This window comes from Acinetobacter sp. QJM3NY_42 (assembly GCF_056173745.1).
The window spans coordinates 57,672-115,342 of sequence record NZ_CM149689.1; the positions used below are offsets into that span (position 1 = coordinate 57,672).

The 57,671-nt window shown below is 38.6% G+C and carries 51 protein-coding genes, 2 tRNA genes and 2 pseudogenes (2 of these 55 cut by a window edge); 44 read left to right on the top strand and 11 right to left on the bottom strand.

The genetic code is table 11. The features are described 5' to 3' along the window. From AC0VYT_RS00265 to galE, 15 genes are all read left to right on the top strand, one after another. Positions 1-632 carry the 3' portion of an oligosaccharide flippase family protein gene (locus AC0VYT_RS00265; RefSeq protein WP_196432101.1) on the top strand. 640 nt of this gene lie to the left of the window's left edge, so the window shows 632 of its 1,272 coding nt (coding positions 641-1,272); its start codon lies beyond the left edge, outside the window; the stop codon is at positions 630-632. A gap of 16 nt (positions 633-648) precedes the next feature. Further along, entirely contained in the window at positions 649-1,710 is a 1,062-nt protein-coding gene (locus AC0VYT_RS00270) for a sugar-transfer associated ATP-grasp domain-containing protein (RefSeq protein WP_248130417.1), read from the top strand. A 1-nt stretch (position 1,711) separates the two neighbouring features. Further along, positions 1,712-2,716, top strand: coding sequence for an ATP-grasp domain-containing protein (locus tag AC0VYT_RS00275; protein WP_196432065.1), 1,005 nt, complete (start codon positions 1,712-1,714; stop codon positions 2,714-2,716). Between the two features lie 137 nt (positions 2,717-2,853). Then, the gene (locus AC0VYT_RS00280) at positions 2,854-3,969 is read left to right on the top strand and encodes a glycosyltransferase (protein ID WP_196432066.1); all 1,116 of its coding nucleotides are present in this window, start codon (positions 2,854-2,856) and stop codon (positions 3,967-3,969) included. Next, positions 3,966-5,057 (top strand): glycosyltransferase, encoded by a 1,092-nt coding sequence (locus AC0VYT_RS00285; RefSeq protein WP_227592509.1) that lies wholly within the window; start codon positions 3,966-3,968, stop codon positions 5,055-5,057. Before AC0VYT_RS00280 ends, AC0VYT_RS00285 begins: the two co-directional genes overlap by 4 nt. A 38-nt stretch (positions 5,058-5,095) precedes the next feature. Continuing rightward, complete coding sequence (locus AC0VYT_RS00290) at positions 5,096-6,250, top strand: hypothetical protein (RefSeq protein ID WP_196432067.1); 1,155 nt, start codon at positions 5,096-5,098, stop codon at positions 6,248-6,250. After that, positions 6,250-7,392 carry a glycosyltransferase family 4 protein gene (locus AC0VYT_RS00295; RefSeq protein WP_196432068.1) on the top strand — a complete coding sequence of 381 codons (1,143 nt, stop codon included), beginning with the start codon at positions 6,250-6,252 and terminating at the stop codon, positions 7,390-7,392. Before AC0VYT_RS00290 ends, AC0VYT_RS00295 begins: the two co-directional genes overlap by 1 nt. Next, the gene (locus AC0VYT_RS00300; protein WP_196432069.1) at positions 7,393-8,001 is read left to right on the top strand and encodes a sugar transferase; all 609 of its coding nucleotides are present in this window, start codon (positions 7,393-7,395) and stop codon (positions 7,999-8,001) included. Further along, positions 8,001-8,654, top strand: coding sequence for an acetyltransferase (locus tag AC0VYT_RS00305; protein ID WP_039901001.1), 654 nt, complete (start codon positions 8,001-8,003; stop codon positions 8,652-8,654). The genes AC0VYT_RS00300 and AC0VYT_RS00305 overlap by 1 nt, the downstream gene beginning before the upstream one ends. A gap of 42 nt (positions 8,655-8,696) precedes the next feature. Further along, a complete protein-coding gene (locus AC0VYT_RS00310; RefSeq protein ID WP_005404726.1) occupies positions 8,697-9,872 on the top strand; it encodes a DegT/DnrJ/EryC1/StrS family aminotransferase in 1,176 nt (391 codons plus the stop codon). 160 nt (positions 9,873-10,032) lie between these two features. Beyond that, the gene (locus tag AC0VYT_RS00315; protein WP_005404727.1) at positions 10,033-11,907 is read left to right on the top strand and encodes a polysaccharide biosynthesis protein; all 1,875 of its coding nucleotides are present in this window, start codon (positions 10,033-10,035) and stop codon (positions 11,905-11,907) included. A gap of 14 nt (positions 11,908-11,921) precedes the next feature. After that, positions 11,922-12,800: a UTP--glucose-1-phosphate uridylyltransferase GalU gene (gene galU, locus AC0VYT_RS00320; RefSeq protein ID WP_005404728.1), complete on the top strand. Its 879-nt coding sequence runs from the start codon at positions 11,922-11,924 to the stop codon at positions 12,798-12,800. 13 nt (positions 12,801-12,813) lie between these two features. Continuing rightward, entirely contained in the window at positions 12,814-14,079 is a 1,266-nt protein-coding gene (locus AC0VYT_RS00325) for a UDP binding domain-containing protein (RefSeq protein ID WP_005017373.1), read from the top strand. Further along, positions 14,076-15,752: a glucose-6-phosphate isomerase gene (gene pgi, locus AC0VYT_RS00330; protein ID WP_005404729.1), complete on the top strand. Its 1,677-nt coding sequence runs from the start codon at positions 14,076-14,078 to the stop codon at positions 15,750-15,752. The genes AC0VYT_RS00325 and pgi overlap by 4 nt, the downstream gene beginning before the upstream one ends. Continuing rightward, positions 15,745-16,764: a UDP-glucose 4-epimerase GalE gene (gene galE / locus AC0VYT_RS00335; protein ID WP_005404730.1), complete on the top strand. Its 1,020-nt coding sequence runs from the start codon at positions 15,745-15,747 to the stop codon at positions 16,762-16,764. Before pgi ends, galE begins: the two co-directional genes overlap by 8 nt. A gap of 45 nt (positions 16,765-16,809) precedes the next feature. Here the strand turns inward: galE and AC0VYT_RS00340 are convergent, their stop codons facing one another. The 3 genes from AC0VYT_RS00340 to AC0VYT_RS00350 form a co-directional block, all read right to left on the bottom strand. Next, positions 16,810-18,183: a phosphohexomutase domain-containing protein gene (locus tag AC0VYT_RS00340; RefSeq protein WP_005017365.1), complete on the bottom strand. Its 1,374-nt coding sequence runs from the start codon at positions 18,181-18,183 to the stop codon at positions 16,810-16,812. A 489-nt stretch (positions 18,184-18,672) separates the two neighbouring features. Next, positions 18,673-18,748 (bottom strand) — tRNA-Gly (locus tag AC0VYT_RS00345). A gap of 39 nt (positions 18,749-18,787) precedes the next feature. Next, positions 18,788-18,863 (bottom strand) — tRNA-Gly (locus tag AC0VYT_RS00350). A gap of 271 nt (positions 18,864-19,134) precedes the next feature. On the opposite strand from AC0VYT_RS00350, the gene AC0VYT_RS00355 reads away from it, so the two are divergent. The 3 genes from AC0VYT_RS00355 to AC0VYT_RS00365 all read left to right on the top strand — a co-directional run bounded on the left by AC0VYT_RS00355 (position 19,135) and on the right by AC0VYT_RS00365 (position 20,445). Continuing rightward, on the top strand, positions 19,135-19,443 hold the full coding sequence (locus tag AC0VYT_RS00355) for a BolA family protein (protein ID WP_005017362.1): 309 nt from the start codon (positions 19,135-19,137) through the stop codon (positions 19,441-19,443). An 18-nt stretch (positions 19,444-19,461) separates the two neighbouring features. Then, positions 19,462-19,851, top strand: coding sequence for a SirB2 family protein (locus AC0VYT_RS00360; protein ID WP_005017360.1), 390 nt, complete (start codon positions 19,462-19,464; stop codon positions 19,849-19,851). Between the two features lie 201 nt (positions 19,852-20,052). Next, positions 20,053-20,445, top strand: a complete 393-nt coding sequence (locus AC0VYT_RS00365; protein ID WP_005023701.1) for a hypothetical protein — start codon at positions 20,053-20,055, stop codon at positions 20,443-20,445. A 395-nt stretch (positions 20,446-20,840) separates the two neighbouring features. Here AC0VYT_RS00365 and AC0VYT_RS00370 read toward each other — a convergent pair whose 3' ends face one another. Beyond that, a complete protein-coding gene (locus AC0VYT_RS00370; RefSeq protein ID WP_005023700.1) occupies positions 20,841-21,491 on the bottom strand; it encodes a DedA family protein in 651 nt (216 codons plus the stop codon). Between the two features lie 308 nt (positions 21,492-21,799). On the opposite strand from AC0VYT_RS00370, the gene guaA reads away from it, so the two are divergent. The 3 genes and pseudogenes from guaA to AC0VYT_RS00385 all read left to right on the top strand — a co-directional run bounded on the left by guaA (position 21,800) and on the right by AC0VYT_RS00385 (position 25,256). Further along, entirely contained in the window at positions 21,800-23,368 is a 1,569-nt protein-coding gene (gene guaA, locus AC0VYT_RS00375) for a glutamine-hydrolyzing GMP synthase (protein WP_005017353.1), read from the top strand. Between the two features lie 253 nt (positions 23,369-23,621). After that, positions 23,622-24,503, top strand: a pseudogene (locus AC0VYT_RS00380) (pirin family protein); the annotation flags it as partial. Positions 24,504-24,602: 99 nt separating this feature from the next. Beyond that, positions 24,603-25,256 carry a glutathione S-transferase gene (locus AC0VYT_RS00385; protein ID WP_005404732.1) on the top strand — a complete coding sequence of 218 codons (654 nt, stop codon included), beginning with the start codon at positions 24,603-24,605 and terminating at the stop codon, positions 25,254-25,256. Between the two features lie 68 nt (positions 25,257-25,324). Here AC0VYT_RS00385 and AC0VYT_RS00390 read toward each other — a convergent pair whose 3' ends face one another. Next, positions 25,325-25,948, bottom strand: coding sequence for an SPOR domain-containing protein (locus AC0VYT_RS00390; RefSeq protein ID WP_005017344.1), 624 nt, complete (start codon positions 25,946-25,948; stop codon positions 25,325-25,327). Between the two features lie 21 nt (positions 25,949-25,969). After that, a complete protein-coding gene (gene argS, locus AC0VYT_RS00395) occupies positions 25,970-27,760 on the bottom strand; it encodes an arginine--tRNA ligase (RefSeq protein WP_005017341.1) in 1,791 nt (596 codons plus the stop codon). 192 nt (positions 27,761-27,952) lie between these two features. Between argS and AC0VYT_RS00400 the strand changes: the two genes are divergently transcribed. The 12 genes and pseudogenes from AC0VYT_RS00400 (at position 27,953) to AC0VYT_RS00455 (ending at position 43,829) form a co-directional block, all read left to right on the top strand. Continuing rightward, positions 27,953-28,240: a DUF2798 domain-containing protein gene (locus AC0VYT_RS00400; RefSeq protein ID WP_005017339.1), complete on the top strand. Its 288-nt coding sequence runs from the start codon at positions 27,953-27,955 to the stop codon at positions 28,238-28,240. An 849-nt stretch (positions 28,241-29,089) separates the two neighbouring features. Further along, complete coding sequence (locus tag AC0VYT_RS00405) at positions 29,090-30,784, top strand: NAD-dependent malic enzyme (RefSeq protein WP_005017337.1); 1,695 nt, start codon at positions 29,090-29,092, stop codon at positions 30,782-30,784. Positions 30,785-30,924: 140 nt separating this feature from the next. After that, on the top strand, positions 30,925-34,242 hold the full coding sequence (locus AC0VYT_RS00410) for a type VI secretion system Vgr family protein (protein ID WP_005017336.1): 3,318 nt from the start codon (positions 30,925-30,927) through the stop codon (positions 34,240-34,242). A gap of 10 nt (positions 34,243-34,252) precedes the next feature. After that, entirely contained in the window at positions 34,253-36,298 is a 2,046-nt protein-coding gene (locus tag AC0VYT_RS00415; protein ID WP_005017331.1) for a peptidoglycan DD-metalloendopeptidase family protein, read from the top strand. Between the two features lie 12 nt (positions 36,299-36,310). Continuing rightward, a complete protein-coding gene (locus tag AC0VYT_RS00420) occupies positions 36,311-37,012 on the top strand; it encodes a hypothetical protein (protein WP_005017325.1) in 702 nt (233 codons plus the stop codon). An 831-nt stretch (positions 37,013-37,843) separates the two neighbouring features. Beyond that, positions 37,844-38,602 (top strand): hypothetical protein, encoded by a 759-nt coding sequence (locus tag AC0VYT_RS00425; protein WP_005017322.1) that lies wholly within the window; start codon positions 37,844-37,846, stop codon positions 38,600-38,602. Positions 38,603-38,739: 137 nt separating this feature from the next. Next, positions 38,740-39,648 (top strand): hypothetical protein, encoded by a 909-nt coding sequence (locus tag AC0VYT_RS00430; protein ID WP_005017320.1) that lies wholly within the window; start codon positions 38,740-38,742, stop codon positions 39,646-39,648. Between the two features lie 90 nt (positions 39,649-39,738). Then, complete coding sequence (locus tag AC0VYT_RS00435; RefSeq protein WP_005017317.1) at positions 39,739-40,239, top strand: hypothetical protein; 501 nt, start codon at positions 39,739-39,741, stop codon at positions 40,237-40,239. Between the two features lie 91 nt (positions 40,240-40,330). Continuing rightward, entirely contained in the window at positions 40,331-41,260 is a 930-nt protein-coding gene (locus AC0VYT_RS00440) for a hypothetical protein (protein WP_005017314.1), read from the top strand. Between the two features lie 223 nt (positions 41,261-41,483). After that, positions 41,484-42,155 carry a hypothetical protein gene (locus tag AC0VYT_RS00445; protein WP_034688900.1) on the top strand — a complete coding sequence of 224 codons (672 nt, stop codon included), beginning with the start codon at positions 41,484-41,486 and terminating at the stop codon, positions 42,153-42,155. Positions 42,156-42,276: 121 nt separating this feature from the next. Next, positions 42,277-42,962 (top strand): annotated as a pseudogene (locus AC0VYT_RS00450) (hypothetical protein). Positions 42,963-43,214: 252 nt separating this feature from the next. Then, positions 43,215-43,829, top strand: coding sequence for a hypothetical protein (locus AC0VYT_RS00455; RefSeq protein WP_005017302.1), 615 nt, complete (start codon positions 43,215-43,217; stop codon positions 43,827-43,829). A gap of 170 nt (positions 43,830-43,999) precedes the next feature. Here AC0VYT_RS00455 and AC0VYT_RS00460 read toward each other — a convergent pair whose 3' ends face one another. From AC0VYT_RS00460 to AC0VYT_RS00475, 4 genes are read right to left on the bottom strand one after another with little or no spacing between them, the layout of a single operon-like run. After that, the gene (locus AC0VYT_RS00460; protein ID WP_005017300.1) at positions 44,000-44,920 is read right to left on the bottom strand and encodes a Dyp-type peroxidase; all 921 of its coding nucleotides are present in this window, start codon (positions 44,918-44,920) and stop codon (positions 44,000-44,002) included. Positions 44,921-44,956: 36 nt separating this feature from the next. After that, on the bottom strand, positions 44,957-45,760 hold the full coding sequence (gene znuB, locus AC0VYT_RS00465; protein ID WP_005017298.1) for a zinc ABC transporter permease subunit ZnuB: 804 nt from the start codon (positions 45,758-45,760) through the stop codon (positions 44,957-44,959). A 3-nt stretch (positions 45,761-45,763) separates the two neighbouring features. Next, positions 45,764-46,558, bottom strand: coding sequence for a zinc ABC transporter ATP-binding protein ZnuC (gene znuC, locus AC0VYT_RS00470; protein WP_005017297.1), 795 nt, complete (start codon positions 46,556-46,558; stop codon positions 45,764-45,766). Next, positions 46,531-47,028, bottom strand: coding sequence for a transcriptional repressor (locus tag AC0VYT_RS00475; protein WP_005017294.1), 498 nt, complete (start codon positions 47,026-47,028; stop codon positions 46,531-46,533). The genes znuC and AC0VYT_RS00475 overlap by 28 nt, the downstream gene beginning before the upstream one ends. Positions 47,029-47,149: 121 nt before the next feature. Here AC0VYT_RS00475 and AC0VYT_RS00480 point away from each other — a divergent pair, with 121 nt between their 5' ends. From AC0VYT_RS00480 to AC0VYT_RS00530, 11 genes are all read left to right on the top strand, one after another. Further along, a complete protein-coding gene (locus AC0VYT_RS00480; protein WP_005017292.1) occupies positions 47,150-47,986 on the top strand; it encodes a metal ABC transporter solute-binding protein, Zn/Mn family in 837 nt (278 codons plus the stop codon). Between the two features lie 173 nt (positions 47,987-48,159). After that, a complete protein-coding gene (locus tag AC0VYT_RS00485) occupies positions 48,160-48,558 on the top strand; it encodes an ATP synthase subunit I (protein WP_005017290.1) in 399 nt (132 codons plus the stop codon). 104 nt (positions 48,559-48,662) lie between these two features. Then, a complete protein-coding gene (gene atpB, locus AC0VYT_RS00490; protein WP_005017287.1) occupies positions 48,663-49,538 on the top strand; it encodes a F0F1 ATP synthase subunit A in 876 nt (291 codons plus the stop codon). An 84-nt stretch (positions 49,539-49,622) separates the two neighbouring features. Beyond that, positions 49,623-49,868, top strand: coding sequence for a F0F1 ATP synthase subunit C (atpE, locus tag AC0VYT_RS00495; protein ID WP_000424060.1), 246 nt, complete (start codon positions 49,623-49,625; stop codon positions 49,866-49,868). A gap of 42 nt (positions 49,869-49,910) precedes the next feature. Next, the gene (locus tag AC0VYT_RS00500; protein ID WP_005017284.1) at positions 49,911-50,381 is read left to right on the top strand and encodes a F0F1 ATP synthase subunit B; all 471 of its coding nucleotides are present in this window, start codon (positions 49,911-49,913) and stop codon (positions 50,379-50,381) included. A gap of 11 nt (positions 50,382-50,392) precedes the next feature. Then, entirely contained in the window at positions 50,393-50,929 is a 537-nt protein-coding gene (locus tag AC0VYT_RS00505) for a F0F1 ATP synthase subunit delta (protein WP_005017282.1), read from the top strand. Positions 50,930-50,974: 45 nt separating this feature from the next. Beyond that, positions 50,975-52,519 carry a F0F1 ATP synthase subunit alpha gene (gene atpA / locus AC0VYT_RS00510; RefSeq protein ID WP_005017281.1) on the top strand — a complete coding sequence of 515 codons (1,545 nt, stop codon included), beginning with the start codon at positions 50,975-50,977 and terminating at the stop codon, positions 52,517-52,519. A 72-nt stretch (positions 52,520-52,591) separates the two neighbouring features. Beyond that, positions 52,592-53,461: a F0F1 ATP synthase subunit gamma gene (gene atpG / locus AC0VYT_RS00515; protein WP_005017279.1), complete on the top strand. Its 870-nt coding sequence runs from the start codon at positions 52,592-52,594 to the stop codon at positions 53,459-53,461. Between the two features lie 29 nt (positions 53,462-53,490). Next, positions 53,491-54,885: a F0F1 ATP synthase subunit beta gene (gene atpD, locus AC0VYT_RS00520; protein WP_005017275.1), complete on the top strand. Its 1,395-nt coding sequence runs from the start codon at positions 53,491-53,493 to the stop codon at positions 54,883-54,885. A gap of 27 nt (positions 54,886-54,912) precedes the next feature. Beyond that, positions 54,913-55,332 (top strand): F0F1 ATP synthase subunit epsilon, encoded by a 420-nt coding sequence (locus tag AC0VYT_RS00525; RefSeq protein WP_005017273.1) that lies wholly within the window; start codon positions 54,913-54,915, stop codon positions 55,330-55,332. Positions 55,333-55,981: 649 nt separating this feature from the next. Beyond that, on the top strand, positions 55,982-57,358 hold the full coding sequence (locus AC0VYT_RS00530) for an NAD-dependent succinate-semialdehyde dehydrogenase (protein ID WP_005017270.1): 1,377 nt from the start codon (positions 55,982-55,984) through the stop codon (positions 57,356-57,358). Between the two features lie 47 nt (positions 57,359-57,405). Here AC0VYT_RS00530 and AC0VYT_RS00535 read toward each other — a convergent pair whose 3' ends face one another. Then, on the bottom strand, positions 57,406-57,671 hold the final stretch of the coding sequence (locus AC0VYT_RS00535; protein ID WP_005017266.1) for a hypothetical protein. 322 nt of this gene lie beyond the right edge of the window; the window shows 266 of its 588 coding nt (coding positions 323-588); its start codon lies off the right edge, out of view; the stop codon is at positions 57,406-57,408.

The following is a 57,671-nucleotide window of genomic DNA, read 5'->3' on the forward strand; positions in this document are numbered from 1 at the left end:
AGATATTATCTCCTGACTATCAGTCAATAATGATAACTTTGAAAAATAGTAAAGATGTTTTTATTAATAACCTTTTACCAAATTTATATAACAGTTTTTCATTAGTATTATTAGGAATATGGGGCGGGAGCGTTGCAAGTGGAATTTATGATGCTGGTAGAAAATTTGTTGGTATCTCGCATTCTTTCATGTCAATTATTATAAGAGTTTTTTTCCCATATTTATCAAGGAGTATAGATAAACACAGTATCTTTGCTAGGATACACTTATCTATAGCAGCTATAAGTTCTTTAATATTATTTTTATTAGCTCCCTATTTAATAAAAATTTTTTTTACACAAGAGTTTTATGAAGCAATTACAATATTAAAGATTTCATCTATTTCAATATTTCTTATCGCCTTAAGTCAAGTGTATGGAACAAATTATCTTATTATTCAGGGGCAAGCCAAAATACTGAGAAATATTACTTTTATATATTCAGTTATAGGATTTATTATTTCATTCCCACTTGTATATATATATAGTTATATTGGAGCTAATATTACATTAGTTTCTATCCAATTCTTGATTGGATTTACAGTTATGTTACAAGCGTTAAAGATTAAGAAAAGTTTAAACTGCAATAAATAGGTTATTAGTGATTTTTATGAGTAATTTTAAAAATATATTGCGCTTATTAAAATATAAGTATGCCCTGTTTTCTCAAACATCTGCATTTAAAAAGAGATATAAGAATATAGATCAATCTTTATTTAATAAAACTTTAGATCAAAATCATCTTGATAATTATATTAAAAAATGGAGTGTATTTGGTTCAAAAGTAGAAACTGACACATTCTTATTATGTTATAACTTATCTGGTATTATTGATTATAATATTATTCCAGAAAATTTTTTCGCTGCAATTATTGAGCCTAAATTGAACAAGTATAAAGGAAAACAACTATCTTTTCTTGCTGTTAAAAATATATATTCTAAGTGGTTTTCGGAGGATAATATTTTTCCTAAAACTTATTTTAATAAAATAGATGGAATCTATTATGATGATCAATTAAAAATTATTGATAATATTAATATATATTTAGAAAAATTTAATTTAGTATACCCTTTAGTTTGCAAGCCAAGTTTAGGTAGTGCTGGTGGGGTAGGTGTAAAAGTTTTAAAAAACTTGGAAGAGGTTAAATCTAATTTAAATTATTATGATAACTTGGTTTTTCAAGAAAAGATAAAACAGAATGAATTTTTAGAAAGGATTAATCCTGGTATGAATAGTATAAGAACATGTTTATACCGTAGAAATAATGGAAAGTTTAAAGTTATAAATAATAGTATACGGTTTGGTGTAGATGGTGGTATGGATAATGAAACTGCTGGTGGTTTAGTCTGTAATATTAATGAAGATGGAACTCTTAATAAATATGCCGTAAAAAAATATTGTGAAAAATTTCTATGCCATCCGAACAGTAAAATGAATTTCTCAGGAATTACTATACCAAATTATAATGAATTAGCGGAAGTGGCAGAAAATATTGCTAATCAAATTCCTTTAAGTAATTTAGTTAGCTTAGATATGTGCTTAGATAGTAATAATCAATGGAGGTGCTTAGAAATAAATTTAGCCTCTCAAACAATTCGATTTGCACAGTACGCTGGTAAATCCTTTTTTGGGGAATTCACTGATGAAATAATTAATAAAGTGGTAGTTTAAAATGAAAATAGCTATTCATCATCAAGAATATAGTTTTTCAGAAAGGTGGATTCAGTATTGTCAAGAAAATAATATTGAATATAAGATTGTAGATGCCTTTCATAATGATATTATTGAACACTTAAAGGATTGTGATGTATTTATGTGGCATCATCACCATACTAATTTTAAAGACGTTATTTTAGCAAAGAAAATATTATTTGCTTTAGAGCATGCAGGTATAAAAGTTTTTCCTAATTTTAAAACAGGTTGGCATTTTGATGATAAAGTCGCACAAAAATATTTATTAGAAGCAATTAGTGCTCCTTTAGTACCAAGCCATGTATTTTATGATAAATACCAAGCTTTAAATTGGGCAAAAAAAACTACATATCCAAAAGTTTTTAAACTTAAGGGAGGTGCGGGTGCTTCAAATGTAAAGCTAGTTAGAAATTATTTACAAGCAAGAGTACTAATTAATAAGGCATTTGGTCATGGCTTTGCACAGTTTGATCGTTTTGGCCATTTCAAAGAAAGACTTAATAAATTTAAAAGTGGTAAAGAGAGTTTTATTGGGATTTTAAAAGGGATTGCTCGAATTTTTATTGTCCCTGAATTTGCTAGACAACAATCTAGAGAAAAGGGCTATATATACTTTCAAAATTTTATACCAGATAATAATTTTGATACTAGGGTTGTTGTTATTAATGGAGAAGTTGCTGCTGCTGAGAAGAGATTTGTGAGGAAGGGTGATTTTCGTGCTTCTGGAAGTGGTGATTTTTCATACGAAAATATTGATATTAAATCAATAGAAATTGCTTTCAATATTGCTAATAAATTAGGACTAAAATCTGTAGCATTTGATTTTATCTTAGATGAAATGAAAAATCCTTTAATAGTAGAGATTAGCTATGGTTTTGGAACAAGTGGTATTAGTAATGTTTTAGGTTACTGGGATAAAAATCTTATCTGGCATGAAAGTAAGTTTAAATTTGAAGATTGGATAATTGAAAATATTTTAGAGTAATGGTTTTAATTATAGATTTTTTATTAAAAAATAGGAAAATCTACTCAGAATATTTTTATTGCTTAATCAGGTTGTATATATCTTAATATATTTTAGATTAATACAATGTAGTATTGACTAACATATGGGTTATTTGCATGAATAAAAAAGTAGCTTTTTTCCTTCCTACACTTGGGGGGGGTGGTGCCGAGCGTACTGTTATTCAGCTTGCTAACAGTTTTACTGATCAAGGTTTAAATATTCATTTGATCGTATGTGATTTAGATGGTGATAAAGCAAAGTTATTACCTGAAGTCAGCGAGAAAATTAAATTGGTGATTTTAGATCGTAGACGTGTAATTAATAGCTTAATACCGTTAAAAATACAATTACAGGCCGAACAATATGATTGTTTAGTTGCCACTCAAACTCATACTAATATTATTGCAGGTATTGCGAAAACATTAGCAGGTGTCAAAACAAGTCTAATTTTCCGTGAAGTTTCTACGCCATCTAAAAATATAAAATTACAAAAGGGGAAAGAAATTTTTTTAAAACTCTTGGTGAATTGGGCTTACGCTAGAGCACAGCAGGTTATTTGTGTATCAAAGGGGGTTGAAACAGATTTTCGTGAATATTACAGTTATAAAAAAAATAATCTCATTACGATCTATAATCCAGTCCTTGATGATGCCTATTTTGAAAAGCTCAAAGCACCTGTTCAACACAAATTCTTCAATGGAAGATATAAAGTTATTTTAGCCGTCGGCCGTTTAACAGAAGCCAAAAATTTCGGTTTTCTTATACGTTCTTTTAGAGCCTTACATGATCAGTATGCTGATACTCGCTTAATTATCTTAGGCGAAGGGGAGCTGCGTGGCGAATTTGAGGCATTGATTCAGAAACTTGGTTTAAATGAGGTTGTTGATTTACCGGGCTTTGCCTTCAATCCTTATGCTTATTTTAAATATGCCTCGCTGTTTGTTTTAAGTTCCAATTGGGAGGGTTTACCGGGTGTTCTCATTCAAGCACTTGCCTCAAAACTGAAAGTAGTCAGTACCAATTGCCCAAGTGGGCCAATGGAAATTTTGGATAATTCTAAATTTGGCCTATTAGTAGAATGCAATGACCATTTAGGTTTAATTCAGGCAATGCAACAGGCAATTTTTGCTGAGTATATTCACTACTCGGATGCACAATTCCAGGCGCATATTCAGCAATTCTATAAAGCAACAGTGCTGAGACAGTACCTTAACCTAATGGAGTTAGCATGATAAAAAAACCGTTGATAGTGCATGTAATCACCAATTTTGATAGTGTTGGTGGAGCAGAAATGATGCTATCGCGTTTAATTCAAAGTACCGAAGATCAATATGTACATGTAATTATTAGTTTAATGAAAGTATCTGACCTCTATCAAAGCACTCTAGACCGATGTGCAGCTTATTATGGTTTAGGCTGGAATGGCATTAATACATTAGGAATAGTTATAAGACTACGTAATTTATTGAAAAAATTACAACCAAAAATAGTACAATGCTGGATGTATCATGCCAATGCCTTGACTAGTTTAAGTGTTTTGGGATTAAAGCAAAAACTAAACGTAATATGGGGAATCCATCATTCACTTGCCTCATATAAAGATGAATCAATCAGTACTAAAATTGCTTTAGGTATAAATAAGATTCTATCTACACAACCAAAAGCAATTATCTATTGTGCCTATTCATCGTTAGAACAGCACCGAGCATTTGGTTTTAACAATATAAACCAACAAGTAATTGCGAATGGAGTTTTTTTAGATCAATTTCAGCCCAGTACCACCCTACATCAACCTGTTACAATAGGCTTTGCAGGTCGCTATCATCCCGCTAAAGGTTATAACTATTTGTTTGAAACGATGGCCTTACTTAAAGATGAAGACATTATTTTTAAGGTTGCAGGTAGTGGTGCAACACTTGATAATCCAGAGGTAAAGGTGTTATTTGAACAGCATCAACTTGATGCTAAAAAAGTACATTTGCTTGATCAAGTTTCTGATATGCCAAATTTTTATAAATCTATTGATGTCTTGTTGATGACCTCTATTACCGAAGGTTTCCCAAATGTTTTAGTAGAAGCTATGGCATCAGGTATTCCTTGTATTAGTACAGATGTAGGAGATGCTAAGTATATAGTAGCAAATGATCATTATATAGTATCTCCTAAAGATACTGATGCTTTAAAGACTGCTGTATTAAGATATTTTCATTTACCTACAGATGAAAAAATAAGATTAAAAAAAATAGTTAGAGATAGAGTTGAGAGTAATTTTTCAATTAAAAATATTTATAAAGAATATAGTAGGATTTGGAATGATTAAAGGGATTTTTTTTAATCTTATTTTTAAGGTAGTTTATTATGGGAACTAATATTGATCCATTTATTAATTTTTATTGGACTCCAATATTAGTCTGTATTTTTACGATTTTTTCTTTAAAAATATGTGAGTATTTTGAAGTTAATTTTAGAAAAAGTATTTTTTTATTCTTTTGGCATTCTATTTTTTGTATTTTTTATTTTTACTATTCACTTATTCAGGGAGCAGACTCAGTAGTATATTATGCGAGAGCTATGAGTAATGAATTAATAGATTTTAATTTTGGAACATCTTTTATTGTTTTAATTACGAGGTTTTTTGTAAATTTAGGATTTTCTTATTTTGATATGTTTTTGTTAAATAACTTCATTGGCTATATTGGATTATTAGCATTCTGTGGAGTAATTCAGAAGGCGATTTATGGTGCAAATAATAAAATAAAGTTTTTAGCTTTAATATTATTATTGTTGCCATCACTTAGCTTTTGGACAACTGCGCTAGGTAAAGATGCATTTTCTTTTATGGCTGTCGGTCTTGCTTTATGGTCGTCATTAGAGTTTAAGAATAGAAAAATATTATTATATTTTAGTATCTTTATAATGTTTATGATTAGGCCCCATATGGGTACTATTATGGCTATTTCATTTGTAATTGCTCTTGTTTTTGATAAGAAAACTAAAATTTATGCAAAAATATTTTTTGGCCTTATATCCTTGATTTCAGTAGCTATAATCCTACCTATTATGTTGAATTATATTGGTCTGAGTGAGTCTGAAGATTTATCAGATGTTGGTGAATATGTCGATAAAAGACAAAATTCTAATTTAGGTGGTGGTAGTAGCTTGGATATTGCATCTATGAGCCTTCCAATGCAAATAATTACTTATTTATTTAGACCTCTACCGTTCGAAGCTCATAGTTTCTTATCACTATTAGCATCTTTAGATAATGTCATTTTGGTTATAATTTTTTTATTAGGTATTATTGCTTATTTTAAGAAGAACAAACCAGTAGTGGATTCAAATAGAATTTTTTTATGGTCATATTTTATTATTTCTTTAATTATATTAGCTACTACCACAGCAAATCTAGGTATTGCTATGCGCCAAAAGTGGATGTTTCTTCCATGTGTTGTTTTCTTACTTTTATCAGTTATCGGAACAAGAAATATTAATTCCTACTGGAATAAAAAATAATGCATTTTTTATTAATTTCAAGTTTTTTACCTTCCGTCTTAAACTTCCGTGGAAAGTTACTCGAAGCGATCCATCAGCAAGGCTATGAAATCCATATTATTGCACCTAATCTGACTTCTTTTTCTGCCGAGCATGAAAAACTACTAAATTTAGGTTATTTCGTACATGAAGTTTCCATGCAGCGTACAGGTACCAATCCGGTAGCGGACTTAAAAACCTTAAGGTGTATGTATACGCTTATAAAGAAAATTAAACCTGATTATGTTCTATGTTATACGATCAAGCCGGTTATATATGGAACACTCGCCGCATGGTTGGCAAAGGTCCCAAATCGATACACCCTAATTACCGGTCTAGGTTATGCATTTCAAAATGTAGAAACTCAGACTAAGCGTAGTGTTTTTCAGAAACTGGTTCATGGTTTATACCAGCAGGCATTGTCGCGCAGTCATAAGGCATTTTTCCAAAACCCGGATGACCTAAAACTTTTTCAGGATTTAAAGCTTTTAAATGCTCAAATACCCACAGTAGTAGTGAACGGTTCCGGGGTTAATGTTGCTGACTTTAATGTATTACCTTTACCTGTCACGGTTGATCAAAAAGTCAAAATATCCTTCTTGCTGATTGCACGTTTACTGGTAGATAAAGGTATCCGTGAATATGCTGAAGCAGCAAAAATCATCAAACATAAATATCCATATGTAGAGTTTAATCTGGTGGGCTGGATTGATGAAAATCCGTCGGCCATTAGTCAGCCAGAACTAGATCAGTGGATTGCCAGTAATACATTAAAATACTGGGGAAAACTCTCTGATGTTCGCCCTGCAATTGCAGAAAGCTCGGTTTATGTTTTGCCATCTTATCGTGAAGGCACACCCCGTACAGTCTTAGAGGCCATGGCAATGGGCCGGGCAATTATTACCACTGATGCGCCTGGTTGTCGTGAAACTGTTACCGATGGCGATAATGGATTTCTGGTTGAAGTAAAATCTGTGGAAAATTTAGTAAAAGCAATGGAAAAACTGATTCTTCAGCCAGAGCTTATTGCTCAAATGGGAAAACGCTCCCGAGAAATTGCACTTCATAAATACGATGTACATCAGGTAAACGCACATATGATGCAAGAAATGGGTTTAATCTAAATGTTAAAACGCTTTCTCGATATTATTATCGCTTCTATTGCCTTAATCCTGCTTTTACCGCTTTATACCTTTGTAGCTTATAAAGTGAAAAAAAATCTTGGCTCACCTGTTCTTTTTCGACAGGTTCGCCCCGGCTTACATGGCAGGCCGTTTGAAATGATCAAGTTTCGCACAATGAAGGATGCAATAGATGCAAACGGGCAGCCATTACCTGATAGTGAACGGTTAACACCCTTTGGAAGAATGTTACGTTCGAGTAGTCTCGATGAAATGCCAGAACTCTGGAATGTGATCAAGGGAGATATGAGTATTGTTGGGCCGCGACCTCTACTGATGGAATACCTCCCACTTTATAGCCCTGAACAAGCCAAACGCCATGATGTACGTCCGGGCATGACCGGCTATGCTCAGGTCAATGGTCGTAATGCCATCAGCTGGGAAGAAAAGTTTAAACTCGATACCTGGTATGTCGAAAATCAGTCGATATGGCTCGACTTTAAAATCATGTTTAAAACGGTACATAAAGTTTTAGCAAAAGATGATATCAGTGCTAAGGGTGAAGCGACTATGACACGTTTTACGGGCTCACAAAATAAGGACGAAATATGATGACAACTTTATATATTGGTATTTATGGTGCAAGTGGTTTTGGTAAAGAAGTTATGCCATTGGTTCGCCAACAATTTCCAACCTTAGCCAAAGATAATTTTGTTTTTATCGATGATGGCCAAGCTGGCACTAGTTTAAATGGCTATGTCGTTTTAAGTTATCAGGATTTTCTCGCTATACCAAATATCCATAAGGCTGTAACTATTGCTATCGCAAACAGTCAAGTTCGTGAAAAACTGGTTCAATGTTTAAATGAGGACCAGGTACAGCATCTAGATATTCATGCAGGCAATACAGTTATTCTGGATGAGGTTCATATTGGTGAAGGGAGCTTACTTTGTCCTTTCACCTGTCTGACATCCAATATCAAAATTGGAAAATTCTTTCATGCCAATATTTATAGCTATGTCGCTCATGACTGTGTAATTGGAGATTACGTGACTTTCGCGCCTGGCGTTAAGTGTAACGGTAATATTCATATTGAAGACCATGCCTATATTGGAACAGGTGCAGTAATTAAACAGGGTACACCAGACCGCCCTCTGGTCATTGGTAAAGGTGCTGTAGTGGGCATGGGGGCAGTAGTTACAAAAAGTGTACCTCCTGGGGTTACTGTCATTGGAAACCCGGCGCGTATACTTGAAAAGAAATAATTTTTTTTAATTTTTTATTATCATTTAATTTTAGGTCGTACCATGCTAAATACTGCATTTGAACCATGGCCAAGCTTTACTCAAGAAGAAGCCAGTGCCGTCTCTCAAGTTTTGCTCTCCAATAAAGTCAATTACTGGACAGGCCAGGAATGCCGGGAATTTGAAAAAGAATTTGCACACTATACCGGCACCAAATATGCAATTGCACTCGCCAATGGTACGGTCGCACTTGATCTGGCATTAAAAGCTTTAGGTATCGGACCGGGGGATGATGTGATTGTCACCTCACGCACTTTTCTGGCCTCTGCCAGTTCAATTGTCACAGCCGGTGCTAATCCTGTTTTTGCCGATGTCGAGCTGGATTCACAAAATATTTCCCGTGCTACGATTGAAGCTGTTTTAACACCAGATACCAAAGCAATTATCTGTGTGCATCTGGCGGGCTGGATGTGTGATATGGACCCTATCATGCAACTGGCTGCTGATAAAGGACTATATGTAATTGAAGACTGTGCGCAGGCACATGGTGCACAGTATAAAGGCCGGCCAGCCGGTTCCATCGGTCATATTGCGGCATGGTCATTCTGTCAGGATAAAATTATGTCCACAGGGGGTGAAGGCGGTATGGTCACTACCAATGATGAAGCGCTGTGGAAAAAAATGTGGTCTTATAAAGATCATGGCAAGAACTTTGACAGTATTTATCACAAGCAGCATCCACCAGGCTTTCGCTGGGTACATGATTCATTTGGAACTAACTGGCGCATGATGGAAATGCAGGCAGTCATTGGCCGGATCCAGTTAAAAAGAATGCCAGAATGGACCAGGAAGCGAACTGAACATGCTCAAAAAATTCTAGATACCTGTGCACAAAGTCAGTATTTTTCTGTACCGAATCTACCACCTGAGTTTGTACATGCTTACTATAAATGCTATGTACAGGTGAAGCCAGAAAACCTGCCAAAAGGCTGGGACCGTAACCGGATCATGCAGGAAATTAATACCCTGGGCGTTCCGTGTTTTAGTGGTTCATGCTCAGAAGTGTATCTTGAACATGCATTTGATCATACACCATGGCGACCGGCTGAGCGTCTTCCACAAGCAAAGCAGTTGGGCGAGACCAGCTTAATGTTTTTAGTGCATCCGACTTTAAGCACTGAAAATTTAGTTAAAACAGTTGAAGTGATTCAAAAAGTCATAAAAATGATGAATACCTGATCGTTGTTGAAGCTAATATAAAATTAACGCACATGTTGGCTCTTTTTTGTTTTCATATTTCATGTTTATTGTAGTACTCGGGTAAAAAATATTTATTTATCAAAAGCAAAGGCGTATAAAGATTTGCATTTGATGAAATAATTCATACTAGAAGATCATCGTGAAACAACTTATTTTTAAACTTGCATCAGCTCCCCGACTTATTAAACAGGGTTTTCTAGTCTTACTGGATCTAATTGTCTTTCCGGTACTCCTGTGGCTCTGTTATGCCATTCGCCAATTTGACTTGAGTGTTGAGGTAGTACCTGGCCTAGATCATGGCGCTTTCTTGGTAAGCATTATTGGAGTCATCTGTCTGGCAATCTGCGGTATTTACCGTTTTATTGTACGTACCTTCAATGAATTTTTTATGGTCAAGCTGGCACTTGCCATGCTGTTAATGATTGGCACACTTTATGCCTTGGCCTATTTTTCTCCTGCTTTTATCCCGATGTCTATTCCTTTTATGTTCGGCTTTATGATGTTTGGCTGGGTATGGTTTAGCCGGGCAATCATCCGTTTTGTCATTAAAGGTGCTTTACAATCTGGTTTGGGACGTAAACGTATTGCGATTTATGGAGCTGGTTATGCCGGCCAGCAGATTGCCGCAGCATTATTTCGTTCAGATGAACACTTACCTGTATTTTTTATAGATGATAAAGCAAACTTGCAGGGTCATATTGTTGGAGGCCTGTGTGTCTATTCTATTCAAAAGGCACTTGAGCTTCTTAAAAAATATCATATAGAAGAGATTTTAATTGCTATTCCTTCGGCTAGCCGGGTCCGTAAAAGCGAAATTATTAAACAGCTGGAACCGGCACGGCTTAAAATTACCGAGCTTCCAGGCCTGACTAAGCTGGTAGATGGTGATATTAAAATCGCCGATATCCGTGAAGTAGATATTATTGACCTGCTTGGCCGCGATCCTGTGCCGCCAATTGATCACCTTCTGGCTAAAAACATTCATAATAAGGTAGTTATGGTGACTGGGGCAGGTGGGTCAATCGGCTCGGAATTATGCCGCCAGATTATTAAAAACCAGCCTTTACGTCTGGTAATTTATGAATTAACCGAGTTTGCCCTGTACAGTATTGATAAAGAACTGCGACTGGCGACCCAATGCGAGATTATTCCAATTCTAGGGACCGTGCTCGACCAGCAGAAATTGGAACGGGTAATTGAACAGTACGCAGTACAGACGGTTTACCATGCTGCAGCCTATAAACATGTGCCACTGGTCGAATGTAACCCGATTGCCGGTCTTAAAAATAATGCGATTGGTACGGCCAATAGTCTGAATGCTGCCATTAAAAAGGCTGTAGAAACCTTTGTACTGATCTCAACCGACAAGGCAGTCCGCCCGACAAATGTAATGGGGGCATCCAAGCGCATGGCAGAGCTATACTGTCAGGCAATGGCAGAAGAACAGACCCAGACCCAGATCAGTATCGTGCGCTTCGGTAATGTATTGGGCTCATCTGGTTCAGTAGTACCTCTGTTTAAACAGCAGATTGCTAAAGGTGGTCCGATTACTGTGACCCATCCTGAGGTTACCCGTTATTTTATGACTATTCCTGAGGCTTCACAGCTGGTAATTCAGGCCGGGGCACTCGGTACAGGTGGCGATGTATTTTTACTTGATATGGGGGAGCCGGTACGGATCCAGGATCTGGCACGGCAGATGGTATCTTTAAGTGGTTTAACAGTTCGTGAACAAGATACAACCGAAGGCGATATAGAGATTCGCTATAGTGGTCTGCGCCCAGGTGAAAAATTATATGAAGAATTGCTGATTGATCATGACAATACACAAATTACAGAACATAGCCGTATTTTAAGGTCATTTGAAAAACACTATACCTTTAGCGAGCTGTTACCTGTATTTGAACGTATTAATAACATGACAGCTATTCAGACTGATATTGACTGGGCACTTGGCCAGCTTGAATATTATGTTGATGGTTATAAACGCAGTGGACTTGTTTCAGTAAACTAAACTTTGGAAATAATATGCAGATTAAAAAAGCGATTCTTCCGGTAGCGGGACTGGGAACCCGCTTTTTACCCGCCAGTAAGTCTATTCCTAAAGAAATGGTAACTGTTGTTGACCGCCCGGCGATTGAATATGTGGTACGTGAAGCAGTAGAGGCTGGAATTGAAGAAATTATTCTGGTAACCCATGCGTCTAAGGGAGCTATTGAAAATTACTTTGACCGTAATTTTGAGCTCGAAACCACGTTAGAACAAAAAAAGAAGTTTGACCTGCTAAAAGAAATTACTGAAATTATTCCTTCTCATATTAGTGTTATTAGTGTACGCCAGCCACAGCCACTCGGGCTGGGTCATGCTGTGCTCTGTGCCAAAGCAGTAGTAGGGAATGAACCTTTTGCTGTTCTGTTACCTGATGTTCTGGTGAAAAATGAGAAAGGTATAAATGATCTGGCACAAATGATGCAGCGTTATGAGACTGCACAGGCTGCCCAGATCATGGTAGAGGCCGTACCGGATGAGCTGGTGGATCAGTACGGTATTGTTGAGGTCTCTCTTCTACCTGAAGCAGGGCAAAGTATAGCCATGCAGGGAATTGTTGAAAAACCTGCAGTTGGTACAGCGCCCTCTAATCTATCCGTGATTGGCCGCTATATTTTACCGGCAGAGATTATGCAGCTGCTTGAGCAGACGCCCAAGGGTGCCGGTAATGAAATTCAGTTAACGGATGCGATTGCGCTTCTACAGCAGAAACAGGCAGTAGAAGCTTACCGGATGCAGGGACAGACTTTTGATTGTGGTAGCAAGTTGGGTTACCTCAAGGCAGTGTTACATTATGGGGTTAATCATCCGCAGCTGGGTACAGACTTTAAGGCATTAATTCAGGAACTTAATTTTTAAAGCAGGAGGCACTATGAAAATTGCGGTATTTGGCGCAACCTTACAAGCCGCGGTAATGAGTGCTTTATGGGCAGAGACAGGCCACCAGGTCTACTGGTGTCAGGGACTCGAAGAAACCTGTGCACCAGGTCTTACCCTAGATACCCAGCTACTTGAGCTTCTGAGCCGGCAAAAACACTTGGGGAATTTAAAAGAGACCAGTTTAAGCAGTTTAAAAGAAGATATTGATGTCTATTTTTTTGGTTTTAATCCCTCCTGTTTTCAGGAAGCCTTAGATATTGTCCAGCATTTAAGCCGTCAACCCATTATCCACCCGAAATTAATGATCAATGGTTCTACTTTTGGTTTGAAGGGTACAGCTTCACTACAGAAAATTCTGGCTAAAGATGCCTGGGTTTACTTGCCTGACATGATTCAGGAGGGCAAGTCGGCCGAGAGTTTTACTCACTCACGTGAAGTCGTAATTGGTATTGATGAAAAATATTATGATTTTGCCCAAACCCAGACCCGTGAGCTGCTGAGACCATTTTTTCCGTTGAGCCAGCAGTATCTGTTCATGCCCATACTGGATGCAGAATTTACCAAGCTGAGTATTTCTGGCATGCTCGCCACCCGCATCAGCTATATGAATGACTTGGCCCAGGTCGCAGAAAAATTGCATATTGATATTGAAAATGTACGTTTGGGCCTAGGTGCTGACAGCCGGATTGGTTCAAGCTATTTACAACCGGGAGTCGGATTCGGGGGCGATAATTTCTCCAGGGATATTCTGACCCTGTCAGAAACTATGTCGAGTAGTGGTACCAACAGTCGCCTTTTACAGCAGGTCTGGGAGATTAACGAGCAGCAGAAGGAAATACTTTTCCGTAAATTATGGAATTATTACTGCTGTGACTTGCAAGGTAAAACGGTTGCAATCTGGGGTGCGGCTTTTAAGGAAAATACCAGCAGTACCATTAATTCTCCAGTGCATACCATGCTGGAAGCCTTATGGGCGCAGCAGGTCACTGTAAAACTGCATGACCCGGCTGCTCTACCAGATCTGGAAAACTATTATGGTAAGCGTGAAGACCTGATTCTCTGCCGTAATCCTTATGAAGCAGTACAGGATGCTCACGCCCTATGTCTGATGACAGCGTGGAAAGCCTACTGGAGTCCAGACTATTCCCGTTTAAAACAGTTAATGGCACATCCTATGATTCTGGATGGCCGTAATATTTATGACCCAGCTTATGTCAGAGCCCAAGGTTTTGCCTATGAAGGAGTGGGGCGCATATGAACCAGAATATACAACAGACATCAGAGTTTCCCAAAAATATGCCGGCCTATCAGAAGCTGGAACAGTTGGCTGAGGCACTCAAAGCCCAGCATTTAAATGATCTATTTAAGAATGAACCAGACCGCTTCAATGATTATTCTATTCATATTGAACAGTTGACCTTTGATTATAGCAAGCATCGGGTAAATCAGGATGTCATAGGACAGCTGGTAGCATTGGCTGAACAGCAGAAGTTACCAGAATGGATTCATGCATTATTTTCTGAGCAGGAAATTAATTACACCGAGCAGCGTGCAGCTATGCACTGGGCCTTGCGGTTGCCTGAAAATGAAGTAAAACATGCTGATCTGGCAGCACAGGTCCATGAACAGTTACAACGTATGTATGGGTTGGTCGAGAAAATCCATGCTGGACAGTTCCGCGGCGCGACTGGTGAAGTAATACGGGATGTTGTAAATATTGGAGTAGGTGGATCAGATCTTGGTCCTCTGATGACCACTTATGCATTAGGTGATTTCAAGGTTCAGAGCCGCAGATCTCTGGGGGTCCACTTTGTTTCCACAATTGATGGTAGTCAGCTATCAGATCTGCTGCATCAGTTACGTCCTGAAACCACCCTCTTTATTATTTCATCAAAATCTTTTAGTACCATCGATACCCTGTCAAATGCCCAGACTGCACGGCAATGGCTAGAAAAAGAACTCGGCCAGCATCCCCATATTTTAAAAAGTCATTTTATTGGAGTCTCTACCAAGCCTGAAAAAATGACAGAATGGGGGATCGTGCCTGAAAACCAGTTACTGTTATGGGAATGGGTCGGTGGACGCTATTCACTCTGGTCCTGTATTGGTCTACCGATTGCCCTAACCATTGGAATTGAAGGCTTCAAACAATTTTTGGGCGGTGCTTACACAGTAGACCGGCATTTTCAGGAAGCTCCATTACATAAAAACATCCCCGTACTGATGGCTTTACTCGGGGTATGGAACAGTAATTTTCTGGAAATACAGACCCATGCCATTTTGCCTTACGATGGCCGCCTGAAATATTTTGCCTCTTATTTGCAGCAGCTGGAAATGGAGTCAAATGGCAAATCTGTACAGCGCAATAGCGAACGGGTAAATTATAATACCTGTCCTATTATCTGGGGTGAGGTAGGCCCAAATGCACAACATGCGTTTTACCAGTTGCTGCATCAGGGAACACAAGCGGTAAGTTGTGATTTTATTGCTCCAGTCAAGCGTTATAATGCTAATCAGTTTACCTATATCCAGAATGCTGAAGCCTTGGTAGAACAGCATCACCTCGCTCTGTCTAACTGTCTGGCGCAGTCGCGTTTACTGGCATTTGGCAATGCAGCCCTGAATCAGGAAGAGTCCGCACAATTGCCGATCTATAAGCAGTATGAAGGTAATCAGCCAAGCAGTACCCTGCTGTTACAAGAACTTAATCCATTTAGTCTGGGAATGCTGATCGCACTTTATGAACATAAAGTTTTTGTACAGTCAGTTATCTGGAATATTAACCCATTCGATCAATGGGGAGTGGAAAAGGGTAAGCAGATTGCGAATGAACTGCTCCCCATACTGAATCGTCAGCAGGAAAATATTTCTCAGCTGGATGCTTCTACCCAAGGTTTAATTAAAGTGTTATTAGGTCAATATTATGGCTAAAGTTTTAGTCACAGGTGGAGCCGGCTATATTGGCTCGCATACCTGTGTAGAGTTACTCCAAGCCGGACATGAAGTAATTGTGCTTGATAATTTAAGTAACAGTTCAGAAGAGGCTTTGCATCGAGTACAACAGCTCACACAAAAGTCACTGGTTTTTATTCAGGGTGACATACGAGACCATCAGGTGCTTGACCAGATATTTGATGAATATAAAATTGATGCCGTTATTCATTTTGCTGGGCTGAAAGCAGTTGGGGAAAGCCAGCAGGTGCCGCTGGTGTATTTTGATAACAATATTGCAGGCAGTATAGCTCTGGTTCAGGCGATGCAGAAAGCTCAGGTATATCGGCTGGTATTTAGCTCGTCTGCTACAGTCTATGACGAAGCCAATATCTCTCCTTTAAAAGAAGAAATGCCAACAGGTATGCCAAGCAATAACTATGGCTACACCAAGCTAATGGTTGAGCAGATCTTAGAGAAACTTTCTATAGCGGATGAGCGGTGGTCTATTGCGTTATTAAGATATTTTAACCCGGTTGGGGCCCATCAAAGTGGTCAGATTGGTGAGGATCCACAAGGTATTCCAAACAATTTAATGCCGTATATTACCCAGGTAGCAGTGGGTCGCCGTGAAAAATTGTCAATCTATGGAAGTGATTATGACACGGTAGATGGAACGGGTATCCGTGATTATATACATGTGGTTGACTTGGCAAATGCCCATTTATGTGCCTTAAATAACCGTTTAAATTCACAGGGATGTCGTGCCTGGAATATCGGTACTGGTCAAGGATCTTCGGTATTACAGGTAAAAAATGCATTTGAAGCAGTGAATCAAGTCAAGATTCCATTTGAGTTTGTTCCTCGCCGTACAGGTGATGTTGCAATATCCTTTGCAGATAATTCGCGTGCAATGGCTGAATTGGGCTGGCAGCCACGATATACCTTGGAAGATATGTTAAAAGATAGCTGGAAATGGCAGCAGCAAAATCCGCAAGGTTATCATTCCTGAAAAGAAAAAACGGAGTCAATACTCCGTTTTTTATAATTTTTTATATTAACTTCCCTGAATAAGTGCGGTCAGTTCATCAATATAGTGCAGCATCGGTCGCGCAGTCCGTTCAGCCTGGATTTCAATATTCAGGCGTAGCAAAGGTTCAGTATTTGAAGCACGAACATTGAAACGCCATTCTCCAAAGTTCAGGCTGATCCCGTCAGTCTTATCAATTTGCGGTTGTTGTGATTGATAATGTGCCAAGATATTCTCAATTGTCTTTTGAGTATCTTCAACCTTAAAATTGATCTCACCACTACAAGGGAATTTTTCAATCATACGCTCAACCAGGCTCGATAGTGTTTGGCCGGTTTCTGACAGCAGGGCAATAATGAGTAACCATGGAATCATTCCACTATCACAGTAGGCAAAATCACGAAAATAATGGTGAGCACTCATTTCGCCGCCATACACAGCATTGTGTTCCCGCATAACATCTTTAATAAAAGCATGACCTGACTTGGACTGGACTGCAACACCATGGTACTGCTCGACAATATCTAGGGTATTCCATACCAGACGCGGATCATGCACAATTTTTTCACCCGACTGTTTAATCAAAAATGCCTGTGCCAGCAATCCGACAATATAATATCCTTCAATAAACTGCCCTTTTTCATCAAACAGGAAGCAGCGGTCAAAGTCGCCATCCCAAGCAATACCTAGGTCTGCCTGATGTTGCAGTACCGCTTGGCGGGTAACATCACGGTTTTCAACCAGAATCGGATTGGGAATACCATTCGGAAAATGCCCATTGGCCTCATGATGAATTTTAATAAACTCTACCGGTATATCTAAGGTCCGGAATTTAGTCTCAATAGCATCAATTACATGTCCGGCCGCACCATTTCCGGCATTAACGACCAGTTTAAGCAGGCGAATCTTGCCAGGTTCGATATAATTCATCAGGTGTTCAACAAACTCTGGCAGAATATTATAAGACTGGGTAGTTCCTGGTTTTTGTATCTGTGTAAAGTTTTCACTCTCAGCTAAAGCCTGAATATCTTTTAAACCCGTATCTGCACTGATGGGGCGTGCATTTTCACGGACCAGTTTCATACCGTTATAATCCATCGGATTATGACTGGCAGTAATCTCGATTCCACCTTGTACATTTAGATGAAAAGCCCCAAAGTAAACTTCTTCGGTTCCAGTCATACCCAGATCCAGTACATTAACGCCGGCATCATTTAAGCCGCGAATAGTGGCCTGTTTTAGAGACTCACTGCTAAGACGAATATCACACCCCACCACCACAGTCTGAGGCTGATAAATCTGTCCATAGGCACGGCCAATTTTATAAGCAATCTCTTCATTCAGCTCTGTTCCGAGCTTGCCACGGATGTCATAAGCTTTAAAGCAGGTAAGTACAGTCATGAGTGATGATCAATTTTTATAAAGATGGATCTTATTATAGACCTTCGAAAAGTTATTCTAAGTATCAATCACTTACGCTTACAAAAAATAAAGAACATAAAAGTAAATTAAACTTGAATATATAACCTGTCTTTAGCAGTTAAATAAAAAAAGCATTATATAAAAATTAAAGATCTTACTTATCCATAATTCGGATAGGTTAACCTGCTGCAGCTATATTCTTATTATCCGGTAAGTCTTTATATATTTATTATAGGGCCAGTGAACATTACTCATTTTACCAGTAGCACGGCTTCCTTGGCTAAAATGTTCTTATGACTGGTATGATTCTATACCCACAAATATATGACTTTATTAACAATACGATTTTAAGGATAGCTTATTTTTAAACTTATAAATTTTGCTTTAGCTTTTTGATTTTAACTCAAAAACAATATATTCGATTAGCATTAAAAAAGCCCCAAGTTCAACTTGAGGCTTTTTAGAATCTGGAGCGGGAAACGAGACTCGAACTCGCGACCCCAACCTTGGCAAGGTTGTGCTCTACCAACTGAGCTATTCCCGCATATTGAGCAGTTTTTATAAAAACTTGAACTAAAAAATCTGGAGCGGGAAACGAGACTCGAACTCGCGACCCCAACCTTGGCAAGGTTGTGCTCTACCAACTGAGCTATTCCCGCGTGCCGCTTATAATACATTATGGAAGATACCGGTCAACATTTTTCTACAGAATATTGAACTGATTGCATAAAATAAAATCATTTTAAGCTATTTAAATTCAACTTTTATCATCTTTTAGCCTGTTTGCCTTGTCATTCAGCACAAGGTAGTTGGTTTTATATCGAGGTATAACTATAAAAAGATGTAAAACATAAAGATTTTACTAAGGTAAGCTGGCTGAGGAACACGTATACTTCAATTCCACTCCAATAATCACTCAGAGGACTAGTTATGAGCCTAGAACAGCAACTGATTGAACGATTACAGACTTTGTCACCTACTCATCTTGAGGTAGTTAATGAATCTTCAAGTCATGGCGGTTATTTCCCGGGTAAAGAAACACACTTTAAAGTTATTATTGTCAGTGAGTCTTTTATTGGCCTGCGATTGGTACAGCGTCATCAGAAAATTTATGCTCTGACAGCAGATTTGATGAGTCCTGGCAATATCCATGCCTTGGCTATTCATGCTTATTTACCGACTGAATGGCCGGGAATTGCACCTGCAAGTCCTGAATGCGCCCATGCACCTAAAGTTTAACAAGAGTATGAATTATACATGGATACTCATCTATTCTTAAAAATTATACATATGAGCAGTGCCACACTAGCTCTGATCGTTTTTGTGCTGCGTGGCCTGACCCTATTTATCGGAACACAGGGCAACCAGCCAAACCCCATCGGACGTAAGATACTGGTCGCACTACAGCACTTATCCTTTAGCCTGATCATTTTAACAGGTATTATTTTATTAGTGATGAATCAGTTTATGGTACAGCCTTGGTTTTATGCCAAGATTATTCTGTTTATCGTTCTGTTTTCTTCGCTCATGAAGGCTTTTCGCAAGGATGATTCTATGTTATTAGTACAGCGTCGAGCCGGTTTGGCCATTGGTTTATTTGCTTTTATTGCCATTATTTTACTCGTGACCATTAAGCCAAACTTTTAGCACGCCATATACAGCTTGAGTAGCGGTGTGGTTAATTTATAGACTGGTTAAAGGAGTTCATTTCAGAGCTTTTCTTTGTAATTAAATCAGCACGTATATATGCCATCCCATCTCATCACGAATTTCTTACTGAATATGATTTGACCTGGTTGGTAGACAGATTGTTTAATAAAGAGACAAGCTTTGCGTCCGGAATTCTCAATGAAAAGAATCTATTTATCTGTGGCTGCTGTATCGGCTTTGTTATTAAGTGCCTGTGCAACCCCTGTAAAACCCAGCTATGTTTCTCCCACTCAATATCAGGCATTAAACTGCCAGCAATTGCAGAGTGAATATAACCGTATTCAACAATATCTCGATCAGGGCGTAACACCTGCTACACGTACAGGTGTAGGTTTAGGTGTAGGAATTGGAGGTGGTTGGGGCAGCCGTGGCGGCTGGGGAATCGGGCCATCTGTTTCGGTAAATATGGGGCAGTCCTCAAATACAAAGCGGACTGAAACCGCGCGTCTTTTGGGTGAACAAGAAGCTATTGCACAAGCTGCCCAGTTTAAAAACTGTCCGATCCGGCTGGTTAAACGTGCTACCACTTAAGCTAAAATATTTATATAACTCTACTTTTGAGTATGGGTATTGGAGAAAAAGGTTATAACTGACTGTGCCTCTATGGCTGTTATAAATTATCGGCTATATATCAAATTTAGGGTCTCGCTATTTTGAAGCAGAAAGCGATAGATCCTCAGTATTATGATCGGTCATAATTTAGATATATTTATCCAGCTCAGGTTCTTGTTATAGAGTTGTCTATCTTCTAAAGATGTATGGCGGATATTATACTATAGAGCCGTTATAATTTTTTTTGAATACCTTGTTAATGTTAACTTTCTGAATTAAAGCAGATGTGTTCTTGAAACTAATATAGCCGATCATTTTAAAAAATCGGCTATATTTATACGGTATAAATGATGATAGAAAAGTTGTAATAGCACTTAACTTTTTTCAGCCACTGTTCGTTTATTTATAATTTTTTGCCGGATAAAACCAATAATACCAGGCAGAATACTTAAAATAATAATACCGAAAATCAGATGGGTAAAATTATCTTTAACAATAGGCATGTTACCGAACAGATAACCTAGTGCAATAAAAGATCCAACCCAGCAAAAGGCCCCAACAATATTATAACTTAGAAAATATTTATAGTTCATGCTACCGGCCCCTGCTACAAAGGGTGCAAAAGTCCGGGCAAAAGGAATAAAACGCGCAAAGATTACAGTTTTACCGCCATGCCGCTCAAAGAAACGCTGGGTTTTAAACAGATGTTCTTTATTGATAAAACGTGAGTTGATTTCAAAGACTTTGGGGCCCACCAACCGACCAATATGATAATTAAGTGTATCGCCCAGTACAGCAGCAATAAATAACAAGATACCCAGCACCCATGGATCCATCATGCCGGTAGAAGCAGCAATTGCACCGGCTGCAAATAATAGGCTATCTCCGGGTAGGAAGGGCATGACGACCAGACCTGTTTCGACAAAAATAATCAGGAATAAAATTGCATAAATCCATATGCCATAATCGCGGACAAATTCGAGTAAATGCTGGTCAACGTGTAAGATAAAATCGAGGAGTTCCATGGGAAAAAACAAGCATACGGGGTGACCAAATCCTAGCAGTGCCTATGCTGAAAGTCAGCAGCAAAATATAAAAAAATACATTTATATAGGGAGTTCAAAAATATCAATAAACTCTTGAGGAAAGAGAAGAGTCATTCATTATCAATCCTTGAAAAACAGATTAAGGACTATTTTCTGTTTTTTCCGCTATGAAAAAAGCCCATCATCAAAAAATTTTAAAAAATTGATATGTCTGTATAATGTGCTTAATACATCAAAAAATGCTAGAATAGCGCGCTTACTTCGATTGCCTTTCATAGTTGTTTGTCATGACTACCAATACCCAAATTACTGAAGACCGTATTCTGATTCTGGATTTCGGTTCTCAATATAGCCAGCTCATTGCACGCCGTGTTCGTGAAGCAGGCGTATATTCTGAAATGTATGCTTATGACATGTCTGAAGAAGACATTCGTGCTTTTAACCCGAACGGAATTATTCTGTCTGGTGGTCCTGAAAGTGTCCACGTAGAAGGTAGTCCGCGTGCACCACAACTGGTTTTTGAGCTAGGGGTGCCGGTACTGGGAATCTGCTATGGTCTACAAACCATGTGCGAACAGCTGGGTGGCAAGGTAGAGCCTGGTGTGGTGCATGAATTCGGTTATGCCGAAGTAGATATCCTGATTCGCGATGGTCTGATCGGACAGCTACAAGACCGTGAAAACCAGCTGCATGTCTGGATGAGTCATGGTGACAAAGTGAGTCAGCTACCAGCCGGTTTTAGTGTGACTGCCAGTACGCCAAGCTGTCCAATTGCTATGGTTTCTGATGAAGAACGCCGCTTCTATGGCATCCAGTTTCATCCAGAAGTAACACATACCTCTAAAGGTGCAGAGTTACTTTCCAATTTTGTACATCAGATCTGTGGCTGTCGTGGCCTATGGACTCCAGAACATATTATTGATTTACGTGTAGAACAGTTACGTGAACAGATTGGTAATGAAAAAGTATTGCTGGGACTTTCAGGTGGCGTAGATTCATCTGTTGTAGCAGCATTGTTGCATAAAGCGATTGGAGACCAGCTAACTTGCGTATTTGTCGACAATGGCCTTTTACGTCTGAATGAAGGCGATCAGGTTATGCAGATGTTTGCGCAGAATATGGGAATCCGTGTAATCCGTGCTGCTGCTGAAGAGCGCTTCCTTGGCGCATTGGCAGGCGAAGTTGATCCAGAGAAAAAACGTAAAATTATCGGCCGCGAGTTTATTGAAGTTTTTGCTGAAGAAGCTCGTAAGCTCGACGGTGTAAAATTCCTGGCACAAGGTACGATTTATCCAGATGTGATTGAATCTGCTGCCAGCAAACAGGGCAAGGCCCATGTGATTAAATCGCATCATAATGTAGGCGGTTTACCAGATGATCTGGCTTTTGAACTAGTTGAACCGTTACGTGACCTGTTTAAGGATGAAGTACGTAAACTGGGTACGACCTTAGGCTTGCCACATAGCATGATCTATCGTCATCCATTCCCGGGCCCGGGCCTTGGTGTGCGTATTCTGGGTGAAGTGAAAAAGGAATATGCTGATATTCTGCGTCTTGCTGATGATATTTTCATGCAGGAATTACGTGCCAGTGGCTGGTATGACAAGACCGCGCAAGCATTTGCTGTATTTCAGCCTGTCAAATCTGTGGGTGTAGTGGGGGATGGCCGTCGTTATGCATGGGTGATTGCACTGCGTGCTGTGGAGACAGTTGACTTTATGACAGCACGTTTCGCTCATTTACCTTATGATCTGGTAGACCGTATATCTACCCGTATCATGAATGAAATTAAAGATGTATCACGTGTGGTATATGATGTGTCATCTAAACCACCTGCTACGATTGAATGGGAATAAACAGGCTATTTGCAGGGTGAAGCATTTTATTAGGGATTTCTATAAATCAGTTTTAAAATGCTCTAGTTAGCTGGCTTAAAATATCCCTTATTAAAAAGGACGCGAAAGCGTCCTTTTTTATGCGGAAAATTTACGTTATAACCGAATCAGATCAAGCAGATTTCATATAAAACATGATAAGAGTATCAAGATGAATCAATCAGGGACCGGAACTATAGAGCCGGCAGAGCATATACTGCCGCATGCAACTCAATTACAGGAAATAGCTACCCGTACCGCTGAAATTGGACAGGGCACTGTAATTCAGCGGGCCCTGCCCAGCCGTTATAAACGTATGATTGGTGCATGGTGTTTCCTGGATCATGCGGGACCAGCCATATTTAAACCGGGGCAGGGCATGAAGGTGGGACCGCATCCTCATATCGGACTGCAAACTTTTACCTGGATGATTGAAGGAACGGTAATGCACCGGGATAGTATCGGCTCTGAACAGCTCATTAAGCCGGGACAAGTCAATCTGATGACAGCAGGATATGGAATTACCCATACCGAAGTTTCTCCTGAGTCAGAAACCAGGATGCATGCTGCTCAGCTCTGGATTGCCTTACCTGATGAGCAGCGCAACATGTTACCTAAATTTGAACATTATCCTCAGTTGCCAGTTGTCGAAAAGGATCAGCTACAATGTACTGTACTGGTCGGTGAATTTCTAGAACAGTCTTCTCCGGTACAGGTTTATAGTCCGTTGCTCGGTGTTGATTTAAAAGCTAGAGAAGATAGTCGGCAGGTTTTTACTTTAAATCCACAATTTGAATATGGTTTTCTTGTTCTAGAAGGCAATGCACAAGTGAACGGCCATGAATTACATAAACAAAATATGCTGGTATTGCCCCCTGGTCTGGAAGAGATTGAACTTGAATTAAATAAAGATGCCCGTCTTTTATTGATAGGCGGCGCACCATTTGAAACGCCAATAGTCCTGTGGTGGAATCTGGTTGCACGAACTTCTGAAGAAATAAGACAGGCGCGTGAGCAATGGGAGAAACATGATCACCGTTTTGGAAACGTTGAGGGTCATGCTGGACCGCGACTTGAAGCGCCTCCTGTTCCCGGACAAATGCGTCCTGCCAAATAAGTCCCCTAATGACTGGTGATAGTATATAAAATAATAGGCTAGCTGCTGTTGTTTTGATAATTTAATTTTTATAAACACAATAAACTCAGGAATAAAACCATGCTAACTCTACATCATCTGGAACAATCCCGTTCGTTCCGTATTCTTTGGGCTCTAGAAGAGTTAGGTCTAGATTATCAGATTGAATTTTATCGCCGTCAGCCAGATTATACCGGCCCAGATAGTTTAAAAGCCATTCATCCATTGGGTAAAGCCCCTATCTTAACAGATGACGGTCATGTACTGGCTGAGTCCGGTGCAATCCTGGAATACCTGCAAAGCCAGTATGATCAAGAATCACATTTTAAGCCAACCGATCCTGCTTCTCTGCGTGATTATATTTACTGGATGCATTATGCCGAAGGTTCACTGATGCCTTTACTGGTGTTTCAACTGGTGATTTCAAAAGTAGGAGAGCGGGTCCCTTTTCTGATTCGTCCGCTTGCCAATAAGATTACGGATGGTATCCGGGCCGGATTTGTTCAGCCACGCTTAAAAGATCATATTGCTTTTCTGGAGCAGTATCTGGGCCAGCATGAGTATGTCGCGGGTCAATTCAGTTTTGCTGATATCCAGATGAGTTTTCCGCTTGAAGCTATGGCAACACGCCTACAAGGACATTATCCCAATATACAGAAATATTTAGCCCGAATTCATGTGCGTCCCGCTTATCAGCAGGCTAAGGCACGGGACCCGGAACAGGCTCAAGTATAACTGTATTTATTATTTATCAGCTATAAATAAAAAAGGATGCGACCGCATCCTTTTCTATTTTTTCAGGTCTAACGTTTTACCACAATTGAATCAATACCACTATGTTGTAAAGTCTGCTGTGCAATGACAGCAGCTTCCTGTGAGTCATACGGCCCAGAAATGACCCGATACCAGGTTTGGCCATTTTCAGTGGTTTTGATGACATCAGCAGAAAGACCATTCAAGATAATTTCGGCACGGCGTGCATCAGCACTGTCAGGATCTGGAAAACTGCGTACCTGTAAAATAAACGATGGCTGACGTGGTACAGGCGCTTCAGTCACATCCAGGCTACCATCTGCTGGTACTGCATCTGCCGGCGTGGCAGGTTGTACTGGTTCAGGTGCTTCTACGATTACTACAGGTGCAGTATCTTTAGTGGTCTCAGGAATAGCCTGTTCAGGAATTGGTGTAACCTGCTGTTGTGGCAGCAAGTCATAGAAACGGTAATCCTTGTTGGTTTCTTCCTGGTAGTGCTCGGAGGTAATCTGGTTTTTCGGTTTAACCGGTTCCCACGGTTTCCAGAGCATCAATATAACTGCCAGGCAGAGTACAGCCAATATAGCGACCAGCGTCCCCAACCATTTCGGAATCAGGGGCTGCTTTGGCTTAGTTGACCGTTCAGATACACCGCGTTGCGTTTTTCCAAACACGTGGAAACCTCTCTTGTTATTTTACATGGTAGTCGGTGCAGACACACCGAGCAGTTCCAGGCCATTACGAAGTACTTGCTGAACATTTACAGAAAGTAGTAGACGGGCCTGAGTCAGTTCAGCATCATCACCAAGTACTTTATGTTCATTATACCAACCGTGGAAAAGCGCTGCCAATTCTTTCAGGTAGTTACCGACCTGATGCGGCTCATAAACATTGGCTGCACGAATCACAATATCCGGGTAAGCCGCCAGCTTGGCCAGCAGTTCGGTTTCTGCATCAAGTTCCAGGCGCGGTGCATGGCTACGTGCTGTAGAGACATTCAAAACAATACCATTACTCGCGGCTTTTTCTAGCATACGGCAGATACGTGCATGCGCATACTGGATATAATATACGGCATTATCTTTACTTTGCGAGACTGCAAGGTCAAGGTCAAAGTCAATATGCTGTTCAGATTTACGCATTACATAATAAAAACGTGCTGCGTCATTGCCAACTTCTTTACGCAGGTCACGCAAGGTTACAAACTGTCCGGAACGCGAAGACATCTGAACCATTTCACCACTACGCCATAAACTCACAAACTGTACCAGTAAAACAGTCAGTTTCTTTGAGTCATAGCCCATTGCCTCAATTGCAGCTTTTACCCGCGAGATATAACCATGGTGATCTGAACCCCAGATATCAATCAGGTCGGTATAACCGCGTTGCAGTTTATTCAGATGATAGGCAATATCCGAGGCAAAATAAGTGGTCTGGCCATTACGGCGTTTTACTACACGGTCTTTTTCATCACCAAATTCGGTTGATTTAAACCAGATGTTGCCATCTTTTTCATATAAAAAGCCGCGTTGACCCAAGGTTTGTAGGGCTTCATCAATTTTTTCAGTGAGCGAAGCTTCACTAAACCATTCATTAAACGTTACACCGAACTCGCCCAGATCATCTTTAATATCATCTAGAATGGCTTTAAGCGCTGCCTGGTGAAACACTCGATAACCTTCACCCAGTAAGTGCTGGGCATTAAAAATCAGGCCATCAATATGCTTTTCTTTATCACCAGAGAGAACGACTTTATTACCTTCACTGTCTGGCTCAGCAGCATATTGAACATCTTCCGGAACATCTTTATAGACATCAGCGACTAGGTGTACATAAGTTTTACCTTTCAGGTCGATAATGCCCTGTGCGATTTCCTTGACATAGTCACCTTGGTAGGCATTTTTAGGAAAAACTAAATCTTGTCCTAACAGTTCAAGATAACGCAGGTAAGTAGAGGTCGCCAGAATATCCATTTGACGGCCAGCATCATTGACATAATATTCACGATCAACCTTTGCACCTGTCGCCTCAAGCAAAGTAGCGACGGTCATGCCGTAAGCAGCACCACGGCCATGACCTACATGCAGGCTAGATGTCGGATTGGCAGAGACAAACTCAACCTGAATTTTTTTCGCAGCATTAACCTGCGTGCGACCATATTGGTCTTTTTGAGCCTGAATCTGGTCGAGTACCGCAAAGCGCTGGTCAGCATTTAAAAAGAAATTGATAAAGCCCGGACCAGCAATTTCAGCTTTGCTAATGTCAGCCACTTCAGGCAGGTTCGCCAGAATTTTTTCAGCCAGATCACGCGGCTTCATACCAGCAGCTTTTGCCCCGATCATGGCAATATTAGATGCGAAATCGCCATGACTGCGGTCTTTGGTTCGGGTCAGGCTACTGCTGTTGGTCCACTCAGTGGGGAGTACCCTTTGGTTCTGAAGGGATTGTACTGCATGATCAAGAGCTGCTTGTATTGCCGTATTCATAATCAGTCGAAAAATAAGTATCGCGGAAAGAGAGCAAATATAACAAATTTCCAGCAGCTTGGGGGAGTGCATTTACAGGGATTAAAAGCGCTTTGGCCGTTTCATTACAGGAAATGCTATAATGCTGCTTATTTTCCTCAAGAAATCTGGAAAATATTTTATAAATTTATATTAAAAACCTAGAGTTATACCATGAACCAAACGCGTGCGACCATTATCGGCAGTATCCCGAAGTTACCGGCAGCATGCGCTGCCTGGATAATACCTCTTATTTTATCCTGCCTGATGAGTGGAATAATTTCCATGATTAATCTTTTACGCAGTTTAGGTTGGGTCGAAAATTTCTTTCATCTCTGGTTTAGTGCCTGGATGTTATCTTGGCTGGCTGCATTTCCAGCGGTACTGATCCTGTTGCCACTGGTACGCCGTATAGCCGGCCTGTTAGTTGATATGACCCCGCCATCTCCACCTCAGCGTTAATTAATTCCGTGCGGTCAGTGGTTTTTCTAGCAGTTCAGCGTGGTTAAGATGAAAGGTATAAAGGTTGCGGGAATAGTAGACTTTATTAATTTTTATTATTTTGGACTTTTGTTTGAACATATTCCGCTTCTGGAAGATGATAAAGCGCAAAGGGATTGGCAGTTTTTATTGTCGGGTAAGAGAAGAGCCGGATCTGTCTAATCTCTAGTTTATTAGTCTAGACTTATTCACTGCTGCTCCTACAAATAGAAAGCCAGCTTTTGATAAGCTATCTGACCATTGAATTCAAAAGATAAAATATAATTTTGCTCAGGTTTATTTTGAAGAATGTAAACTTTCTCTTTTTTATATAAACCTGCTGGATTCTTCAGAATGTGTCACTGAGCTGTCCCAATAGACTGAGAGTGATTTTATGAATATCTACTATGCCTTTGGGCTAAAATTTAATCATTCTTTTTTTATGTTTAAAACAGAGCTTAAATCTTCCCTTATTTTTAAAATGGCTCAATAGTTGCCATCTGCAGCCAGAAAAATACTAATCAACAATAAAATCAAAAAGTAGAGCTTTATTATTAGTCATTATTATTTTCAGAGAGTTAAATAGCACAGAAGTATAACAAAATAAAATTTCATCAGAATCCTGTTCAGGACAATATAAAACCAGATCCAGTCTTTGACAACTTTCTTATTCTCTATGTAAATACTCTCCATATCAGTATCACTGTTCGAAATACCCATTTTATATAAAAAGCGCTTAAGCTAAGGGTTAAATCAAGTGAATGAAAGTTGAAGACTGGACAGATCCTTACATTTTAGTCAATCTGGACCAAGTCTATAGGTATGAGATAAATGACCACAGAGCAAAGCAAGCATCCATTATATATTCCGTATGCTGGCTACACCCTATTAGAACTCCCGCTATTAAACAAAGGTTCTGCCTTTACCGAAGAAGAACGCAGTACATTTAATCTGCACGGTTTAATTCCGCATATTATTGAAAGTATCGAAGAACAGAGCCAGCGCTCTTATCAACAGTACTCTTCTTTTAATGATGCAATCAATAAGCATATTTATTTACGAAATATCCAAGACACCAATGAAACCTTGTTTTACCACCTGATCGAGAATCATCTAAGTGAGATGATGCCGATAATTTATACACCGACAGTGGGTGAGGCCTGTCAGCGTTTTTCTGACATATATCGTCGACACCGGGGAATTTTTATTTCTTATCCGGACCGTGAACATATTGATGACATCTTGCAGAATGTCAGCAAAAAGAATGTAAAAGTTATCGTTATTACAGATGGCGAACGTATTTTGGGCTTAGGAGACCAGGGTATTGGCGGAATGGGGATTCCTATTGGCAAGCTCTCTTTATATACCGCATGTGGCGGAATCAGCCCGGCTTATACCTTGCCTATTACCATTGATGTGGGTACCAATAACCAGCAACTCTTAAATGACCCGATTTATATGGGATGGCGACAGCCACGTATTACTGGTGATGAGTATTATGCCTTTATTGATCAGGTGATTAATGCCATTAAACGTCGCTGGCCAAAAGCCTTAATTCAGTTTGAAGATTTTGCTCAGAATAATGCAATGCCAATATTGCAGACTTATCGCAACAAAATCTGCTGTTTTAATGACGATATTCAAGGAACTGCAGCAGTATCGGTAGGAAGCCTGATAGCAGCCAGCCGTGCTGCCGGCAAACAGCTTAAGGATCAAGTTGTGGCATTCCTGGGTGCAGGCTCAGCCGGTTGCGGTATTGCTGAGCAGATTGTGGCACAAATGGTTGCGGAAGGTTTAACTGATACCGAAGCACGAGCACGTGTTTATATGGTCGACCGTTTTGGCCTGATTACTGAAAACCAGCCAAACCTGCGGGATTTCCAGCGTAAACTGGCTCAGCGTGCAGATGTCATTGCCGACTGGGCTGATATGGGTGAAGTTATCTCTCTGCTGGATGTGGTCAGGAATGCTCAGCCAAGTGTATTGATTGGAGTATCTGGGCAGCCCGGGCTATTTACTGAAGAAATTATTAAAACTATGCATGCGCATTGTGAGCGTCCAATTGTAATGCCACTTTCTAATCCGACTTCTCAGGTTGAGGCTGTACCCGCTGATATTATCCAGTGGACGGAGGGGAAAGCTTTAATTGCAACCGGTAGCCCGTTTGCACCGGTCAACTATCATGGCAAAATTTATGAGATTTCCCAGTGTAATAACTCATATATTTTTCCAGGTATCGGTTTAGGTGTAATTGCCTGTGGCGCCACCCGGATTACAGATAGCATGCTTATGGCTTCGAGTAATGCCCTGGCAGATTGTTCACCTATGTTAATTGATCCAGAGGCAGACTTATTGCCGAGTATTGATGAGATTCAAAAGGTCTCTAAAATTATTGCTTTTAAAGTTGCGAAAGCAGCTATGGAAGCTGAAGTTGCTCCTCTCATTAATGATGAGCTCTTACAGAAGTGTATTGAAGAGAACTTCTGGAAACCGGAATATCGTCGCTATAAACGAATTCCTTTTTAACTTTAAGTAAATTCAAGGAGCTTCGGCTCCTTTTTTATTATTCAATAAAAAAGACTTTAACCCCAAAGCTGGACGATTACGGCAATCTTGCATTAAAATGCGCCCAATTTATAACATCAATAATTAAAAAGAAGGCAACCATGCTGAAGAATATTTATTCTCTTTTTGAGCAGATGGGGTTAGGCGCATTAAAACGGGCCCTGCATGTCCAGTTTTCTCTTCCTGAACTTAACCAGCAGGTCTTTCTGCAACGTATTGATGGGCAGCATCGTATCAATCATGGTTTAAAAATAGAATTAATTTGCCTCTCAACTAATGCACATCTTCCGTTAAAGCAATTTATTGGTTGTCAGGTAGCAGTTGACCAAGTGACTGATACCGGGCAACTCAGCCGCAATTCGGGCATCATTACCCAAGCCAGTCAAGGTCAAAGTGATGGAGCGCTCAGCGTTTATAAACTTGTCTTGGAAGATGGCACTGTTCTCTGGCATAAACGTCGTAACAGTCGGGTGTTTATGAATAAGAGTGTACCTGAAATCAGTGAAATTCTATTCAAGGAATGGCAAGCCAAAAGTCCATTATTTACAGCTAGTTTGAGTCTGGATTTAAGTGGTCTGTCCCAAAACTATGATGTACGTCCTTTTGTAATGCAGGCTAACGAGACTGATTATGAGTTTATAACCCGTTTGTGGCGTAGCGAGGGCATTAACTGGCTGGTCGATGAGCAAAGCTATCTGGTTGCACACCAGTTACAGGAAATTCAGCCACAGAAATTACGTTTGATTGATGACAACGTGCATTATACAGCGCTTAAACGTGGCCTGATAAATTTTCATCGTAGTCATGCGACTGAGCGTTTTGACAGTATCACCAATCTGACGGCCTACCGTAATCTTCAGTCAACGGCTGCCCATGTACAACGCTGGCAGGCAGATAGTTTAAGTCAGGATGAAGGGAACGGTTCGGTACTAAGTACACATCAGCACAGCGAACAATATGCCAATGAAAGTCTGAGTCTTGAACAGGCCTGGTCAACCAGTCCAGCCTGGATTGGTGACCTGAATGGTGCAGACCAGTCAACCGTTTCAGGTTCAGCACAGGTAGAGAAGCTGAATTCTATCTTTAACCAGTACCAAGATAGTCAGGCTAAATATTTTAAGGCAAGCAGTAGTGTACGGGATGCACAGGTCGGTTACTGGTTTGAGTTAAATGGGCATCCTGAAATTGACCAGCATACTGGAGCTGACAAACAGTTCCTGATTTATGAAAAAACCTTTTATAACCAGAACAATTTACCTAAAGATATACAAAGCCAGATTGACCGCTTGATCAGTATTAAAGACTGGTTATCTTCAAACGATGAGCGACAGGCCAATGAACTGGTCCTGATACGCCGTCAGGTAAAAGTTGTTCCTGAATACCAGCCGCTGGTCCATCGTCCACCTGCCTATCCACAACGTGCTCGTGTCGTCGGGCCAGAAGGCGAAAGTATTCATGTAGACCAGTGGGGCCGTATTAAAGTCCGGTTTCTGTTTACTAGGGTAGATGACCATAGCCATGATGGAGGAGCCGGCAGTAATAATAATGATACTGACTCAGCCTGGGTAGATGTACTCACACCATGGGCGGGAGAGGGATATGGGGCCCGCTTTTTACCTCGTGTTGGTGAATTGGTGGTGATCGATTTTTTTGACGGCAATGTAGATCGCCCATTTATTATAGGGCGTATTCATGAGGCAGAGCGTTATCCGACCCGTTTCGATATTAAGGGGCAACTACCTGATACCAAAAAACTTAGTGGTATTCGTAGTCAGGAAGTTAATGGTAGTGGTTTTAACCAACTACGATTTGACGATACCACCGGTCAGATTAGTACCCAGCTACAAAGTAGCCATGCAGCGACACAATTGAATTTGGGAAATCTTAGTCATCCTAAAGACAAAGCGGTTAGCAATAGCCGAGGTGAAGGTTTTGAACTTAGAACCGATGCTTGGGGAGCATTACGTGCTGGTAAAGGAATGCTAATCAGTACCTATCCACAGGAACAAGCCATAGCTGACCATCTGGAAGCTACACAAGCCCAGTCTTTACTGTCGGAAGGCTATGAAAGCATGAAGATGCTAAGCGAAATTGCTACCAAACAGCAGACTGATGCATTAAATGTGATTAACCGCTTACCAAAACTTATCCAGTCACTTGAACTAAAAACTACAGGGCAGGCGTTAAACAGCACACTGAACTTATTTAAAGAAAGCATGAGCAATGATCCAATCCATGCACTAAAAGATTGTGGCGGGTTTATTGAAGAAATAGGTTCTTTAGGCGGTGATGTGAAAGGGGTTATAGATGAATTCAATACATTTTTTACTGATGCTAAAGATGCAGTGGAGAACTTAAAAGAGTTTATTGAAAATGTTGAGGAGCATGGTGCTGATATTGTAAAAGGCAAGCTTGCCAGTATTAAAGACCAGATTCAGCAGAACCCATTTGAAAGTATTAAAGAAGTGGGAAAAGTCTTGGCAAATGTAGATATGAAAGACTTTGACCTAATGAGCGTATGTGGAACCTTTAGTAAAGGTAGCAAGCTGCAAATCACTCCTTCTAAAGCATTGAGTTCGTTACAAGGCTTTATGGAAGGCTATACCCAAGGTTTAGAAAGTAGTCCCGACACTAAACAGCAAGAGCAGGGCAAAATTTTTAGACAGGCATTGATGTTATTAGCTTCACCAAATGGTATTGCTTTAACGACACCTGAAAATATTGTTTTGCAGGCCTCTCAGGATATTGCCGAGAGTGCCAGTGGTTCAATTAACCTGAGTGCGCAGAAGAATATTATTGGACATGCACAGGACAAAATCAGCCTGTTTGCTGCACAAAATGGGCTCCGCGCTTATGCAGCAAAAGGGAAGCTCGAGCTACAAGCACAAGACGATGCGATTGAGGCGATTGCCAAGAAGGTCATTAAACTGATTTCTACTGAGGAAAAGATTGAAATCACCAGTCCTAAAGAGATTGTCCTGACAGCAGGTGGCTCTCAGCTGAAGATCAATGCCAACGGTGTGTTTTCAACCACAGGCGGTAAGTTTGAGAGTAAGGCTGGGCAGCATTTATTTACTGGTGGAGCTAAAGTTTCATATGAGGTACCTGAATTACCAAAAATAGGGCTATATGCTGTTGATTTCTTATTTTCAAGTTTAGCAGGTACGGGGATAGGAAATGCAAAAATACAGATGTATGAACCAGATAAGAAAGAAATTATTTGGGAAGGGATAACAGATTCAATAGGGAAAAGCAACTTATCAGTGCAAGAAGAATCAAAACGATACGAAGCATTGATTGGTTTTGATGAATGGTCAAGTATCTTTGACGATGAGGATAAATACGAAGAAGAAAATGACGATGAATTTGAAATTGGTGAACATGGTTTACAAGCTGAAAAAAAAGATTTAGAACAATAGGTAATTCTATATGTCAAAAGTTTATATAGTTAAATCTGGTGATACTCTTTGGGGAATCTCAAAAAAACATCATATTACAGTAAAAGAGCTTGCGAGAATTAACTCATTATCAGGCAGAATGATTCATAGCTTAAAAGTAGGACAAAAAATTCATTTAAAAGAAGACTCTGGTATTAGCCATAAATTTGAAACCCAATTAAAAATAGTCTTAATGGATCTTTCTTTTAAACCAATCTCAAAAGCTACAATTCAATTGGATTTTGATGGTAAGAAAATTATAAAAAGTACAACTAATGGTATATTTGATGATATAGGAATAGAAGACCATTCTAAGGGATTAAAAGTATTCTTCAAAAATATAAATGGCAACTTTGATTTAATTGCTGACCATAAAATGCTACCCTTGGGTCGAAAAGTCTTAAAATTAACTTCAAGAAAAATTAAAGTTGAAGGGTCACATTATGTAAAAGATGGGTTACTTAACGAGACTGTATCTGAAATTAAAAATAATTTGAAAAGAGTAGGTAAGCCGATAGTCGATGGAGTCTCTTCAGTGATTGAAAGTCTATCGAGTACAAAAAATCCTCATCAGCCGCAAAGAACATCATCTAAAGAAAAAAATCAATTGCCTGAAGAAAGACAGGAGCAGAAACGAACTGATGCCGGTAATAGTACACATATAATTGCTGCACAATTTACAGAAGATAATTTTTTATTAAAGCCAGTTAATAATAAATATAGAGCTTATATTGTGAGTGCTGCTAAGCGACATGGTTTTACCCCACATTCATTGGCAGCTGTTATTGATGCTGAAGCGGCAAAAATAAAAAAAACGGGGGAGTGGAATGTTAATAGTAAAGCAAATTCTAGTTCCGCTGCTGGATTGACTCAGTTCTTAGATGAAACATGGCTCGCTATGTGCAATGACAGGAGTTCTTTAGTTGGGCAATATGTGAAAAATAATCCCAAATTAACTAAAGAACAAAAATTAAATTTGAGGTTCAATGCAGAAATGGCCATTGATGCTGCCGCTGCTTATGCTGTTAGTAATTTTAAAACTTCTGGTCTTCCTTATCAGAATTTAACTGAGCCGAGTTCAATGGCAAAATTTGCTTATTTATTGCACCATGAGGGAGCTTCAGGAGGAAAGAATTTCGTCTTAAATACTCTAAGCCCCGAACGGGCTAAGAAACTATTGTTTATTCAATTTGGTAAAAATGGTGCTAAACAGGCTGAAGAATTCTTAAAAAGGTATAAAGGAGATGCGAAAGCGGCTTATGGAGCGTGGCTAAGAAATTATATTGATGGGCACATCAATATTTATCAGTATGTCGTCGATAAGAGTAAAACTTCGGGCATAAATCTAAGCATGGAAGAAACTATTAAGCTATTAAAAGGACAGTCAATACCAGCACCTATTCCTAAAGAGCAAAAAGTAAATTCACAAACTACTAATGCTCAACAATCAGTACCAAAGAGTGAGAGTAGTAATAAGCCTCAAGTTCAAAGTGATGAGAAAACTGTTGGAGGGGATGAAGGATGGCATGATCCTTTACTACAATGTAAATTAAGAACAGCAGGATTAGCAAATGCGAAAGGAGCTACATTTGGTAAAGTGAGAAATAATGGAACCAAGAATCATCAGGGCGTTGACTTACAGGCTAATCCTGGTACAAAAATATATGCCGTATGTGGAGGGGTGATTGTTTTTGCTAAGGACTCTGGTGGTGCGTATGGTAAAGTTATTGTTTTAAGGGTTGATATAAATGATTTAGCGGAAAAACAAAAAAAATATGCTCAAAGTAAACTTACAAAAAATCAATATGTCTACTTTTTTTACGCTCATTTGTCAGATATTAATGTGGCTAAAGAAGATTCAGTGGATACTGGAGAGGAAATTGGAAAGACAGGTTCAACTGGCAATGCGAATAAGATGACGGCAATTTCCAATGGTGCTCATCTTCATTTTGAAGCTAGGAGTGCTCCTTTATTAGGCGTTGGACTGGATGGAAGGATTGACCCTATACCATTTATAAATGCGAATTTACCGTATTGATTTGAGGTTTTTATGAAATTTATGAACACTTTTGCAATGATAATCGCTTGTGGAGTTTCTTTTAATGTTTGTTATGCAAAAGAAAATCCTTCATGGAGTGATTATTTACAAGATTCTACCCAAATAAAATCGCCTGTAGAATATATAGATACGTATAATAAATATTCTGTTATTAGCCCCAATTTTAAAATAAAATTAACTGATTTTGGTAATATTAATAAAACAAAGAAAAATATTAACTACACATTAAAAAAATATGGGGTTCAAGTTTTAAATGGAAAATATGTATATAATGTATTTGAAACAACAACCCCTTTGAAGTCTAATGTTGATTTTACTTTGCTATATCATGATAAAGATATTGTTGCTTTTAGAATAAAAGAAATTAGTACTATTGATTATGTTAGAGTTCCTTTTAAAAAATTTCAGGTCACAACTTATTTATATAATATAAAAAATAATAATTTTACTGAAATACCAGTAATACTCTCTAATAGTGATGAGGGTAATGAGAAAACAGATCTTCTCATGGGTGATCAGGTAACATATGATGCTAAGAAAGGACAGTATACGTATCTTGCAAATATTAAAACTTATAAAGATGAAAAAATTTCACCATTTAAGATTACTGTGAACGTTAATCTAAAATGTATTTCATCAACTTTAGGTTGCGAAACTACAGGTGTTTTGGCAGCTGAAAAGCAAATTAAATAATTTAACCTTTAGAGATTATTTAACAGCTAGGCTCTGTATTCATAAATTGCAATAAAGTTAGTAATAATGAAAATTTATCTACTAACTTAATTATACTTGTATAAATTTTAGGATACTCAAATAATACAGCTATAGCAAAATATATTTACAAAATAAAAAAATATTAGGGTGATTAAACAAACTATATTCTCAAATTTTTATTGAGCACGTAGAAAAATCTGAAAAAAATACAGAAAAATAAGTAATATACAAGACTATTCTTATCAAAAATGAAAATTTTAGAAGAATTTCCTGTTCAGGGTGGATAATAGCAAGGTGAAATATCCTAATTTAGAAAATTCTAGATTTATATCGAAGAATAATAATGTGGTATATTCTATAGCTAAGAAATATATATAAATTAAGAGGTTAAATCAGAATTTTACCTGATAACCTTAAGTAAAAAATAGAAATAGAAAAATAGGTGGTTATTATTCAATTGATAGCATAGAGTCTATAAGGATAAGAAAGGAAAATTATTAAGGAAAAATTTAAAATAAGATTAACTTAAAATTAGATTAGTATACCTTATCAAAATTAGGGTGTATATTTTTAATAGAATAAAAATCTATAAATGATTAATATGAGTCAATAGAAAATTTTAAATAAAATTTTCTATTGGTTTGATAGTACTAATTTGTGAATTATCTAAAGAGAATGCTCAAGATTATTATATAATTTATTCTTAAGCTGAGATACCAAAGGTTATCCTAAGTAGTGGCTAAATTTTTAAATAAAAATCTGAATAAGTTCGAATATAATATTTATATTTGATTTTTAAAGGAATTTAATATGATTTTTTTATCAAAAAAGATATATATTTTATATTTAGTAAGTCTAAGTGGTTTAATATCTTCGTATACAAATGCTTCAGAAAACAAGTGTCAATCTGATAATATAAATCAAAATCTAAACTGTTTTTTAAAAAATAATGACTTTCTAGAAAATGAATTGATTAATAAAGGGAATAATAGAGAAAAAGATGTTAAAAAATGGGAGAAAGAAATTTCTAATAAGTGTGAAGGTTATTTAAATTATGGTTTAGGTGAAGGTCCTGCTTTGGCTCGTGAATCTTGTTATAATCAAGAATATAAAAGCAGATTAGGTAATTTAAGTCACTCAAAGAAAAATATTGAAAGACCGAAAAATTTGAAAAATAATGATGGTTTTTATATAACACCACTTCCTTATAATTCTAATAATCATATTAACTGTATTTTATTAGAAGAAAAAAATAGTTGTAGTCAAATAAATTTAATTAATAGTACTAATCTTATTAAGGTTTATAATTTTATTAATCCAAGTTATGGTGATTCAGTTATTTTTCCAGAAACAAATAATGGTGTGTTATTAATTGCTTCGCCTTCTATAAGTGAAAATGAAAGCCCAGAAATAAATCTTATGACGGTTAATAAGTTTGGCTTAGTTAAGAGTATTACATTGGATGTTTCTAAAAATATTTTAATTAACCAAAACTATGAAGTTTTTTATAAAGAATCTGGCCAAAATCACAAGCTAAGATTAAATGAAGAGGGTAGATTTGTTAAGTAATTTATTTTATATATAGATAATATTTTAAAAGCTTGAATCTGAAAAGTTGCTGGAATGTTATTTTATAATATCAAAAGAAGTTGGGTTTGAAGGTTTAGTTTTAAAAAAAACCTCATGTATAAAGGATCTATTTAAAAATGAAAAACGTATCTGTTAGCTCAACTTTACTAATAATTTTATCAATTTTAGGATATTTAAGTAATACATCTATAGCAAAGAATATAAATAAAATCGATATCAAAAGCTGTTCAATTGATTTTGATGAAGTAGATTTTTGTACCAAAGAAAGATTAAAAGATTATAATAATATTTTAAAAAATAAAGTATCAAATTTTGATAAAAATAAGTTTTTAATGAGTTTTAAAGAAAAAAACTATTTATATTTTGCTGTTATCGATTTAGAAAGTCTTAAGGTTTTTACATTTCCAGCTTCATTGAGTGTGATGTCAAATATTAAGCCTGTAGAATTTTCATCAAATAATAATTTATTTTGTTTAAATGGTAACTTTAACCAATATCAGAATTCTTATAGGGCAGTAAAAACGTGCTATGTATATAATAATGGGGTTTTTAATTTTAAATCAAGAGATGAGTTGGGAAAAGAAACAAAAAAATATGATAACTTCAGTTCCAATAATGAGATAAAGAAACTTAACTTACCAATTTCTTCCGATTTTTACTCTAAGTGTACTGAGAAAAATCCAGTGAAAAAATGTGAACAAATTGAAAAATATAATAATAGACCTTATACGTTATCTGAATTACAAAAAATATCTCCTGATTTGGTGGTTTTATTAAACGACTCAAAAGTAAAATCATTAAATGCAGATACATTTAGGTTCCTTCCTAAAATTAAAGATAGTTTTTATTCTATTGCCGAAAAGTATATTGATACAGATGAAGAATCTAGTTCTGAATTTTATCTGATAAAAATAAAACCTGAGCTGGTGGTAGTGAAAATAGGTGATTATTACTCAATTGATAGCTCTGGAGTGATTAGTTATAAAAATGAGAATGAAAAGCTATTAAAGAAAAATTTAAAATAAGAATAGTGTAATATACCCTATCCAAGTTGGGATATATCTTTTAAAATAAAAAATTAATGGTAATGGGTTTAAAATAATAAGGAATTTGAAATGAAATTTTTGAAAAAAGTAATGATATTTTCTATTGGTTTAGTAATATCAAGTAGTCCGTCAGTCGCCAAAGAAATCAATAAAATAGAGAAAAATATTAGAGTAATTAAATATCCTATATCATCAAATTTTTATTCAGAATGTAGAGAAAATAAATCTGAAAAAGAATGCAAAAAAATAAGTGATATAAAAGATTATTCTTATAAATCAACGAAAATTTTAAAAGAACTCCCAGTTGAAGGGAGGTTTTTGTCAGATGGTAAAATAAAAGATCTTAATGTAGATAATTTTAGATTTATATCTAAAGGTAATGATATAGTTTACTCTATAGCTGAAAAATATGTAGATACAGATGAAGAGGCTAAATCAGAATTTTATTTGATTAAAATTAAGCCAAAACTAGAAATAGAAAAAATAGGTTATTATTACTCAATTGATAGCTCCGGGATAATTAGTTATAAAGATGAGTATGAAAAATTATTAAAGAAAAATTTAAAATAAAAATATGTGATATACCTCCTCTAAGTTGGGGTGTATTATTTAAAAAATAAAAAATTGATAGTAATTGGTTTAAACTAATAGGAAGTTTGAAGTGAAATTTTTGGAAACAGTAATAATATTTTCTATTGGTTTGTTAGTATCAAATTGTGGATTTTCTAAAGAAAATAATCAAAATTTTGAAAGTGATAAGAAGAACGTTTCTAATGATTTTGTTACAAAAGATAAAGTTTTAAAGTGTAACTTTGACCATAGTTTTATTGATTTTTGTTCAGATAATTATTTAAAGCTTTATAATAATTCATTGAGAAAAAAAGCAAACTTTGCCCAAAATAAAGTTGCTTTAGTAATTGATAAAGAAAGAGATACTGGAAAAGGTGCACCTAGAAAAGTTAAATACTTTGTCGTATTAGATCCAACAACGAAAAGAGTATATCCATTAGGACAATCTGTTGGTTATTTTGTTAATAATAGATTAGAAGAGATCATAAATGAGCCTCCTCGTATTAAATTTAGTCAAAATAATAATCAAATTTGTCTATCAGGTACAACATTTTCGTATCAAGATAATAATATAAATGTTGAGAATGAATGTTATACATTCAATCCAAATGATAAAGATTTTTTTAAAAAAGTACAGAAACAAAAAAATATAAAATATAAAAATAGCAATTTTCCCATTACATTTGAAAAGAAAAAATTTATGTGTAATGGAGTGAAGTGTAAAGAAAATACACTCACAAATGATAGGTTAAAAGAAATATCAAATAATGATAAAAATAGTGAACTTCGATTTCTTGTAAATGAAAGAGGATTTGATACAACCTATATTAATGCTTCTGCTGGTAGTAAGATTTTATATGTTTTAAAATATAGTGAGGGTGATAGTGAGCAAGAAAATATATATTTATCCTATTTTTTAGATGGTCTATTTAAAACTAAGGCATTAGGTGAAGTTAAATCATTTAAAATAGATAGTAGTCAGAATGTATATTTTAATGGTAATAAATTAATCTTAAATTAATTTTTTAATAAAACAGGATATCTTTAGTTGATATCTTGTTTTTAAATATAAAGTTTTTCTTATAATATTATTTTATATAGAATAATTAATTAGTTGTATTGTTAAATATAAAAATATTTAATATATAACTAAAAAATATTGCTAAGCTTAACAGTGGTATCATTAGTGGCTTCATTTCTGGCGATGAGCCTGGAGAAGGTGCGATGCATATAGAGATAACCTAATGAAAAATACTTTATTATTAATACTAGTTTTGTTAGTTTCTGGATGTTTCAATACAGCTAATACAGCTAATACAGCTAATACAGCTAATACAGCTAATACAGCTAATACAGCTAATACAGCTAATACAGCTAATACAGTTTATTATTCATATAAGAAATGCACTTTAAAAAATGTTTGTAGTGAATTTAATTACATAAAATATCAAAATAGTTATGCATTGTTTGCTTATAAGCCTCCTGTAGATGAATTTTATATAAAAATAAAAGATAATAAATATTACATTATCTATAAAAATATATTTTCAGAAGGTGTTGAAATGGGATGGGCACAAATGAAAATAGTTGCAAATAATGAAAATAATCTTATTATAGAAACTAATAATATATTTCAAACTTTAGGAAACTATAATATTATAGGCAATGGTGATAACTCTAATTATGTTCCCTCGAAAAACTATAGAAGAGATATGTATAAAATTAATGACTTCTATGATGGCTATTCTTTTAGACAATATCAAAAATTAACTTTCATAAAGAAAAATAAGCAGCTTTTACTTGATTGTAAAAACTATATGCAAGACCTAGATCCGAAGAATAATTATTCAGGTATGTTCTATAGTGTTTGTTCTGATAAGGAAAAAATTTATTTTAAAGAAATTCCAGAATTATAAATAACATGAATATTTTTATAATTATGTAAATTTAGGTGGTATTTTTAATTTCAGGATAAAGTTTTAATAATTTAATATAATAATAAAGATATATATCATTAACCATACACAGGTAGTAAAAGTGATTTATAAAATATTAATAGGTATGTGCTTATTGGCCTAAGTGCTTGTGATACTAAATATTTGAGTGATACTACTCATACTAAACCTATTAAACCGCGAAAAATAGAAGAGAAGTCACAAGAAAGTCTACCTACAGTAGAGAAATTGAAGATTAGTAAGGATATTAAGGAAAAACTAGATAATAAAATTTATTTATTATTAGATCCTGGTGAAGGAGGTATTATAAGTGAAAAACCTCTTAATAAAGATATTGTAATTATTTATAAAGATAATAAAAAAATTAAATATGATGTCGTGGCACCAGTATTGAAAAATGATGATTCTGATTGTGTTTCAAAATTAACTATTGTTACAGATGAGCCTAACTATTTTTATAATATTAATAAAAGAAGTAAGGATTTAGTTTGAGGCTATGGCTTTGAATTAAATAAGGATTAGATTCTATATAAAAATAATAAAGTTAGAAGGATTGATATGATAGGGAATGGAATCCCTAACATTATAACTGAATATTTTACAAAAGAAGGTTCACATTTTAATATTTGGGGAGTGCTTAATAATGAAGAAAAGCTATTACATCGTTATACTTATCTAGATATGGATTTACAAGCATCATGTACTGAAAATAAAGAAATATATAGTAAGGGTTTGTTGGATGTAAGGAATAAGTATAGAGAAAATTAATAATATTTATGATAGATAAAAATTTTACTTAAAGATATAGATACTTTAATACTAAAAGTGCTTATATTAAAATAAATTAATATTATATTTCTACTAGTCGAATTTTAGTGTAAAAAGTATTAATTATAGAAACTTTTAAAGCTATCTATTTTTTATATTTTTGATTCTCATAAAATTTAAAATGAAGAATTTTTTAGACTTTAATTAAAGTAATGTATTGTTTAAAAAAATATATATAGAGATTATGCAATAATGATTAGAGTCTTTTTTTTATTTTTAATTAGTTTAATGTATGCAGTTACAACTGAGGCAGGTCAGCCTAAGTCAAGTAATACAAAACTTTATTTTTCATATCAAATCTGTAAAAATTCAGGGAAGTGTAAGCATCTTATACCCACAAAAAAAGTGAATAATTATCTTTTTAAAAGACTTGATCCTGCACGTGATGAGTTTTATATAAAAGATAATAATGGTAATTTTACCTTATATTATAAAAATATTTATAGTGAAGATGTCCAAGTTGGATGGGCAGAAGCTAAAGTAGATAAAAATAATAATAATGAGTTGAGTTTAAATATTGATAAAATTAACTTGGCCTTGGGTGGGATTGATTTTATAAAGAATGGATATGCAACTAAACAGGCTGAATCAAAGAATTTTAAGTTAGGAATCTATTATTTAGCTGATAATTATACAGGTGCTCCATATTATCAAAAGCAAAAAATAGTATTTAAGAAAAATGCTGGAGATTTGATTTTAGAATGCAATAGCTATTTAAATAATCCTTCTGTAAAAGATGAATCTTATGGAGTTTTTTATGGAGTATGTTCCGAAGGAGAAAAAGTTTACTTTAAGCAGGTAAACTGATTTAATTATCCTTTTTTATATAAATATAAGGCTAATAGCTTTTATATTTTTTAAGTTAAGTTATTAACCAAAACTTTAGATTTAAGACTAATAATTTTTAATTTAATTTTATTAAAATGTAAGAAAGCTCTAAAATACTCTAGAGCTTTAAAAATATACCCTTCAGTTTTTTAACTCTCTAATATCACTTCAAGTAATTCTGCGCTAGGCGCAAAGTAATATGCCCCATCAAGTGGAGTAACAAAATGTAATAAACGGTCATGAATACCATCACCACTGGTTCCAAACATACGGTTCAGCATGAGATCGATAATGTTAAGGTCTTTAGTATAAGCAATAAAGAAAAGACCCTGATCACCTTTCCCATCACCATATGGGAGACTATGACGAAGAATCTCCATTTCCTCACCATTTTCATCTTCTACCACGGTACGTGCTATATGCGCATTCTCAGGTTTTACCTCATCATCCAGTTCAATAGACTCAAGTTTGGTACGGCCCATGATCTGCTCTTGAGTATCTACTTTTAAACGTTTCCATTTTTCCAAGTCATGTGCATAACGCTGGGCAAAAATAAATGATCCATCTGCAAATACACCGCTGTCTTCAGGCAGAAGCGCAACCTCTGCACGGTCATCGTTAAATTGTGGGTTTTCAGTACCGTCAATAAAGCCGGTAATATCACGCCCATCAAAGTAGCGAAAACATACCCGCTCATCCAGCACCTCAACCTTGTCTTTGATTCCCTCAAAAAATGCCTGGCTCAAGGCAAAACAGATGTCAGCACGTGCGCTGGCAATATGAATGAATACATCGGCAGGTACCACCGGCATCTGAAAAGTACCCTGCTGAGGAGCAAGCTGTTTAAAACCAGGAGGCATTTCTTTATAAAGCTGGAGCCATATTTCTGGACCGAAAGCGACTGCCGCTTTAATCTGTGCAGCAGGGTGCTGAGTAATCAAACGGTCTCGTGTACTATGCAGTAGCGCGATTTGCTCCTTAAGCTCAGCCACTGACAAATCTTTTAAACGTAAACTGATAAAACGTGCATGGTCAGAAGGTAAGGGAAGGATTACCGATTGAGCAGTCATTAAAAACCCCACAAAATTTTATACAGGCTTTAAGCCTTATGAAATACTTGTTCTGATCTTCTGTACAGTAAAAATCAGGATAAATAAAATTGCCATAGTAAGTACAATACTTAAGCCGGTCGAAATGTCCAGACCAGCACTTGACCATAGTCCTACCGTTATTCCAATCTGTGCCATCACAAATGCCCAGATCACCATCTGTCTGGGCGAATGTGCAAGCAGACGGGCCGTCAGCGCAGGTATGACCAGTAATGCTCCCATTAGTAAAGAACCTACGGCACGCAATGCCAGAACTGTAAACAGCGCCAGCAGTAACATGAAAATCAGGCGCTGCCATTGGTTATGGATGCCTTCGCTGGCTGCAATATCCGGATCAATGGCAGTACGGATCTGGGCTTGCCATGATTTATAAAGCACGGCGAGTGCCAGCAGAATAACCGCAGCAAATGTAGGTAAGTCATTCCAGCTGATTGTGAGCAGGTCACCGAACAGATAACTGAGCAGTTCAGGCCTTAAACTGGGCAAGTGCTGGATAAACAACAGGCCAGAACAGAGCAGGGTCGCTGAACACAGTGCCAGTAAAGCATCACTCGGCAAGCGCGGATCATGCAATACCCATAACACTGCCACCAGTAATAAGGCCAGTAAAGTAACACCCATCCATAATGGTAAGCTAAGTGCACCTGCAACGGCAACGCCAAGCAAAGTGCCATGCGCCATGGTGTCGGCAAAAAATGACATCCGTCGCCACAGCATCAGACAGCCAAGTGGAGCGGTCAGAAAGACCAGCAGGGTACCCATAATCCAGGCAGGAAGCAAAAGTTGTAGCCATTCCATCATTACTTAAACTTCCGGTTCAGGGTGGATATGTGGGCGGGCATCATGCTGACAGGGTTCAGCATGGTCGCCATGCGCACAGCGGTCATGATGATGCTGATAAAATACACGTTGGGTTCCAAAGATTGCCTGATATTCAGGATGTTGCTGAACATTCTCTGGCAGGCCACTACAACAGATATGCTTGTTGAGGCAAACCACACGATGCGTGCCTTGCATGACCCACTGCAAGTCATGAGAAACCATTAATACGGCACAGCCATAACGTTCCGGCAGGCTCCGTACATAGGCATACAGTTCGGCCTCAGACTGAATGTCAAGCCCTTGCATGGGTTCATCCAGAACCAGGATATCTGGCTGGCGCAGTAATGCACGTGCCAGTAATACCCGTTGCCGTTCACCTCCGGAAAGTTGTTGCACTTTAGATAACTCTAACTTGCTGATACCCGTATCTCGGATGATTTCTGATTTGATCTGCTGGGAGCAGTTTTCTAAAGCGAGCAGGTCTTTGACGCGCAATGGCAAGCTATGTGATGGGTTAAATTTTTGTGGCACATACGACATCTTTAGCGTTTTAGCTGTGCGGACATGACCAGTGCTCGGCTGCATAATGCCTAGCAATATCTTAATCAGGGTAGACTTGCCAGCACCGTTTGGACCGATCAGGGTCACAATCTCCCGCTCATGGAGCGTAAAATTAACCTGCTTAAGAATATCCAGCTCATCAAGCCTTACACTGATATCTTCAAGAGAAACCAGGGGCAGGGGAGAGCTTAGGCCGTGGTGTTGCACTGCTGACATAATCCTGAAATCTCGATAATACTGTGGTGCGCATTAAAATGATCAGAAGCTGCCAGCTGCTCCAGCTGCTGCATCAAGCCTTGTGCCGATGCCTCTTTAACAATGTGACAGCGCGTACAGATCAGAAAAGCCGCCTGATGGCCTTCTCTTGGATGACAACAGGGAATATAGGCATTAATTGAAGTCAAACGGTGAATAAGGCCTTTTTCCAGCAGAAACTCTAGCGTACGGTAAACAGTAGGTGGAGCAGCCGGCCGGTCAGTATTACTTTTCATTTTAGCCAGCAGGTCATAGGCCCCCATCGGGCTGGAAGCTTTCAGAATCAGCTCCAGCACCTGTTTACGTAAAGGAGTAAGACGTGCACCCGAGGCAATACATAAGCTTTCTGCTTCAGCAAGACGTGCTTCAACGTTATGATGGTCATGTACGCCGTGCAATGTGTCATGATGTCCATGTGAACATGAGCTCATGCTAAAACCTCGAAAATAATTTATTAAATATTAACATGAAGCCTAAGCATGTTTAGAACAGGCATAGGTATTTTTGTAGAATTGTTATATTATAACATTAAAGGGTCTTGGTTTCTTCTTCATGTTACGTTTTATTCTTGTTGCTCTGGCACTATGCAGTTGTACCTTAAGCTGGTCAAATGACCTGGTTGTATCTACACAACCTATTTACCTGATCAGTAAAGCAGTTACCCAAGGAATCGAGCAACCCAAGCTGCTATTAGCCAATCAGAGCGGGCATGATATTACTCTAAAGCCGGCTCACCGTAAGACCATTCAGGATGCTTCTCTGGTGATCTGGCTTGGGAAAGCTCATGAAGCTCCTTTAGACAAGGTATTGAGTAGTCAGCCTAAAGCAATCTCTATCCTGGATTCAGGACTGGTAAAGCTGCTGCCACTTCGAAATACCCGTGGTAAAGCATTACCAAATACCGTCGATACCCATATCTGGCTTGATCCGAATAATGCGGTACGTATCGGCTTTTTTATAGCGGCCTTACGTTCACAGCAGTATCCGGCACATCGGCAGGCTTACTGGAATAATGCACGGGCATTTGCAGCACGTATGCTCAAAGTGACGCAACAATATAACCAGACTGGTCAGTCACGTCCGTACTGGTCTTATCATGATGCTTACCAATATTTGGAAAGACCTCTTAATCTGCGCTTCGCTGGTGCCTTAACTGATGATCCACATATTGCTCCAACTATGAGTCAGATTCGTTACCTGAATCAGCAGCGGCCAAGTCAAAAAATGTGTTTGCTGGCAGAAGGCCATGCCAGCCAGGCCCAGTATCGTAGCCTGAATCCGATCATATTCCAGAAGGTCGACGAAAGTATGAGTAATGAGCAGGATTTTATTGTAGCGTGGAAAGATCTGGCTGATCAGGCCCATCGCTGTGTAGTAAATGCACGATAAACAGATAAAAAATAAACACCCTGAAAATCTCTCAAGAACCGGCTGAGGATTGAAAAAAACCATAGTTCAATCGGGAAAAGATTGCATGTTCAGGGGTGTAACTCTATAATGCCTGCGATTAAAAACGATCATCAGCTAAACTTGTCAAGCATTTATGCTGTAAGTGGGTAAAAATGAGCCGAACTAGTCGCTTGATTGACCGACGGTTAGCGAAAGCTTTGGTCTACCTGCAAGCATTTATGATACCTGTGTCTGCTTTGATAGCATGGCTTGTAAGTGATACAACCGCAGCATTAAGTGCTGCACTTGGTGCATTGGTGTGCTGGCTTGCAAGCAGTTATTTCTCATGGCAGTCATTTAGAACTGCCGGGGCAAGAGCTTCAAAGCAGGTTCTATTGAATATGTACCGGGGCATGCTCGGCAAGTTTGCAATCATGATTGTTGGCTTTATTTTAATTTTAAGCAATGTACAACCACTGTCACCGGTGGCATTGTTTTGTGGATTTATACTCGTTCAGAGCATGTCTTGGGTTGCCCCGTTTTGGGTGTCTCGACTACAAAAACGAGTTTAAGCGCAGCAGAAATTGAAAAGTTTTTTTGGAGATGTGTGAGATATCAGGCAGCACGCGATATTCACCAGCTCTATTTATTATTTGACATTGACCAGGTGTGATTTATGGCTGCTGAAGAACATGCCCTTACTTCGACAGAGTATATTAAGCATCACTTGACCAATATGACCTATGGCAAAATGCCGGACGGTACTTGGAAATTGGCCGAGACTGCTGAAGAAGCTCAACAGATGGGGTTCACTGCAATTCACTTGGATTCAATGGGTTGGTCAATTGGCCTTGGTGTGATTTTCTGTTTGTTATTCTGGCTGGTTGCTAAAGCAGCCAATTCTGGTGTTCCTACCAAATTCCAGTCTGCAATCGAAATGATCATTGAGTTCGTTGACTCAAGTGTTCGTGATACTTTCCATGGCAAATCTCGCTTGATTGCGCCATTGGCACTGACCATCTTCGTGTGGATTTTCCTCATGAACTTGATGGACCTGATTCCTGTTGACTGGGTTCCTTACCTGGCTCAGCAGATTGGTGCAAGTGTATTTGGTATGGATCCTCACCACGTTTACTTCAAGATCGTTCCATCTACTGACCCGAACATCACCTTAGGTATGTCCCTGTCAGTATTTGTCCTGATCTTGTTTTACAGCATCCGTGAAAAGGGTGTTGGTGGCTTTGTTGGCGAGTTGGCACTTAACCCATTCAACCCAAGTAACCCAGTTGCAAAAGCGTTACTTATTCCGGTGAACTTAATTCTGGAACTGGTAACTTTCCTTGCACGTCCAATTTCATTGGCACTTCGACTGTTCGGTAACATGTATGCGGGTGAGTTGATCTTCATCTTGATCGCGCTTTTACCGTTCTGGATCCAATGGGCGTTATCTGTGCCTTGGGCTATCTTCCACATTCTTGTTATTACGTTGCAGGCGTTCATTTTCATGATGCTGACCATCGTATACTTGAGCATGGCAAGCGAAAAACATTAATGGTATTGCCTGACTGTTATCAGACGGTTAGGCACAATTTTTTAATTTAATTTGGTATAAAACCTAACCTCTGAGGAATTTTTCATGGAACTCACTTTAGGTCTAGTTGCAATTGCATCTGCTATCTTGATCGCTTTCGGTGCTTTAGGTACTGCGATTGGTTTTGGTCTTCTGGGCGGTCGCTTCCTTGAAGCTGTTGCACGTCAACCAGAATTGGCTCCACAACTTCAAACTCGTATGTTCCTAATCGCGGGTCTTCTTGATGCTGTGCCTATGATCGGCGTTGGTATTGGTTTGTTCTTCATCTTCGCAAATCCATTTGTAGGTTAATCAGCTTAATTCCCAAAACTCCACTATTTGAGGAATTGCTAAATGAATATCAACCTCACATTGATTGGCCAAGCGATTGCATTTGCGGTTTTTGTCGCATTCTGCATGAAGTTTGTCTGGCCACCACTAATCAATGCGATTAGTGAGCGTCAGCGTCGTATCGCTGATGGCTTAAATGCTGCTGAAAAAGCGAAAGCTGATCTTGCCGATGCACAGGCGCAAGTAAAGCAAGAGCTCGATGTAGCTAAAGCACAAGCGGCTCAATTGATCGAACAAGCGAACCGTCGTGCAGCACAGCTGATCGAAGAAGCGCGTACTCAAGCTGCGGCTGAAGGTGAGCGTATTCGTCAACAGGCAAAAGAAGCTGTTGATCAGGAGATCAATTCTGCTCGCGAAGAATTACGTCAACAAGTTGCTGCCTTGGCAGTATCTGGTGCAGAAAAAATCCTGAACCAGCAAGTTGATGCGCAAGCTCACAATGCCATGCTGACCCAGCTGGCTGCTAAACTTTAAGCGAGGCGATTATGGCTGAACTCTTGACGTTGGCACGCCCGTACGCCAAAGCAGCATTTGCTTACGCTTCTGAGCAAGGTGCAACTGACAATTGGTCGAATGCGTTACAAGTGCTCAGTGCTGCGGTGCAAGACGAAGCATTTTCCGCTTATTTAAATCGTCCTGAGCTTACACCTGTACAACAGGTGGAACTTTTTGCAAAGGTTTTAGGTGAACAACAAAGTCAGGCAGTGTCAAACTTTCTGATTTTGCTGGCAGACAATGACCGTTTGGCATTGCTTCCTGAAATTGCTGCAGAGTATGAAGAGCTTAAGTCACAGAATAACAATACAGTCGATGTCGTTATCGAATCGGCTTTTCCCTTGAATGCAGAACAGGAACAGCTGCTGGCAGATGCGTTACAAAAACGCTTTAATGCCGCTGTAAATGTTAGCGTTGAAGTGAATCCGGCGTTAATCGCGGGTGTTGTAATTCGTGCGGGCGATCAAGTGATAGATGATTCTGCGCTGAACAAGCTTGAAAAAATGCGGACTCGTCTTCTTGCATAACGCAAAACAGAAGACTGAACTTATAAAAGATTGAGGTATAGCGCAATGCAACAACTGAATCCATCCGAGATCAGTGCGCTCATTAAACAGCGTATCGGCGATCTGGACACCAGCGCGACCGCTAAAAACGAAGGTACCATTGTTATGGTATCCGACGGTATTGTGCGCATTCACGGTCTTGCTGATGCAATGTACGGTGAAATGATCGAATTCGACGGCGGCTTATTTGGTATGGCACTGAACCTAGAACAGGATTCAGTGGGTGCCGTTGTTTTAGGTAGCTACCTAAACCTTCAAGAAGGTCAAAAAGCTCGTTGTACAGGCCGTGTATTAGAAGTTCCGGTTGGTCCTGAACTTTTAGGTCGTGTCGTAGATGCTTTGGGTAACCCGATTGATGGTAAAGGCCCTATTGATGCAAAAATGACTGATGCTGTTGAAAAAGTAGCACCAGGTGTAATTTGGCGTCAATCAGTAGATCAGCCCGTCCAAACTGGTTATAAATCAGTAGATACCATGATCCCTGTAGGTCGTGGTCAGCGTGAGCTGATCATTGGTGACCGTCAGACTGGTAAAACAGCAATGGCGATCGATGCCATCATCGCTCAGAAAAACTCTGGCATTAAGTGTGTATATGTGGCAATTGGTCAGAAACAATCGACCATCGCTAACGTTGTGCGCAAGCTGGAAGAAAGTGGTGCGATGGCATATACCACTGTTGTCGCAGCGGCAGCAGCTGATCCTGCAGCAATGCAGTATCTGGCTCCGTACTCTGGCTGTACAATGGGTGAATATTTCCGTGACCGCGGTGAAGACGCTCTGATCATCTATGATGATCTGTCTAAACAAGCAGTTGCGTATCGTCAAATTTCACTGCTTTTACGTCGTCCACCAGGTCGTGAAGCGTATCCAGGTGACGTGTTCTATCTACATTCGCGTCTTCTTGAGCGTGCTTCTCGTGTATCTGCTGATTACGTTGAGAAATTCACCAATGGTGAAGTTACAGGCCAGACTGGTTCATTAACTGCATTGCCAATTATTGAAACACAAGCTGGTGATGTATCTGCATTCGTACCAACGAACGTAATTTCGATTACTGACGGTCAGATCTTCCTTGAAACCTCTCTGTTCAATGCGGGTATTCGTCCTGCTGTGAACGCAGGTATCTCGGTATCGCGTGTTGGTGGTTCTGCTCAGACCAAAATTATCAAGAAATTGGCTGGTGGTATCCGTACTGCTCTTGCTCAGTACCGTGAACTGGCGGCATTTGCCCAGTTTGCATCTGATCTTGATGAAGCAACTCGTAAGCAACTTGAACATGGTCAACGTGTAACTGAACTGATGAAGCAGAAACAATATGCTCCATATTCAATTGCTGACCAAGCTGTATCTATCTATGCTTCAAACGAAGGCTACATGGCTGATGTTGAAGTGAAGAAAATTGTAGACTTTGATGCTGCACTCATTGCGTACTTCCGCTCTGAACATGCCGCACTCATGAAACAAATCGATGAAACTGGTGATTACAACAAAGACATCGAAGCTGCAATTAAAGCAGGTATTGAGAGCTTCAAAGCGACTCAAACTTACTAATTGATTAGTTAAGTTTGTTTCACGGATCAACCTTCGGAGGCTCCTTGAGCTTCCGAATATTAGGTTAAGCGTATGGCAAATTTAAAAGAAATTCGCGCCAAGGTCGCAAGTATCAAGTCCACGCAGAAGATTACGCGTGCGATGCAGATGGTTGCTGCTTCAAAAATGCGTCGTGCGCAAGAGCGCATGGCTCAGGGCCGTCCGTATGCCGAAAATATGCACCGTGTAATTGCTCACCTGGTACAAGCAAACCCTGAATACAAACACCGTTATATGGTTGAGCGCCCGGTTAAGCGCGTTGGCTATATCATCGTGTCTTCAGATCGTGGTCTTGCGGGTGGCTTGAACATTAACCTGTTCAAGAAAGTTGTTCAGCATGTTCAGCAACAACGTGAGCAGTCAATTGAAGTTGAATTTGCTTTAATTGGTCAAAAAGCGGTTTCGTTTTTTAAAAACTACGGCGGTAAAGTGCTCGGCGCTACTACACAAGTAGGGGATGCTCCAAGTCTGGAACAGTTAACCGGTTCTGTACAAGTCATGCTCGATGCATTTGATAGAGGCGAACTTGATCGCATTTATCTGGTATCTAATGCATTTATTAATGCCATGACCCAGAAACCAACGGTAAGCCAGCTTGTTCCTCTTGCTCCGGCTAACGAAGGCGACAGCCTCAACCGTACTTATGGTTGGGACTATATCTATGAACCGGAAGCTGAAGAGCTGCTAAACGGTTTGTTGGTTCGCTATATCGAGTCTATGGTTTATCAGGGCGTGATTGAAAATATCGCGTGTGAGCAGTCTGCTCGTATGGTTGCAATGAAAGCTGCAACTGACAATGCAGGCCAGCTGATTAAAGACCTACAGCTCATTTATAACAAGCTGCGTCAAGCCGCGATTACTCAGGAAATTTCCGAGATCGTTGGCGGTGCCGCTGCCGTTTAACATTATTAGTTTGAATTGAGGAGACAGCAATGAGTAGCGGTCGTATCATTCAGATCATCGGCGCGGTTATCGACGTCGAGTTTGAACGCAATAGCGTTCCTAAGATCTATGACGCTCTCCAGGTTGACGGTACTGAAACTACTTTAGAAGTTCAGCAACAACTTGGTGATGGTGTTGTGCGTACCATCGCAATGGGTTCTACAGAAGGTCTTAAACGTGGTCTGCCTGTAACTAACTCTGGTGCACCGATTTCTGTTCCTGTGGGTACTGCCTGTCTGGGCCGTATCATGGACGTTTTGGGTCGCCCGATTGATGAGGCAGGTCCTGTAGCGACTGAAGAGCGTTTGCCGATTCACCGTCAAGCACCTTCTTATGCTGAACAAGCGGCTTCTACAGATCTTCTGGAAACTGGTATTAAAGTCATTGACTTGCTTTGCCCGTTTGCAAAAGGTGGTAAAGTTGGCCTGTTCGGTGGTGCCGGTGTTGGTAAAACCGTAAACATGATGGAATTGATCAACAACATCGCAAAAGCTCACTCAGGTTTATCTGTGTTTGCTGGTGTTGGTGAGCGTACTCGTGAAGGTAATGACTTCTATCACGAAATGAAAGATTCTAACGTTCTAGACAAAGTAGCAATGGTCTACGGTCAGATGAACGAGCCACCAGGTAACCGTTTGCGTGTAGCGCTAACTGGTCTGACTATGGCTGAATATTTCCGTGACGAGAAAGACGAAAACGGTAAAGGCCGTGACGTACTGTTGTTTGTAGACAACATCTATCGTTACACATTGGCGGGTACTGAAGTGTCTGCACTTCTAGGCCGTATGCCATCTGCAGTAGGTTACCAGCCTACTCTTGCAGAAGAGATGGGTGTTCTTCAAGAACGTATTACATCGACCAAGAATGGTTCTATTACCTCAATCCAAGCGGTATACGTACCTGCCGATGACTTGACAGATCCATCACCTGCAACTACGTTTGCTCACTTGGACGCAACTGTAGTATTGAGCCGTGACATCGCATCTTCTGGTATTTATCCAGCGATCGATCCACTTGACTCGACTTCACGTCAGCTAGACCCGCTGGTTGTTGGTCAAGAGCATTATGAAATTGCACGTTCTGTACAGAATGTATTGCAGCGTTATAAAGAGCTTAAAGACATTATCGCAATCTTGGGTATGGACGAACTGGCTGAAGAAGATAAACTGGTAGTTTACCGTGCGCGTAAAATCCAGCGTTTCTTCTCTCAACCGTTCCACGTAGCTGAAGTATTTACTGGCGCGCCTGGTAAATTAGTACCGCTTAAAGAAACAATTCGTGGCTTTAAAGGTCTTCTAGCTGGTGAATACGATCACATCCCAGAACAAGCGTTCTATATGGTTGGTGGTATTGACGAAGTTATTGCTAAAGCCGAGAAACTTTAATTAGCTACTCTAATTTAGGAGATTCTCATGGCGACTATGCAATGTGATGTCGTAAGTGTAAATGAGTCAATTTACTCAGGCACTGTGACTATGCTAATTGCAAAAGGGGCTGGTGGCGAACTGGGTATTATGCCTGGTCACGCGCCGCTGGTAACTTTGCTCCTGCCAGGACCGATTCGTGTCCTGCTGGAAAATGGTACGGAAGAGATCGTCTACGTATCTGGTGGTGTTTTAGAAGTTCAGCCACATGTGGTAACGGTTCTTGCTGACTCTGCAATCCGTGCCGATAATCTGGATGAAGTAGCAATTATGGAAGCGCGTCGTAACGCTGAACAGTTGCTGGCTAACCAGAAGAGTGATTTGGACTCTGCTGCTGCTCTGGCTGCTCTGGCAGAAACTGCTGCTCAGCTGGAAACGATCCGTAAAATCAAAAATCGTGCAATGTAATTGTCAGTTTGAGATTAAAGAAACCACCCGAAAGGGTGGTTTTTTTATGATAAGAATCTTTTTAGTGAAAATATTTTTATTAGTGCCCAGTTTCACAGTAAAGTTACTAAAATTCATTTCTAAGCAAAGTTATTGAAAGCAGATGATTTAAGGCAAGATTAAAATACTTTATAAGGGGGTAGGCATTTTATATAATATTCGAGCCTCTTAAGGACGTTATAAAATTTTAAATCAAGTTATTCTATTAATCGTATCTTATTATTAGCCTGAGTTTAAAATTTTTTCATATTAACTTAATAATAGATAATATTTTTTCTTTATTTTAGATGTTTCATTAAATTTTTATTTAAAGAGCTGATCCAGAGTTTTGTATTAATTAAAGGCTAGCTTCAGTTATTCAATCTCTTATTCATAATATCTAGGTTGAATCTATTTTATACCACTCGATATAACTTTTACCCGCACTCCGTAATGTTTTGAACCATTCTGTAAGCAAAAATAAAGTAGTAAAAAAATAATGCTAGTTTAATTCCATGCCTCTTGGGTTTTTAGCTTGTAAAGCCTTTAGATGTTTTTTCTCTCCCATGACATTACACATATTCTTATTTATTCCAGCAGAAACTAAATTGCTTACACAGGGAACTTTATTATGAGTTATCAATCAGTTAACCCCTTTAATAATCAAAAATTGAAAGACTATCCTTCACATAGCGATCAGGACATTCAAAATGCCTTGGATACAGCAGAAAAAATCCTGAAGTCAGAATGGTCACAACAGGTCGATACCCGTATTGATGTACTGCGCAAGCTGGCCAGCAATATGCGTGAACGAAAATCGGAGCTAGCCAAACTGATGGCGCTGGATATGGGGAAACTGATCAAGCAAGGCGAAGGTGAAATTGAAAGCTGCGCCCGTATTGCTGAATATTATGCAAACCATGCCAAAGAATTCTTAGCCCCGGTGTCATATAAAACAGAACTGGGCGAAGCATGGGTCGAACATCATCCACTGGGTATCATTATGGCAGTTGAACCCTGGAATTTTCCGTTTTATCAACTGATGCGTGTGTTTGCACCAAACTGTGCAATTGGTAATCCGGTTTTGGCGAAGCATGCCAGTATTGTTCCACAGTGTGCCGAAGCATTCGAACAGTTAATCATAGATGCGGGTGCACCTAGGGGAGTATGGACAAATCTATTTATTAATAGTGATCAGGTAGCGGATATTATCGCAGATCCGCGTGTACAGGGTGTAGCATTAACCGGCTCAGAAGGGGCAGGGCGTGCAGTAGCCGGACAGGCTGGAAAACATGTCACAAAATCCACCTTGGAACTGGGCGGTAATGATGTCTTTATTGTTCTGGATGATGCTGATCTGGAAAAAGCAATTAAGATTGGCTGTCAGGCACGTATCAATAATGCCGGTCAGGTCTGTACTGCAGCTAAACGATTTATTCTACATGAGAACATTGCCGAAGAATTTAAAGCCGGTATGGTTAAAGTCTTTAAAGACTTGAAAGTTGGTGATCCACTTGACCCTGAAACACAACTTGGACCTTTATCTTCAGCAGATGCATTAGAAAAACTGACTGAACAAGTTGAAAATGCTGTGAAAAATGGAGCAATACTAGTCACTGGCGGTAAGCCGGTTGACCATGATGGCAACTTCTATGAACCAACCATTTTAGAAAATATTAGCCGTGATAATCCAGCTTGGTATGAAGAGTTTTTTGGACCAGTAGCGCAGATTTATGTTGCCAAAAGTGAAGATGAAATTGTAGCCATTGCCAATGCTTCAGATTATGGTCTGGGTGGTGTAATTCATTCTCAAAATATTGAACGGGCAAAAAAATTAGCTTCTCGAGTCGAAACTGGCATGATCTGGATTAACTGGTATACTGATACTGCACCAGAGTTACCATTTGGCGGAATAAAGAATTCTGGCTATGGTCATGAGCTTTCCATTGATGGTTTTAAAGAATTCGCACAAAAGAAATTAGTCGTTGTCAAAAGCCCGAAAAAATAAGTTAGTTTAAAATAAAAAGCCCTAACTATAGGGCTTTTTTTATGACTCTAACTTTCTTCCTGTTCAGATGTTGCTTGAGTATCTTTATCTGAACTCTGCATCAACATATCTGCCAGCTTAAGCATTTCTGTCTGAATAGTATTCATTTGAACCTGGACCTTATTAAAATCCACCTGATTAAAATCAATTTCACCGTTGAGTAGAGGAGAAGCAAGAGCCTGCTGGTTTGCCTCTAAGATATTATTACGGATCGAATCAATTTCTTGGCTTTTCAGGTTTAAAGAGGACAATGTCTGGCTAAATCCACGAAGTT

Excerpts from the sequence above, each read along its gene's own strand:
- AC0VYT_RS00270 (WP_248130417.1), top strand. The coding sequence starts at position 649 with ATGAGTAATTTTAAAAATATATTGCGCTTATTAAAATATAAGTATGCC.
- AC0VYT_RS00275 (WP_196432065.1), top strand. The coding sequence starts at position 1,712 with ATGAAAATAGCTATTCATCATCAAGAATATAGTTTTTCAGAAAGGTGG.
- AC0VYT_RS00280 (WP_196432066.1), top strand. The coding sequence starts at position 2,854 with ATGAATAAAAAAGTAGCTTTTTTCCTTCCTACACTTGGGGGGGGTGGT.
- AC0VYT_RS00285 (WP_227592509.1), top strand. The coding sequence starts at position 3,966 with ATGATAAAAAAACCGTTGATAGTGCATGTAATCACCAATTTTGATAGT.
- AC0VYT_RS00290 (WP_196432067.1), top strand. The coding sequence starts at position 5,096 with ATGGGAACTAATATTGATCCATTTATTAATTTTTATTGGACTCCAATA.
- AC0VYT_RS00295 (WP_196432068.1), top strand. The coding sequence starts at position 6,250 with ATGCATTTTTTATTAATTTCAAGTTTTTTACCTTCCGTCTTAAACTTC.
- AC0VYT_RS00300 (WP_196432069.1), top strand. The coding sequence starts at position 7,393 with ATGTTAAAACGCTTTCTCGATATTATTATCGCTTCTATTGCCTTAATC.
- AC0VYT_RS00305 (WP_039901001.1), top strand. The coding sequence starts at position 8,001 with ATGACAACTTTATATATTGGTATTTATGGTGCAAGTGGTTTTGGTAAA.
- AC0VYT_RS00310 (WP_005404726.1), top strand. The coding sequence starts at position 8,697 with ATGCTAAATACTGCATTTGAACCATGGCCAAGCTTTACTCAAGAAGAA.
- galU (WP_005404728.1), top strand. The coding sequence starts at position 11,922 with ATGCAGATTAAAAAAGCGATTCTTCCGGTAGCGGGACTGGGAACCCGC.
- AC0VYT_RS00325 (WP_005017373.1), top strand. The coding sequence starts at position 12,814 with ATGAAAATTGCGGTATTTGGCGCAACCTTACAAGCCGCGGTAATGAGT.
- pgi (WP_005404729.1), top strand. The coding sequence starts at position 14,076 with ATGAACCAGAATATACAACAGACATCAGAGTTTCCCAAAAATATGCCG.
- galE (WP_005404730.1), top strand. The coding sequence starts at position 15,745 with ATGGCTAAAGTTTTAGTCACAGGTGGAGCCGGCTATATTGGCTCGCAT.
- AC0VYT_RS00340 (WP_005017365.1), bottom strand. The coding sequence starts at position 18,183 with ATGACTGTACTTACCTGCTTTAAAGCTTATGACATCCGTGGCAAGCTC.
- AC0VYT_RS00355 (WP_005017362.1), top strand. The coding sequence starts at position 19,135 with ATGAGCCTAGAACAGCAACTGATTGAACGATTACAGACTTTGTCACCT.
- AC0VYT_RS00360 (WP_005017360.1), top strand. The coding sequence starts at position 19,462 with ATGGATACTCATCTATTCTTAAAAATTATACATATGAGCAGTGCCACA.
- AC0VYT_RS00365 (WP_005023701.1), top strand. The coding sequence starts at position 20,053 with ATGAAAAGAATCTATTTATCTGTGGCTGCTGTATCGGCTTTGTTATTA.
- AC0VYT_RS00370 (WP_005023700.1), bottom strand. The coding sequence starts at position 21,491 with ATGGAACTCCTCGATTTTATCTTACACGTTGACCAGCATTTACTCGAA.
- guaA (WP_005017353.1), top strand. The coding sequence starts at position 21,800 with ATGACTACCAATACCCAAATTACTGAAGACCGTATTCTGATTCTGGAT.
- AC0VYT_RS00385 (WP_005404732.1), top strand. The coding sequence starts at position 24,603 with ATGCTAACTCTACATCATCTGGAACAATCCCGTTCGTTCCGTATTCTT.
- argS (WP_005017341.1), bottom strand. The coding sequence starts at position 27,760 with ATGAATACGGCAATACAAGCAGCTCTTGATCATGCAGTACAATCCCTT.
- AC0VYT_RS00400 (WP_005017339.1), top strand. The coding sequence starts at position 27,953 with ATGAACCAAACGCGTGCGACCATTATCGGCAGTATCCCGAAGTTACCG.
- AC0VYT_RS00405 (WP_005017337.1), top strand. The coding sequence starts at position 29,090 with ATGACCACAGAGCAAAGCAAGCATCCATTATATATTCCGTATGCTGGC.
- AC0VYT_RS00410 (WP_005017336.1), top strand. The coding sequence starts at position 30,925 with ATGCTGAAGAATATTTATTCTCTTTTTGAGCAGATGGGGTTAGGCGCA.
- AC0VYT_RS00415 (WP_005017331.1), top strand. The coding sequence starts at position 34,253 with ATGTCAAAAGTTTATATAGTTAAATCTGGTGATACTCTTTGGGGAATC.
- AC0VYT_RS00420 (WP_005017325.1), top strand. The coding sequence starts at position 36,311 with ATGAAATTTATGAACACTTTTGCAATGATAATCGCTTGTGGAGTTTCT.
- AC0VYT_RS00425 (WP_005017322.1), top strand. The coding sequence starts at position 37,844 with ATGATTTTTTTATCAAAAAAGATATATATTTTATATTTAGTAAGTCTA.
- AC0VYT_RS00430 (WP_005017320.1), top strand. The coding sequence starts at position 38,740 with ATGAAAAACGTATCTGTTAGCTCAACTTTACTAATAATTTTATCAATT.
- AC0VYT_RS00435 (WP_005017317.1), top strand. The coding sequence starts at position 39,739 with ATGAAATTTTTGAAAAAAGTAATGATATTTTCTATTGGTTTAGTAATA.
- AC0VYT_RS00445 (WP_034688900.1), top strand. The coding sequence starts at position 41,484 with ATGAAAAATACTTTATTATTAATACTAGTTTTGTTAGTTTCTGGATGT.
- AC0VYT_RS00455 (WP_005017302.1), top strand. The coding sequence starts at position 43,215 with ATGATTAGAGTCTTTTTTTTATTTTTAATTAGTTTAATGTATGCAGTT.
- AC0VYT_RS00460 (WP_005017300.1), bottom strand. The coding sequence starts at position 44,920 with ATGACTGCTCAATCGGTAATCCTTCCCTTACCTTCTGACCATGCACGT.
- znuB (WP_005017298.1), bottom strand. The coding sequence starts at position 45,760 with ATGATGGAATGGCTACAACTTTTGCTTCCTGCCTGGATTATGGGTACC.
- znuC (WP_005017297.1), bottom strand. The coding sequence starts at position 46,558 with ATGTCAGCAGTGCAACACCACGGCCTAAGCTCTCCCCTGCCCCTGGTT.
- AC0VYT_RS00475 (WP_005017294.1), bottom strand. The coding sequence starts at position 47,028 with ATGAGCTCATGTTCACATGGACATCATGACACATTGCACGGCGTACAT.
- AC0VYT_RS00480 (WP_005017292.1), top strand. The coding sequence starts at position 47,150 with ATGTTACGTTTTATTCTTGTTGCTCTGGCACTATGCAGTTGTACCTTA.
- AC0VYT_RS00485 (WP_005017290.1), top strand. The coding sequence starts at position 48,160 with ATGAGCCGAACTAGTCGCTTGATTGACCGACGGTTAGCGAAAGCTTTG.
- atpB (WP_005017287.1), top strand. The coding sequence starts at position 48,663 with ATGGCTGCTGAAGAACATGCCCTTACTTCGACAGAGTATATTAAGCAT.
- atpE (WP_000424060.1), top strand. The coding sequence starts at position 49,623 with ATGGAACTCACTTTAGGTCTAGTTGCAATTGCATCTGCTATCTTGATC.
- AC0VYT_RS00500 (WP_005017284.1), top strand. The coding sequence starts at position 49,911 with ATGAATATCAACCTCACATTGATTGGCCAAGCGATTGCATTTGCGGTT.
- AC0VYT_RS00505 (WP_005017282.1), top strand. The coding sequence starts at position 50,393 with ATGGCTGAACTCTTGACGTTGGCACGCCCGTACGCCAAAGCAGCATTT.
- atpA (WP_005017281.1), top strand. The coding sequence starts at position 50,975 with ATGCAACAACTGAATCCATCCGAGATCAGTGCGCTCATTAAACAGCGT.
- atpG (WP_005017279.1), top strand. The coding sequence starts at position 52,592 with ATGGCAAATTTAAAAGAAATTCGCGCCAAGGTCGCAAGTATCAAGTCC.
- atpD (WP_005017275.1), top strand. The coding sequence starts at position 53,491 with ATGAGTAGCGGTCGTATCATTCAGATCATCGGCGCGGTTATCGACGTC.
- AC0VYT_RS00525 (WP_005017273.1), top strand. The coding sequence starts at position 54,913 with ATGGCGACTATGCAATGTGATGTCGTAAGTGTAAATGAGTCAATTTAC.
- AC0VYT_RS00530 (WP_005017270.1), top strand. The coding sequence starts at position 55,982 with ATGAGTTATCAATCAGTTAACCCCTTTAATAATCAAAAATTGAAAGAC.